We start from the raw sequence: 40,527 nt of genomic DNA on the forward strand, positions 1-40,527 counted from the left end.
ATGAGCGATATCGAGATCCGGCCCGGCCAGTCGCTGGTCGTGGCCACATGTAATCAGAAGGGTGGGGTCGGGAAAACGACCTCCACGATCAACCTGGGGCGCGCGTTGGCCCGCTTGGCGTTGCGCGTGCTCGTGGTCGACCTGGACCCGCAGGGCAACGCCACATCCGCGCTCTCCGCAGATGACCTCGCCGAGGACGCGGCCGGTGTGGCCGATGCGATCGCCCCCGGTTCCGCGGTCGCGTTGACCGAGACGGTTGTGGCGACGATCTGGGACGGGGTGGAGCTGGCGCCGACGCCGAGCACGTCCCGGCTTACGGAAGCGGCGGACTTGATCGATTCGATGCGGTTCGGCCGTGAACGGGTGGTGGCGGACGCGCTCGCGCCGGCCGTTGAGGACTACGACGTGGTGCTGATCGACAACTCGCCGAGCCTGGGATGTTTGCTGGTTGCGGCGCTGACCGCAGCGCACACGGCACTCGTCGTCACCCAGGCTGAAGAGTGGTCAGCGGACGGGCTGGCCGAGTTGCACAACACGATCGACCTGGTGGCCAAACACCACAACTCCGCGCTGACGGTGGCCGGCCCGTTGGTGAACGGCTGGCGCGGCACCGCGCAGAACAAGCGGGTGGCGGCAGACCTCGCGGAGTACTACGGCGAGTCCGGATGGCTGGCCGAAGGTGAGCGTGTGCCGATGTGGGCACCGATCTCGGATCACGTGAACGCCGGCGTGGGCTTGGACGTCGCCCGGGAAGCGCGGCTGCGGAACCTCGCGGAGACCTACGACCGGTTCGCGCGCCGCCTGGTCGGTGAGGGGGTGCGTGGCTGATGGCGTTGGAACCGCGACGGAAATCAAAACTTTCCGGGCGGCATCCGGCCGCGCCGGATGCCGCCGAGTCTGACTCGGACCAGCAGCAGCACGAGCCTGACGCGGCCGTGACCAGAGGTGATGACGGTTCCTCGCGCGGGCGCGCGGGTCCCGCGCGTCCGGACGCGGGTTCCGCGCACCCGGGTGTCGGGCGCGCGGGCTCCGGGACCCGGGAGTCGGATTCCGGGACCCGGCACCCGGCAGGCGACAACCGGGATCCGGCACCCGGCAGGCGGAAGGCGGAAGGCGAAACCCCGGATCCGGGACCCGAGAACCGGGTGCCGGCACCCGACTCCCCGGTCCCGCCTTCCGGTCAGGCGGGCGCCCCGGAGGCGGGTGCCGGCAGGCGCGTGCAATGGACGCAGGACGCGAAAACGGTGCGGGCCGAACTCACCGCGTGGGTCGCCGCGCTACGGAAGGCCGACACCCGGGCGGCGGAAGCGCGGCGACTCATCGGAGACGGCGCCGTGCCCCACGACCAGGCGCGGGTGATCGTCCGACGGGTGGCGGACCAGACCGGGATGCCAGTCGCGGAGGTAGCAGCCGCGGCCGGTGTCGACCCGGCCGACATCGACGACTGAGATCGTTTGTGCCGTTTCGGCCCACCCTCGGGTCCGGCGCGGCGGTGATCGCCGCTGTATGGCGATTCTGGACGGCAAAACGGCCCTTCCCCGATCTCGGGGAGGGGCCGCTGCGTGTTCGGGAGCGGTCAGCGCTTGGACTGCATCGCCTGGGCCTGCATCGCGGTCTGCGCGACAAGCGCCATCGTCTGCGCCGCCTCGTGCCACTCAGGCGATCCCTCCTTGGCCTTGTCCCAGTCCTTGTAGGCCTGGTCATAGATCCGGCCCATGCGGTGTTCCAGCTCGTCCGGGTTCATGCGCCAGGGGGTAGCCATGTGCTGCTCCTTGGTCGAGGGTGCTACTCGATGCCGAGCGCGGTGCACAGCGCCCGGTCCACGGCGGTCATGGTCGCTGGGGTGAGCGCGCCGAGGTACTCGCCCAGCTCACCGCGACTCAGCGTCTCGATGTTGTCGGCATTGATGCGTCCGCCGAGCGGGTCGTCCGCGCCGAGTTCGACCCAGGTGGGCAGCTGCCGCTCGGTGGTGGTCAGCCGCACGGCGAGCACGTCGTGGGTGTGGCGGTTGCGGCCGTTGTTGGACACCACCAGCCAGGGCTTCGGTCCGTGGCCGATGTCGGCGCGGTAGACCTGCCCGCGGACCGGCGGGCCGGTCACGCCTCAGCCTGCCGGCGATCGCGGCGGGCACGGATGGCCTCACGCTCGGCGGCGTCCTCATACGGATAGGCGGGGTTGTCGACCACGGCGGCGGCGTAGGCCGCGTCGAGACGGTCCTCGCGGTGACGACGCCAGGCTTCATGGATGGCGTCGAGCACGGCCGCCGAGCGGGTGGGGTAGTCCTCGGCGAGCTCGGCGAGCTGCCGGTCGGCTTCGTCGTCGAGCCGCACTGTCATCGCTCGTGTCATACGTACAGGGTATCAGATTCCGGTTTCAGTTTCCGGTGCGCCTGTCACGTTGTGTTGACTTCCGGAGGGGTTCCGCGGCGGGTTCCGGAGGGTTCCGACCGGGGTTCCGGACCCCTGCGGAACCCCGGCTCTCGCGCGTGCGCGTCGCGCGTCGCGCCGCGATGGTGCACGGGGGCCGCTTGGACAGCCCATTCGCAGCCGCGTGCGGGTTCCGCGAACACCCGCGCGTGCACGGTGCGCATCCGAGGCAGTTTCAGTCGGCACTGAACACGCAAGCGCGCTCGAGACACCAAAGGCTCCGCCCAAGGGCTTGGGCGGGGCCTTCGATGAGGCACGATTCAGGGCGCTCGCTCAGCCGCACGCTGCACCCTCGTGCTACTTGCTGAGCTCTTCGAACCGCTGGTGCGACAGGTCGGCCACCGTCCGGACGGTCATGTTCGCTTGCCCGTAGCGGTTCTTGGCGATGTCGATGTCGACCATGCCGGTGGGCGCCCGGGTGCCGTCTTCGTCGTCTTCGTAGACGGTGTTGAGTACGAGCGCGCCGGCGGAGTACTTCTCGATAGCGGAGCTGCCATGTGCGTCGAACAGCTCCAGCCGCCGGCCGGAGACCTGGGCGTTGCGGTTAGGTTGGACGAGCACGACCACGGGCACCCGCAGCTCCCGGGACATGCCGGTCAGCGTCTTGATCGTCTCGCCGATGCGTTCGTACTCGGACAGCCGCGGGTTCTCGTGCTCGACCAGCTGGCCGTAGTCCACGATCAGCAGCTCGGCGCCGTGGCGTCGCACCGCCACCCGGGCGCGCGAGCGGATCTCGCTGCCGGTGAGTTCCTGCGTCGAGTCCACGATGATCTTCTCGGCGATCTGGGCGCGGGCCGTGTCGATCTGCGACAGCGAATCGGCGGTCAGGTCCAGCCCGGGCCGCATCGTCTCGGACATGGACACGCCCGCGGAGGTCGACATCTGCCGCCGCGCGAGGTCGGTGCCTTCCATCTCCAGGGAGAACGCGGCCACGGTGCGGCCGTTCTTGGCTGCGCAGTCGGCGATCTGCTGGGCCGCGGCGGTCTTGCCGGTGCCGGTCGCGCCCATGAGGGCATACATCCGTCCGGAGCGCATGCCGCCGGTGAAGTAGTTCGTCACGGTCGGCCAGGGCAGCGGGATCGTGGCCGCGGGATTCTCGGCTTCGGTCAGCGCTTGCTCCCAGAGCGAGCCGAGGGTGCGCCACGAGTCGCGCATGCCCACGTCCGGATCGACGGTGGTCATGATCTCGCGGGCGGTGCTCGAGTGCCCGGAGTTCAGCGCCTGCCAGGCGCGCACCAGCACTTGCCGGGTCTGGCGAGTGGCATGGCCGCGGGTGACTTCCTCGGCCAGGGATTCGTTGGTGGCGGCCACGCCAGCGGCGAAGCCGTAGTTCAGCATGTACTGCTGCGCACGGTCGGCGGCGCCGGGTAGCTCAGGGTGGCGGTCGTGCAGCGTGCGCTGCAGCGTGATCAGGTCACCGTGCTGATCACCGGCGGTGGCGCGTTCCACGGCGAGGCTCCACAGGGCCGCGTGCCCGTCGGAGGAGAAGTGCTCCGGCGGCAGCGACAGCACCGTGTTGGACAGTCCGCCGGGCCGGGCCAGGCCGTAGCCGATGAGGTACTGCTCGGCCTGGGCAGCGTCCGTTTCGACGGCCTGGTCCAGCGGTGGCAGCTCGTCGGCGAGCGTGTCTGCCGGCTCGGGGGTGGTGTCGTTTACGCTGGTCACTGCGGAATTCCTTTCTGCAATCGGCCCGGCCGGGGTTCGTTGGCGTCGGAACCGGCCGGGTCGTTTTCAATGTTGACTGAAATTACGCCGCTGCAGCGGCCGAGCCATCGAGGGGCGTGTTGGGTCGCGGCCACTGCCGCCAGTGCTTCTGTGAAGCCAATAGGCGGCAAAGTGGCCTTCTCTATGCCGCCGAGCGATCAAGCACCGCGGCCAGCTCGGCTCGGCGAGCCTCGATGAACTCCGCCGCCAACCGCGGACGGGTCTGCATGATCCAGGTCTGCGCGGATTCGTTACCGCGGTACTGCTCCGGATCCCAGAACTCGCCGAGCAAGCCGGCAGCTTTCTGCGCACCGGCGTTGCCCTTCGCGATAAGCGCATCGACCTGCGCCTGGGCATCCTTCGGCGCCGCCTGCTGCTTCGGGGCCAGCCCGTCGAGCTTCTGCCGCACGAACCCGATCGGCCGCGTCACCTTCTCCACACCGGTGGTGTCGGTGATCGCGTCGGTGATGCCCTGCTCGGTCCACCCGGAGTCCAGCAGCGCGTCGACGTGCTCGACCAAGTCGCGAATCGCCTTCCTGCTGAACCGGCGGCCCTGGAACGTGAACGCCTGCAGGAACCGGACGCCAGCCGTGTCCGGGAGGGGCGAGGACGGTGTCGACGAGCCTGAGCTGGCCGACCCCGTCGAGGTCTTCTCTGCCCGTTCGGATCCTCCAACCACCCCAGCGGCGCCAGCCGCGCGTCCTGGGTTGGTTGGGGGAGATCCCTGTTGGGTGGAGATAAGGGGTGCAGATCCTGCACCCACGGAGGGTGCAGATCCTGCACCCTCAGGGTGCAGATCCTGCATCCCCGTAGGGTGCAGATCCTGCACCCCCGGATTTCCCGGGTTCTCTTCCTCCTCGGCCTGGGGGATGGAGGGGTACTTGCGGTGTTCCGCGCCCTGCACGCCCCCCGAGATCCACTCGACCCCGGCGGCCCGCAGCTGGTCCGGGTAGCGGGGATAGAGGAAGTTGCCCTTGTAGTCGAGCGTCACCGGATCTCCGAGCAAGTGCGGCGCCTCCGGGTGGTTGATCACCCACAGCGGCGTGGCATCGGTGCCCTTGCTGCGGACACGGTCGATCTGGGTCACGAACCCGTGCTGCACGAGGTAGAGGATCTGGGCATCGAGCGTGCGCTTAGACATCTCGCAGTCCTGCGCCAGCACCGTCTTCGCGTCGTAGACCTCGAAGCGCTGGTTGGCCTTGTCGGCCATCATCATCAGCACGAGCTTTGCGCCGCTGCTTCCGACGCGGTTGTCCTTCGCCCACTTGAAGGCGTCGAACGATCCACCCACAGGGCGGGCTCCTCTCCGTCTCGGAGAGCCCTCGCCCGGCTCGCTGCGCCCTTCGTGTGCGCCGCGTCGCTCCGCGGTTGCGAGGTCCGCAGAGGCATGCGCTACGCTGTGAACGCGTTGAGCCGCCAGGGCTCTGACTTAGCCCCGGCACCGGAACGACCGGCCAAAGTCTTGATCCGGTGTCGGGGCAAATCTCTGTCTGGGGTCGGATCGATGCGCCCCTGCCTGGGGTGCCGCTGACCGGATGACCCGGAAAAGGCCAGACGAGCGCCTCAATCCGTGTGCGCAGCACGTTCAACGAGTGGGCAGCAGGCCACGGCCCACCACGCGTTGAACGCACCACGCACGATGTTGTTCTTGGGGTGCGGCACCGCCGTGGTGTTGGCCGGCGATCCGGCCACGTCCCGCCAGTCGGTCACTCGCACCTCGTAAGTCCTTGATTACATCATGCGGCGTCGACCGCCTCATCCGTCTGGTCGGCTTGCTTGGCGGCAGTGAACTCGCGGATCCGCTTGCGCACGCTGGGCACGCGCAGGATCTCGGCCCACAGGTCCGCGGAGACGAGCACGGCTTCGGTGGGCTGGCCGCGTCGCTTTCCGTTCACGACGTCCGTCGGCTCGCCGGACTTGGCGGCCTCGTGCAGCACGCCACTGATGTTCTGGTTCAGCTCGCTGACGGTGACCCGCATGACGAGCTCCCTTCCTTGCTGGTGGATTGATCATAGCATCGATCTAGCAATATGCAAGTTAGGGAATGGCTTCCTTATTTGCAGCGCAGAGCTTTACTATCCTCTCGCATTACTAAGATGTTTACTGGATCTGAATCCCCGGCGGTGTCGCCGCCGCACGCTACGCTTGGCCGCATGGCCAGCGACCCGCGGGCGATCCGCGATCAGATCGCCGAGATCGACCTCGCGACCGCGGAGCAGTTCGACGGCGACCTCGCCCGCGCTCGCAACTCCGGCAGCGATGACGAACTACAGCGCACGCTCGACCTGTGGCAGCGGGTGGCCGACCGGATGGCCCGTCCGGATATCCCGGCCGGCGGCGCGACCGCCGAGCAGCTGCGCCAGCGCCTCGGCGTGTCCCAGGTCGAGGCCGAGCGCATTCGCGGGCGCGTGGTCGCCACGCTCGCCACCGGCGAGCCGCCGGCTGGCACGGTCACGTGGGAGGAGCTACGGCGTCGGCTCGGGTGGTAAATATGACCAGCGCACAGCTTTATTGGTTGATGAGTTTGCCGTAGCGCTGGCGTGCAGCCTCGCCCGTTGTGCCGATCAGGTTCCCGATCGTGCCCCAGGCGTATCCGGCTTCACGGGCTGCGGCGACGGCGTCGACGAGGGCACTTTCCGCGGTCGCTCGCTGACGCACCGCGTTACGCAGCAGGTCCAGAGGCTGCGGGTCGTTCCAGTCGCTCGGGCGAGGTTCGTACTGTTCGAACGCGTCTGCGATCTCGTCCTGGTGGTCAATGATTTCTTGCAGCGTACGGGGCATGGTTACCTCCGAAGGAACTTACGCCGGGCAGGCATGGCGTGGGCGATCACCGGACCGCGGTCGGACTGGAGCAGTCCCACTTCGAGGAGCCGTCCGGCCTGGTCGGGGCCGATGAGCATGGTCATCTCGTCGGTTTGTTCGATGGCGTCGAGGTAGTTGCGGTAGGCATGCAGCATGTCGTCGTCTGCGACGCCGTGCTTGCGCGCGCTTGGCAGGAGGAGCGGTTCCCGCATTCCAAGTTACCTTGTCATATCGGCTGCGGCCAGAGTGCCGGAACCACGATGATCGCGCTCTGCGCTGCACAAACAGTAACGCCCCGGCCGAATCGGCCGGGGCATTCGCATGGCTCCAGACGGTCAGCCGGAGCGGAGAGAACGCGTGACCAGCTACGCTGATCAGTGATGGATGATTTTTTCTCCGGTCCAGCCTGGTCAGGCCCGCAGCTACATGTCTATGCAGTGCCAGGGGCGCCGGTGCAGAACCACCTCGCGGAGGTGCAGGCGCACATAGGAGACGCCGCCCCTTGGGGAATGGCCTGGTCGCCGCCGCAGTGGGCGCATGCCACCGTCCAACGCCTCAACGCCGTCCCGGAGGAACTCGACTCGGGTGCTCTGCAGGACCTGACAGCCCGCCTGCGGCGTGCGTACGCCACGCTCGCTCCGATGGTGTTGACCATGGGGCTGCCCACGGTGGGGCGTCGCGCCGTTGAATGCTGGTGCACCAGCACCTCGTGGGAGGCGCTGTGCGCTGCAACTCGCGCGGCAATCGCGGACGCCTGCCCGGAGATTTTGCCCCCGCCAGGGCCGGAGCAACACCCGCACGTCACGCTGGCCTACGGAACGGGACCAGAGGAAGCAGACGATGACACGCTGCAACACACCCTCGACACGACAACACCGGCATCAGCGCCTCCAGTTGAGATCTCTGCGCTGGACCTGGTGAGCGTGCACCGCGGCTCTGCGCTGGGGTACTTCTGGTGGGACACCATCGAGCAGATCCCTCTGGGTGACAGCGCGGGCCGAACTGAACACGAAACTGATCTCCGAGCGCACACATGAACGCCCCCAGCCGGAAGTCCAGCCGGGGGCGGTTCTCTTGAGGTTCAACTCCAACAGTTCGCGATCACAGCCGTGGCGTCATCCGTCTTTTTATTCCTGGGCACGGCCTTGCCAAGAGAGTCATCCCGCTCCGCCTCGCGGACTGCATTGATCGTCTGTGCTGGCCCGTGGCGGTGGAGCTGGTCGAGCAGGTCACCCGCGTCGGAGGCGAGTCCGAAATCGAGAGCGCGACCGACTCCGTCGGAGTACACGGCGAAGCTTTGCGCTGCTCTGCGCTGCACAGATCCCGTAAGTGCGTGCTTGGCCGCAGACGGGTCGACGCTGGCGATCCAATAGCCACCCTCAACGTTCCGCGCCGCCAGCTCCTTCGGCTTCATCGCGTGGATCGCGTCCATCTTCCCGTCGGTGCCGAGGAGATGCCGATCGCACTCAGCGCGCTCCTCCTGTGCTGTGTAGCTGACCCGATCATCCGAGGTCACGCAGACGCCATCGTTGATGGTGTCGACGAGCACGGTTACGTCGCCGAGGCTTGCCCAATCGAGTCGATCGCCGGTGTCGCGCACGATGCCGATTGCCGCTGACGGAGTACCTGGATGAGTCAGGTCGCAGGTGTCTGAGTGCTGGTCGACGACGTGCTCGATCGCCTGCTTGATCGCCGCCGGAAGTGGGGTGGCAACGTTCTGCGCTGCAGAAAAAAGCGTGGACCCGAGCTGGCGCACGAACCATGGGAGTCCGTGTACACATCCGGTGTCGGTGCGGATGGTGGCACCGTCGAGCACAACCACGACGGTTTCGCTGGCGACCCACCAGTCCTCGTTCGGCTTATCGTCGTCGCTGGTCAGCGTGTATCCGGTCAGAGTCGTCATGGCAGGGCTCCTGAACGTGCCGGTTGGTGAAGGCGTGCGGGTTAGCGCACGTACATCTCTGTGGCAGCTTCGGTGTTCGTGATGCTGCGGTCTCGGTCACCGTCGTATTCGCAGCGCACGACCATTGAGAATGGTCTAGCGCGTGCCTCGTGGTAGATCTCGGCCAGGTTGTCGACGAGGTGCTTCGCAACGCCGTGTGTTCCAGCGGCGTGGATCCCAGCCAGGTACAAGAAGGTCCCCTGTCCGTCCGGACGAGGAAGGCGACCGAGGTACGCGTAATCGCCCGCCCTCCCGTTGTCCTGCGGAGACCGATACTCCGTTCCAGTGGACTGGTCGAATAGGAACCGGCCGCGCTCGTCTTCGGCGAACCGCACGTGTTGGTCGCTAGCGAGGATCTGCTTAATCATGGGCAGGACCTTCGGCGAACCCATGACCACCAGCGATCCGCGGTTCAGGTCCACCAAGCCAGGAGAGGGCACAACCTCTCGTGCGCAGGACAGACCGAATCCGTCGCACGCAGCTTTGATGATGTCGTACGCCTCCGCCGCGTCCCTGCTGATCATGTCTGACGGCTTGCCACCCACGTCGCTCTCCTTGGAGCCGAGCGAAATGGTGACCTCGCTGCCGTCCGGGGAGAGCACGGCGCGCTCCGGGGCGGGGGAAGACGAGAGGATCCGCCCGATCCGCGAGTGATGTTTTCCCAGCGCACGACCTAGATCAGACTTGGTGTACCCCTCGCTGATCGCTTGCTCCAGCGCCTCGCGCCGGTGACGCGCGACTTCGCTTTGAAACTCGGCTACTTCAGCATGCAGCTGGTCGGCAGCTATGGCCCTGTCGAGAACAGCGCCACTTAGCACGTCCTCAGGGATCTCAAAGCCCATGTCTACACCTCCTGCGCTGCAGAAACATATTTTTCGCTAGCCAGCACTTGACTATTGCGCTAGGTGGCACGCTATGGTCTGTGCCAGCTGACGCACACGAAGTTGTGCTAGCTAGCAACTCTATACGAGACAAACAGCAGCGACGAGGAGATGCGATGTGGACGACCGGCGACCGCCCTGATCCGCGCGACGCGTACGCCCCGTGCGCCACCGAGATCGGCCTCACCCTGGCCCAGGCGTACGAGGCTGGCGAGGCCATCGACACCCCTACCAACACTCTGCGCAGCGTCGATCTCGACCCGTTCATCCTCGCGAGCCTGCGCACCGACGCGGACGAAGCCGCCGCCGAAGCCGCGCTCGAGTCCGTCCTCATCGCTCCCGTCGAACCCGCCGAGGTCGTCGACCTCGCTGCCCGGCGCCGCCGCGCCCCCGCGATCCCTGACGGGGTGCGCGCCGCCTGATCCCGGCACTCCCCGGTGCCGGGGGAGCCCACGGCGTGCCCCTCGACCTCGCCGTGGGTTTCCCAGGCCACCGGGCCTACAGCTGCTTGATGAATCGAATAGTGGGTGGCTTTCCGGACGTGCCGCTCTCCCGAACCTTGCTGCCGCAGGGAGAGCGCCCGCCCCACTCCATCGCCGCTGCGCACACGCGAACGGGCGAGAGGCAAGGGCGGTGCAACGTCCCCGTCGCTCCCCGCCGGACGGCACCGGTGGGGCGTCGCCGACACCGCGCCAGGCCAGCCCCGGGAGGGGCGCGCGCAGCAGACACAGCGACGGACTTAAGCCCGCATCGGATCGCCCCTCGTAGCAGGCCGGGGCGTCGTGGTTCGACTCCACGGGCGGGCACGACATCGCCGCAGCGCACAGCGGCGGAACGACACACACGAAGCCCCGTCGACGGTGCCTCGCCGGCGGGGTTGAGAGATCAGAGACAGGAGGTCTGATCGATGACCACCGTACCCACGGTCCCGGACTGGCGTGACCGCGCCGCATGCCGCCACGTGGCCGAACCCGAGGCGTTCTTCCCGCTCAGCCCCAGTGCACGGAGCTACGCACAAGGGATCTGCAGCACCTGCCCCGTCGCCGCCGAGTGTCTGGCCGAGGCACTCACCAGAGGCGTCGACCACGGCATCTGGGGCGGATACACCCCCCAGCAGCGGCGTTCCCTGCGGCGCACCCAGGAGGTGGCCCAATGAGCACGCCGACAACCGAAACAGCCCGCCCGATTGACCTGCCCGCCCTGGCGCCGAGCTCCTCCTCCACGGAGGACCTGCCCCAGGATGCCGAAACCGCAGCGCAGAACCTCACAAGGGAGTCGGCGGAGGAGCTTGTCGAGGACGAGGACGACGACGTCGTCGACTTTCGCGGCACGGACTTCGACCTCGACCTCGGCAGCTCGCGCGCGCCGGTGGTGCTGTTTGCGGCACTCACCGTCCTGGCCGTGCTGCTCGGCGTGTACGCCACGACCGCGCTGGTTGTGCAGATCGGCGCCGGACTCATCGCCGCCGGCGCCGCCACGCTCGCCATCCGCTCGATACGCCGAACCCGCTGAAACCACTGCGCAGAGCCACGAATCATGCGTTTGGAGTTGATGATGACCGTGCTCGATGACCGGCCCCGCACCGGGGCTACGCTCTCCGTACCGTCCACACGGGACGACTCGCCCCCTCCCGACACCGATCCGCAGCCGGGTAGCGAGGTGCTGTCCACGGAGGCACTACGCAGCCGGCTGGAGGACACCCGCACCCGCATTGCGCTGCACCAGGAACTCGCCGAGGTTGAGGCCGACGGCGCGTTCGCCGCTCCCCGCGACGAGGACGACCAGAAGGCCGCCGACCGCATTCGCAGGAAGCAGCGGAAAGAACGGGAGCGGTCCGCGAAAAGCGCGGTGCGTGCTCAGCGCACTGCCCGTTGGCGGGCGTGGTGGGACGACCGGGCTGAGCGCACCCGGGCCCGGCTGCATGATTCGGCTCGGGCGATCGGCAGTATCCACCGCACGTGGACGGTCTGCGCTGCGCTGATGATCGCGTTGATCGGTGGGGCGCTGGCCTACATGACCCAGACCGTGAAGCTCGGCGTTGTCGGCGCCGAGGGGTCGTGGTTGGGCTACGCGATCGAGCCCATGGCCTCGGCCATGTTGGTGATCAGCTTGGCGGTGCAGACGCTGGCCCGCCGCAACGGCGTGTCCGTCGGCCGCAGCCTCGTAATGATGGACGTGGCGCTGTGCACTGCGTCGATCGTGCTCGTGGTGGTGCCGTGGGGAACGCGGTATGGCTGGGATCTGGCATCGACGCTGGTGCACCTCATCGTCCCGCTGCTGGTGACCGCCGCGGTCGTGCTGTGGCACCTGTGCGCCGGACTGGTCGCCGACATGTTCGCTCGCGCCAAGCACGATCCGGTGCTGGCCGAGCGGCTCCAGTTGCTTCGCACCGCTATCGCCAACGGCGAGCTCGAGCCGAACCCGTCGAAGAACCGCGTCGAGAAGTATCTCCGTGAAGCGCTCGGCGGCATCGGCCGTCCCGAGGCCGACAAGACCGCGCGAGCGTTCCTCGGACGCTGAATTCCCAGCGCAGAGAAGGAGAGAGCGTCATGCAGGAGCGCACGATCCGCCGCGGAGTGCGGCTGGCCGCCAACCTCGCCGCTGCGATCGGCGGGCACGAGTGGGGAGACCAGTACGCCCAAGGCGGGCCCGACGGCAAAGATCCGCTCGAGAAGGGACAGCCCGGCGCCAACGGCCGGCACCGGTGCCTGCGGCACGTCCGCAGCTACACGCTCACCGTCGCCGCAGCGCAGCTGGCCACGAACACCGCGCTCGGGATCCGTACCCGTCCGGTGCCGTTCGTCCTCGGCCACACCGCCACCGGCGTTGCGCACTACGTCATGGACCGCAGCCGGGAATCCGGAGAACTCCCCCGGAAGCTCTCGAAGATTCCCGGCGTGCCGGACAAGACCGAGTACTGGCAACGCGGTGGCCAGCCCGCCTTGGACCAGGCCTGGCACTGGGTGTGCCTCATGGGCTGGGCCGTGGCCGACGCGGCCGCCTCCGAACGCTGAACACGCAGCGCAGAGCTTCGCGAAGCGCCTGCCAATACACCGGCAAGTGACGCGGCAGGCGCCCCGCATTCATCCACCAACCTCGGAAGGCAGGTCTCTCCATGCTCGCAGACATTGCTGAACGTCGGTACGTCGCGCGCGTTGAGCAGCGCCCCGTCCGCGACGAGCACGGCCACCCGACGGGTCGTGTGCAGCACGGCTACCGCCACCACGACGGGTCGTTCGTGCCTTGCCGCACGTGGGAGACGGCGCTGGCCGCCGCGTGGCAGGCGAACCAGGAAGCCGCCTGAATTCCTTCCCTTCTCGGTGTCCAGCACTGGCGCAGCACCCCGCACTGAATGTGCGGGGCGTTGCGCAGGCCGCTGGAACCCGCGGCCGACACCACTGAAACCCCAGCGCAGACAACGACAGAAGGAGGTGAGGTGCGTGGCCGGACGGAACCGCACCGTCGACACCGGACGGACCGACGGCCGCCGGCGGCTGCGGCAGCACCGCCCGGCCGGCGAGGCCGAACCCTACCGCCGCGAGAAGGCGTTGCGCGGTGCCCGCGCGCAGGCCGACCACCGCATCAGCCGTGAACGTGACCCGCTGCGGCAGCTTGATGCCGCTCGGGACTACGTCCGCAGCGCAACCCGGAAATACCAGCCGGGTGGCGACCTCGCCGGCGCGATTGAGGCGCTGCTGACCGCCGGCGATGCGATCTACCGCAACGGCACACCCCGAGACCGACAGAACAGGAGGTGACACCGATGGCCGCCGAAGTTGCCCCCGACACGACCGCCAAGGAGTCCACACCGGACTCCGACGCCACCGCCGCCGAGCCGCGGCACCTCCATCCCGTGCCCAACGACGGGCCGGTGCCGGACGAAACCACAGCGCAGAGCCTCGACGAGGTCGCGTCCGCAGAGCCTGACGCCAGCGCCACCGCCCCGGATGGTGCCGAGGCAGCCCCGTCCCGGTTCCGAGTGGACCTCTCCGCGCTGCTCGCGTGGGGGCGGGTGACGTTCACGCCGCAGTCGGGCATGTGGACCCAGCGCCCACTCGCCCCGGACGAGGTGATGGACCGCGCCCGCCGCGGTTCCCACCTGGCCGATGCCGGACCGCTGCGCACGGCCGCCATCGCCGACAGCTACGCCGCCGCCGGAACGAAAGCCGCGCTGCGCTGCGGCGATTGGCTGTTGGATCACCCGGCCCGCCGGATGGTGGCCGCGGTGCTGCTGACCGCGCTCTTGCTGTACCCGCCCACCCGCACGGCCCTCGGCTGGGCATTGGCCCCGGCCGCCTGGGCCCACGGACTACTCACCTGACCTGGAGGGACCTCATGCAACTGCTCGCTGCCGCCTTGTTCTTCATCTGCCGGTGGTTCTGCAAACGCATCAAACGGCTGAGCGACGGCAAGATGTTCTTTTTGCCGTTCACGTTCTTCGTCCTCGGCGTCTGGTCGCTGCTGTTCTGGCCCATCCCCGGGTGGGGCGGAACCGTGGCCACCGCGGCCGCGGCGCTGTTCAACTGGGTCCTCGGCGGTGTGGCCGCGTTGATCGGCGGCAGCGCCGGCATCGTCGCCAGCATTCTGCTGATCCTGATCATCCTGGGCACGGTCGCGGACCTCTGGGACAAGAAACCCGATCGCTGGGCGAAGTTCAGTGTGTTCCTCATCGCCCCGCTCGCCCTGGTCGCCTCCGCCGAGTTCGCGCCGTGGCTGCTCACGGCTGTGCAGCACGTCGGCGGGATCGGCCCGCAGGTGCTCACCGCCATCGCCTGACGGCGGTGCGCACCCCACCGGGCCGGTTTCGCCAGCCCGCCACCGGTGCCGCCGACACCGTGGTCGGCGGCTGTCGGGTTCGACTCCCGGCGCGGGCACGCCACACGAATCCCCAGCGCAGAAAGGAGGTGGGTGGTGTGGATCCGTTCTCCGCGATCCTGCTGATCGGAATCATGACCGTGGCCACGGTGAAAACCGCCGGCACCGCGGCCACCGACGGCATCGCCCAGGCACGCGGCCAGACCCCGCCCAGTCAGGAACGGTGGCGCGCCAAGGAAGAACGGCGCCGCCAGCGGGGTGAGCAGCCCCGCCAGGATCCGGGTGGGCTGCGACGGATCTGGCAGCAGCACACCGAAGCGGCTGCGGAGAAGGCCGCAGCCAAGCATCGCGGCAAGCTGGAGTACCTGCGTGATCACGGCGACGAGATCGCCGAGGGCAAGAAGAAGCAGCTGGAACGCAGCGCTCGGCGGCGTGAGTACCTCGGCGGCAAGCTCGCCGCCGCGGGCGGCTCCTCGTGGGACGCGCTGAAAACCGCAGCGCAGAAAGCCGCCGACGCGAAACACAAGTACGACGAAGGTAAGGCCGAGAAGCGGGCGTGGCGGGAGAACGAACGCCGCGGCGACGTCGACGTCGCTGACGCCGAGCCCACGGACGCCGGTGGTGAGGATGCGACGGTGCTGTCGTTCTCCCGCCGACGCCGGGACGACGGCTCGACCGAGGTGGAAGTCGACACCGGTGGTACCTCGAACATCACCGGTGATCCGGCCGACCCGCTGACCTGGCAGGGCACCGACTCGCGCGGGCGCGACATCCAAACCGGCCGCGGGCCCAGCCGGATGGAAACTCTGCCGGACGGCAGCGAGGGGGTCGTGCACGACACCGACACCTACAGGCTCCGCACGGACGAAACTCCGGAACGGCGGATCGTCCTCGACGCCCAGCGGCGGCAACGGGATGCCGAGGCCACCGAGTCCGGTGAGGAGGAATCCGCAGCGCAGAAGGACGGTGAGGACGCTCTGTCCGACCAGAAGACCGATCCTGAGAAGGACTACCTGCTCGATCCTGACAGTCCGGCCATGAACCGGATCTCGGTCGCCGAGCTCCACCGGCGTCGGGCGCGAGAAGAGGACGAGCGCCGCCGGGCTGACGAGGAAGCCCAGCGGGCGCACGAGGCCGAGCAGGCTCAGGCCGAGCGGGAGCACCGCGAGCGCCTGGCCCAGATCCAGCAGCCATCCACCAACACCACCGACAACTCCGGAGGTACCGAGATGAGCACGCCGAACAGCAGCTCCGTCGAGATCACCGACCTGGAAACCGCGCAGCTGCGGTCCGACGAGTCCGCGCAGTACGCGGCCACCGTCCAGTCGGTGCTGGATACCCAGATCGCCGGGATTCAGAAGGCCATCGCCGGCATGGAAGCCGAGGCTGCGCAGCAGGAGCAGGGCAGCACCAGCCTGACCGGTGAGGGCTTCGACACGGGCATCACCGGCCGGTTCGACCGTGGTCAAGAGTCCTTCACCAACGCTGTGGCCGCGCTGCGTCAGCTCGATCAGGCGCTGAACACGGCCAAGGACGAAGTGAACCTCGCCCAGAACGAGATGAAGTCCGCTTCGAGCTTCTTCTCGCAGCAGCGGTCGATTTCCGAGTCCCTGTCCGCTGCCGGCCAGGGCGGCGGCATCTCCAGCCGCACCGGCTTCTACACCGGCGCGTGACCCGCACCGACTGGTGAGCCGCACTCGGCACCGCGAACGAGCGTCGCGGTGCCTGTGGGCCGCTCACCGGCGCGAATCATCCGAACATGAGGAGGCGATCCCGTTGAGTACGACCACGCAGGACCCGCCGGCGCCGGCGGAGCAGGAGACCCAGCCCGAGCCGACCTCGCCGCGGAAGCAGAAGAAGCAGCAGAAGGAAGAGCAGCGGCAGCAGCGCATCGACGTGTTGGCACAGACGATGCTGACCACGCTGCGGCAGCAGGAGCGGAAGAAGCCACCGGCCGAGCGTCGCTCGGAGACGCAGCTGTGGCAGGACGTCCGCGCCCAGGCCGCCAAGGACGAGCGCTCACAGCGGTACCGCCAGCAGGCCAAGGACACGGCGCGGCAGGCTGCGCGCACCACCAAGGCCGAGGCGAAGTCGGTGCTGTACCGCAACCGGAAACAACTGGCTCCGTGGTGCTTCGCGGCGCCGTATGCCGCGCTCGGTGCCGGCGCGTGGGCGGCGGCCGAGTTCGGCTCGGGACACCCGGTCGCCCTGTCCGCACTGTTCGCCGCCACGGCGGTGGGCGCGTCGATGCTCGCCTGGCGCAAATGGCTTGCCGAGCGCGCGCCGAAGAAGTTCGCCGAGCGGATCACGGCCACGATGGCGCTGCTGTCGGTGTGGACGATGCTCATGCCGTTGATCCCCACCGGCGGGCAGGGCGGCATGTGGCTCTCGTTGATCGTGGCCACGGCCTACATGGCCCTGCCGTGGTGGCGCGAGTACGAGCACCCGCTGCCCCTGCCGGAGGTGCCTGAGCCGGCGGCCGCGGTCACTGACGAGGGCAGCTCCCCGGCCGAGTCGCTCACCGAGGAGCAACAGTTCGTGCAGCGCATTGTGGCCGACTACCGCAGCTATGTGGCTACGCGGGATCTGCTGCCTGGCTCGACCGTTGCCGAGCGGGCCGAGCGCACCGCGCACGGGTTTCGGTTTCAGCTGCAGCTCAACCGCGGCAAGCAAACCATCAAGACCGTGCGCAACTGCGCCGAGGAGATCGGCTACGCGCTCGACGTCGACCCCTCGTCGATCCAGTTCGACAAGGATCAGCGGCCGGGTGCGCTGCAGACCACGGTGCTGATGACGATCATCACCGACCCGGTCTCCAACGACTTCGACGGGCCGACCATCGTCTACGACGGCGGCGATGTCTTCATCGAGCTCGGCCCGCACTCGGATGGCATGGGCTACGAGTACTTCCACGTGCTCTCCGATCAGCTCACTGCCGAGGAGCTGGTCGCCGGGCAGGTGCCGCGCGGCTCGATGCACGACGGGTTCGTGCTCGGCACCCGCGGCTCGGGTAAGTCGCGGTTCCTCGAGCTGGTGGCCGCCGGGTTGCGCAAGCTCGGCATCGAGATCTGGTATCTCGACCCGCAGGAAGGCAAGTCCAGCCCCGCGTTGATCAACGAGGCGGACTGGCCCATGCGCGGCGTGCACGGCACCGAGGGCGCCTACTCCAACGTGGTCGAGCTGTGGCAGGCCATGTGGGCCGCCTGCGAGGTGCGCGAAGCCGAAGGTGCTGCCGCCGGTGAGCTGGGCTTTCAACACACCGCGGAACGCCCGGCGATCATGGTGATCATCGACGAGTGCCACCAGGTCTTCAGCGCCGAGAACCCGAAAACCGGCAACACCTTCGGTGACGACCTCGCCGAAGTCGACCGGCGGATGCGTAAGAACGGGATGGGCCTGCTCGGCGGCAGCCAGTCCATCACGATGAACACCTTCGGCAAGACCAACCTGGCCACGGTGTTGCGCGACGGCATGTGCGGCACGAACGCGTACATCCTGCGCTACGGCGAAGGCAACGCGTCGATCGTGTCCGGCTACGAGGGCCAGCCCTCCGGGTCGCTGCCCGGCAAAGGGTTCGGCTACGCGCTGCAGGGCAGCCGGCCGCACATCCGGTTCCAAGCCCGCTGCCCGGCGGATGCGGACTTCCAGCCGTATCTGGCGGCCTACCCGAAGGCCACGCTGGACCAGCGGGTGCAGAAACGCATCGGCAAGGCCTACATCGACCGGTTCGCCAAGGCCGAGTCGAAGGTCGAGGCCAACCAGTCGTTCCTGGACCAGTTGGACGCGTCCGACGACGGCTCCACGGTGCCGTCGGTGGCCTCCAACCCCACGGCCTCGACCGGCAACACGGGAGCGAAACCGAGCACGAGCGCCGCGCGGTCTGCACCGTCGTCGGCGGGCAGCCAGCCCGCCAGCGTCGAGGAAGCCTCGTTGGACGATCCTCTGCTCTCGCCCGCGCAACGTCGGGCCATGCCGGGGCAACAGCCCGCGGCTGTGGCGACCTCACCGGGCGAGGACACAGCCCCGGCCGTCACCGGTGCTGCCGCCGAGCCGACCGCGGCCGAGCAGCGGGTGCTCGACCTGCTGGCCGAGGAACCGCAGCACACCCCCGCCACCGCGGGGCGCGCACTGGACCTGTCCGACCGGTCCGCGCGCAAGCACCTGGCCGCTCTCGCAAGCAAGGGCTGGGCCCGTCGGGACGCTGACGGTGCCTATTCGGCCGTCGCGGTCGCCACGCCCTGAACCCGGGTGTCCTCGCAGCGCACCGCTCTATCCGTGCGGTGCGCTGTGGGAGCCACCCGGCTCACCCCTCGCTTCACCCCTTGAGGAGGCTCCTGTGACCACGAGCATCGCCACCTCCCCGACACTGCTGCCGATCGGCACCACCACCAGCGGCGAGCCCGCGCAACTGCACCTCGGTGACCGTCCCGGCTCGGCCCGCCACGGACTCATCGTCGGCGGGCCGGCCTCCGGCAAAACCGTGCTGCTGCGGCATCTCGCCCGCCACGCCGAGACGAGGATGCCCCTCGTGCACGCCCACGAGCTCGTTCCGCACCCGCTGGACGCGCTGGCGACCCCCACGAATGGGCTGGTGCTGCTGGACAACCCGGCCGCGGTCGACGACGAGAACGCGCTGCATGGGCTGCTCGACCGGGCCGACGCCGCCGGTGCCGCCGTCCTCGCCACCACCATGTCGACCTACCGCGCTTACCTGCCCGAGTCGGTGCAGCAGCGCCTGTCCACCGGCGGGTGCATCTGGCTGCATCACCGCCAGACGCAGCATGCGATGGGCGCGCCGGTGGATGTGGCCACCCTGGCCCGGCACGGGCACGGCTACCTCGCCACCGGCGGCGAGCTGGTCGAGTTCCGCTTCGGGCTGCACAGCGCGGAGATCTCGGCATGAGTGCGACGTGTCGGTGCCGCGGCGAATGCGGCTCCGGCCGCTGCCTCGGCACCCTCACCGGCGGTCGCCCCTGCGGCGCTCGGAGCGGCACGTTCCACCTCGTCGACGGCAGCCGCGTTCGCATCTACCAGGGCCGGTGCTACTACTGCCACGCCGCGCTCGGCCGCACCCGACACCGCCGCCAACTCCGTGAAGACCGCATCACCACCGGTGACGGGCAGACCAACTCCATGTTCGCCCTGCTCGCCCAGGGCGGGTTCTCGTAGCCCCGTCCCCCAACCTGACCGGAAACCCCTCCGTGCCCCGCCACCTGCCCGTGTGGCGGGGCACTGTCGTTCCGAGAGGAGCATTCATGCTCGCCAAGTTCGTCGAAGCCGTCCGGGTCCGTACTGACGCTGCCGTCGACGGCATGCGGCAGCAGCGCTGTCCGGAGTGCGTGCCTACCACCCCGCGGACTACCACGCAGCGCTGGTGCCCGATCTGCGACGAGCCGTGGCGCGACCTGCTCCCGGAGGAGCAGGAGGCCGCGGCATGACCGCACTGTTCGTCGTCGCCGGCGTGCTCGGCCTGCTCATGGCCACCGCGGGCGCGCTCGCCCTCGGGCTGGTCGTGCGTACGGCCCGTGCCGACAAGGCCGGCAGCGAACGTTCCGGACTCGCCGGCGCACCCGAGCGTATGCGGCAGCGAGATCTGCCCGAGCTGCACACCCAGCGATCACCACGAGGTCGTAACGCCTGACCAGCATCGACGCAGGCCCCGCCACCGCGCTGGTGGCGGGGCCTTTCAGGTCCACAGAGGGGAGAGCACGTGCCCGAGTTACTGCTGCTGACTGCCGCGATGACCGGGATCTACCTCGTCTCGTGCGTGGTGTGGCCGTATCGCGCCTGCGACCGGTGCACCGGCGGCAAACACGCCCGCTCCGATGGGCAGGTGTGGCGCAAGTGCTGGCGCTGCGGCGGCACCGGCCGTCGACGCCGGGCCGGCGCCTGGGTGCTGAACCGCGGAGACGGCTGAACTCCCGCGACACCGCAGAAGCACCTCGCGGTGTCGCGGACGTGTCGATCTACGCTGTCCCTTTCGTCCCAGCCCCGCCACCCGTCGTGGTGGCGGGGCCTTTTACGGATCAAGGAGATCAACTATGCGTCTGCGCACCACCGCTGTGGCCACGGCGCTGGCCGCCGTCCCGGTGCTGGCCGGGTGTTCGCTGCCGGAGGCCAGCCAGCTCCTCGACCGCGACACCGAGCCCGCCGCCCCGTCGGGGGATGTGTCCGCCGCCCGGGCGGCGCTGGACGAGCTTCCGGTTCGCCCCGAAGGATCCCTGTCCGGCTATGAGCGCGACGAGTTCGACGTGTGGGCCAGCCAGGGAGACGGGTGCGATACCCGCGCCGAGCTGCTGAAACACACCAGCAGCACCCCGGCGGAGACCAACGAGCACTGCACCGTGCAGTCCGGCACCTGGCGCGGCGCCTACACCGGGCAGACGATCACCGACGCCTCCGAGGTGGACGTGGACCACCTGGTGCCGCTGGCCGAGGCGTGGCGCTCCGGCGCGAACTCCTGGCCTGAGCGCCTGCGGGAGCAGTTCGGCAACGACCTCGCCCACGGCAACCTCGTGGTCGCCGAGTCCTCCACGAACTCCGAGAAGTCCGACCAGGACCCGGCGAAGTGGATGCCGCCGCAGGAGCGGTGCGGCTACGCCGCCGACTACGTGCTGGTCACCGCCCACTGGAACGAGCAGGCCCAGCAAGCCGGCGGCGAGCTGAGCCTCGACCAGGCCGAGCACGACGCGCTGCAGCGCCAGCTCGAGCAGTGCGCCGGAGGTGGTGGGCAGTGAACAAGAATGGCCACCTCGCCTGCTCGAGCGCTGCTGGCGCCCTGGTCGGCGTGCTCGCGGGCGCGCCTCCGCTCGTTGTGCTGGCCTGCGCCGGTGTCGGCGGGGCCGCCGGCTGGGCGCCCGACATCGACGCACACAACTCCACCGCCACCACCGCGCTGGGCATCGTCGGAAAACCGGTGCACAAAGCCGTGGCGGGAACGTCGAACGCCGTCTACACCGCGACCAAGACGCGCGAGGACACCGCCGCGGCCGGCGGCAAGCACCGCGGGCTCACGCACACGCTGGTGTGCGCACTCGCCGCTGGTGCCGCCGTGCTCGCCGTGCTGCTGCACGTCGGTCTCGTACGCGAGACCGCGCTGGCCGTGGCGGCAGCAGTGAGTGGTGGCTGGGGGATGCACCTCGGCTGCGACGCGCTCACCAAGAACGGGGTGCCGGCGTTCTGGCCGCTCTCCATCGCCGGGGAGCGGTGGTACGGCGTGAGCGTGCCGTCGCTGCTGGCCATCAAGGGTGGCGGTCCCGCTGAGAAGGTTCTGTCGCTGGTGGCCTGGCTGGCCACCGCAACGTTGCTCGTGCTCTCCACCGCCGACTGGGCCGGCCTGGTCGATCTGCCCGAAGTCGCCCCCGAACTGCCCGTGTGAACGGCATGATCATCTCCGACCCCTATCCCCGAGAGGAAGGACGGCATGGCCGAGGAGCTGGCCCACCGGATCAGCGCCACCGCGCCCGCCGCCCCGTGGTGGCTCGTCGTGCTCACCGGCCTGCTGGGGCTGGCCATCGCCACCGCGCCGGCAGTTGCCATTTCCCCAGTAGCGCGGCTGAATTCGACGCTGTATCACGCCAATGCGGTTGGCACGCTCGTGCACGAGATGGGACATGCAACGCTGGCGTTGCTGACCAGCGGGAAAGTGCACCGGTTGGAGATTTCCGCACCGGATGGGGGTGAGACGAAGTCCACTACCTTCGTGGGCGTCCGCAGCGTGCTCACCACCCTCGCCGGCTATCCGGCAGAAGCTCTGGTCGGCCTTGCCGCGGCGCACTTGCTGCGGCAGGGGCAGGCGGCCGCCGTGGTCACCGTGCTCGGCGTAGTGGCCGCAGCGGCAGCACCGTTCGCCCGCGGACTGCTCACCTGGATCACCGTGCTCGGCACGCTCGCCGGCGTGGCGCTGCTGCTGTGGGTCGACGTGCCCCTGGCCTACGTGCTGGTCGCGCACGTGATCACGTGGCTGCTGCTGTGCTCCGGAGTGACCAGCGTGGTCACGCTGGTGAGCAACTGGTGGCGCGGCACGACGGACGTGGGCGATGCCTCCACGATGCAACGCAAAACCGGCATCCCCTGGCCGGTCTGGGTGCTCGGCTGGCTGGCCCTGACCGGCTGGTGCCTCTACCTCGGCGGCGGCTGGCTACTGCTGTGAACCGCCTGCTTTCGGCGCTTTCGAATCCCGCACCCTCACCCTGAAAGGACAGTCTTGTTCGGAGAAGCAGAACACCGCGTCAACCTGGCCCGACTCGTCGAGCTCGCCGGCATGGTCGTGTACAGCAGCGCCCGCGACAACGAATGCGGACCGCGCGAGCCCGCCCCGGACGAGCCCGATATCCCCGAGAACACGCGCCAGCGGCTGTTCCAGCTGGCGCAGCACATCGAAGGGGCAGGACGGTGGGCGGCCGGCGAGACGACGGAGAGTCCCGCTCGGATCGACGCGATGGACTTCCCCGCGATCGCGTTCCACGTGGCCGCCGGGGCGGATGAGCAGGACCGGAGCACCATCGGACGGATCATCATGGGCCGCCCGAGCCGGCTTCGTACGTGGTTGGGCGGAGCCGTCGCCGGATACGACACCTCTCCCGAGGAGGTGTTCGCCTCGTGGGCTTGCGAGGTGCGTTCGTTAGCGATCCGACTGCTCGCCGCAGAACCGCTGGACGTGACAGCACCGCAGCGGCGCCCGTGGGAGCCCGCCTGAACCGTGCTCGCCCCGACAGGGAGGTCCTCCCTGTCGGGGCGTTTTCATGTCGACTTCCGGTTGATCTCCGAGGACGGTGCGGGGTCGATGACCGTCTCCGCCGGTGGGCGGTGCTCCAGCCGCTCCTGCCGGGCCTGTCCCGCGCGGTGGCCGGACATCGCCCGGCGCACGTCGTCGCGGACCCGGTCGAACATCGGCGGGCGCTCGCGCTTGCTGCTCATCCCATCATGATCGCGCGCGCAGCGGTCGGCGGCGCAACGTCGTGGTCCCTCCGATCACCTGCGCCTCGTGCTGCTCTGTCCAGGGGTTTTTTGGCCTCGCGATCTCCCCGCGGGGACGGTGGTGTGGTCATACTGCCGGTCATGGCCGAGATCGACCGTCATCACGATCCGACCAGTCTGATGCTGCGGGCGTTGTCCGAGCGGGAGTGCGCCCGGTTCAAGCACCGCAATCTGCAACAGCCCGGCCGGGGCCGGGCTGTGCACGCCGTGGAGTTCCGCGCGTGGATCGCAGGACTGCACCTGCCGGCGCCGGCCTGTCATCAGCCTACGGCCACGCTGGCGTTGACCGGGGAGGCCCAGGCGGTGCGTGCGAAGGTGACCTGCACGCGCTGCCAGAACCTCGATCCCGGAGCTGCCGACACGCTCGTGCCGCTCGACGGCGGCCTGCCGCTGCAATTCTGAGTCCCCGCGCCTTCTCAGCGGCCGCTCGGGAGGCCACGTCGCCCCACGAAACCAGCGCTGTGCGCTGGTCGTTCGCGTCTCAGGGGGAATCAGGCGGAAGTGTGGCGGTTTTCGGTTCACGGCCGGATCGGTCGCGGACGATCACACCAGGCGCGCACAGCCAATCTCAGCGGCCCGGTGTTGAGGCGTCGCCGGCGCGTTTGTGTGCCGCGCTCGGTGAGGGTCAGGTGTCGGGCTGGGGCATGCTCGTGGGCAAGGTGATGCCGGCCTCGGCGATGGCCTCGGCGACGGTGTGTCCCTCGGGGGCGGTGCCGCCGAGCTGCCAGGCCAGCGTCACCGTGAAGAACTCGGACAACGGGGCGAGGTCGTCGAGGATCGCGCGGATCAGCTCGGCCAGGTCTTCGTCGTGGTCCTCGCTGCTGCTGGTCGAACCGTGCAATGACCACCGTGCTGCCCACCCGGTGACCTCCGGGTCGTCGGGATCGTGGAGCCGAAGGAGATCAACGTCGACGACCTGAGTCGGCCGCGGGGCGAACTGCAGGATGGTCGCCTGCTGGGTGCTGTCGCCGTCTCGGCGGTGCCGGGATCGAGGTCCGATCATGCTGATCAGCATGCAGCGCCGAGGCCGCCAGCGGGAGTATCTGCGCTGGTGATCCACCTACTCGCGTGACGCCACGCCTCCGCGGTGCGTGGCTCCTGCCGGGCGCGTGAACGGCGCCCGCATTCCCAAGAGTCCTGTCAGGCGAGTCCTGCGCGGTAGCCGTGGGTCAGCTGCCGGGCCCGAGCACGCAGGTCCTCGACGTGCACCACCGGTCCGGTGCTCGCCTGCGTCAACGCGAGATACCACGGATGCGCTTCCAGTACGTGCTGCAGCGTCGAGAGCTGGCTGCGTTGCTGCTGCGGCGACCAGCCCAGCAGGTGCGCCACCTGCTGCAGCGGCACCCACCCGGTGCCGAGGTCGGCCTGCCGGTCCACGAGCTGGGCTAACGCCTCAAAACGCATCTCCACCCCCAAGTTCGCACCGCCGCGTGATCGTACCCACCGAGCCCGCTCAGCACGGGCAGGCGGTCACGTCGTGTCGCTGTCGGGAGTGGGCAGACGCAGGAGGAGCTCCAGGGCGTCCTCGGCGGTGCCAACACGGTCGACCAGCGTTGTGAGGGGTCGGCAGCTTCCTGAAAGCCCAACTCGACGACGGTGATCCCCTACCCGCATGAGGTCTCGTCGCCGGACGCGTCGGCGGGCAGGTCCTGGTACGCGGCCAGCACGCCCGCGGTCGAGCCGTAGCCCTCGGAGAGCTTGGCCAGCCGCGTGGCCGGAGCGTGCACGTAGGTGCTCTGCCCGGTGCGCGACCACGCTGTGGCCAGCGCGGGCAGAGTCGCGCCCTGTTCGCGGGACAACAGCAGCAGAACGTCGGCGAGCCACCCGGCGTCGCGGCCGAGGCGCCGCAGCTGGCCCAGCACGTCGACGAGCTCGGCGGTGTCGACCTGCTCCTGCTCGACAGCTTCGACCAGCTCGCTGATCCAGCGTTGTAGCTGGTCCCGGCTCGGCAGTGGATCCTCGGAGGACGGTGTCGCCATAGCCGCAGTTTGTCACAGTGACAAACGTGGGCAGGGGACGCCTGGCCCCGAACGACCGTCTGGTTCAGTGCCGCAAGTAGCGGTCACCGCCGGTGGCGCGAGCGTATGGTGCTATGCCCCGACAGGGGAACGAACCAGTACGCACCCGAGCTCACGAGGTCGTCGCAGCGCTGAAGCAGAGACGTCAGTTCAGGCGCCGCAGGCGGCGAGGGGGGTGGGTCTCGAGCACCCAGGCGCGCCAGGAGGGCGGGAGGAATCGGGCCAGGCTGGCTAGCCAGACGGGCCAACCGTTCTCGGCGGCCAGCCGGCGCCAGCTGGCGGTGATCTCGGCGCGGGCGTCGGCCTCGACAGGCCGCTCCGGGCCGTATTCGGTCTCGGGTAGGTACTGGCCCTGGATGGGGCAGCGGGTCACGCCGGCGAAGCGCAGGGCACAGAGCCGGTGCTGCCCGTTGCCCAGCGCATCGCTGCCGTCGTCCCAGCTGATCGGGTCATAGACGAGGGAGTCGAGCCATTTCTGCTCGCTGGGCGAGAGGTGCTCGAACTCGCGATGGGTCTTCACCCGCCTCCGCAAGGACTCGCCGGTGTTCTCCGCCAGGGACTCTTCCAGCATGCGCACCAGGCGAGGCCAGTCGGCCTGGTGATACGCACACGTCGTGCGGATCTGCTGGCCTTGCCGGGACAGGCACGCGGTGGCATGCGCGCCGTGCACATCGGGTACGCGATCCTGGTACTGCTCGGCGAGGTCTTCGAGGGGGCAGTCGGACTGGCCGTGCGGCCAGGGCAGCGCTGCCAGCGGTACGGAGCGGAACCCCTCGACCGATTCCAGCGCCATGCGCCGGGTGAACGCATCGGGGAACCGGCTGGGATACAGCTCGGTCTCGTCGACGTCGGGGCGGCGGGCGGCATCGACCTGCTCGGCACTGCGCAGATCCTCCTCGGTGGGTTCGTGGCTGCCGCGCACCTGAAGCAGCGGTACGGGCGCCGCAAGCTCGCGGCGTTCCCACGCGGCCCGTTCCGGGTTGACGAACGCAAGCACGGCCACCTCCTCGCTCTCGCGGAGCAGTAACACGCCGCTGATCCCTGACACGCTGACCACGACGATGTCGGTGTGCCAGCTCGCCTCGGCGAAAACCGCGGCGGCCTGCTCGGCAGGCAGCAGACGCAGATGTTCGATCCGGGAAAACCCCTCGTCGACGTCGCGGTCGGTCTCGGGCCACCGGTGCGGGTGCACGCCGAGGTAGTCGCCGACGAGCAGGGCAGAGGCCGGTTTGGGAAAGCTCGTGGGCCGTCGGTCCACCCGGTCCCGCGTTGACGGCTCGGGCCAGGTGAACGCGTCGGCGGTGCGGTTGTGCTCGCGACGGAACACGCCCGGGGTGTCCCCGGCCGGACGAGCTCCCCGCAGCAAGGGGGTCTCGCCCGCGGGCGGCCACCAGGGGTGGTGCGTGTCGTGCGCGACGCGGCGGGGACTGACGACATCGAGGACCTGCACGTCCCCACCGCGCAGGACCACCGGACCGGGTAACCCGTGGCACCACACGATCGGAGCCGGCGCCTTGAGCGGGAGATGGCGGTCAAGCACCGTATCGACCTGCTCTTCGGGAAGATGCTCGATGTGCTCGATGCGCGCGAAGCCCGCATCGGCGCCGTGCCCGGACACCGCCGAACGTGGCGCGCTCACTTGCAGATAGTCCCCGCAGAGCAGAGTCGACGACAACTGCGGTCCGGACGGATCCCCCATGTGCCTGTCCGTTCCTCCGTGTCGCCCGGCACCTGACGGGCAGGTCACCGGGGACATCTCGTCACAATATCGGCATAGTGCCACGCCCCGGCGACTGCGCGGACCCTTACGACCCCGGTATCAGGGGGTTGTAGCGGCGGTACAGGATCCTCCGCCGAACGGCGGTGGCGTGGCCCGCTTCTCACAGCCCGCTGCTGGTGTCCCACGAGTCGAGCGTCTTCTCGATCCCTCGCAGACGGTCGGAAAGTTCAACCTGAGCAGCGAGCATGCCGATCTGGATACGCTGATCAACGGTCAGCTCGCTGTCGTCCACCTTCTTCAGCGCATTGAGGTGCTGCTGGGCAATCACGCTCGCCGAACTCTGCATCGCCATGGAGCCGATCATGCCAGCTGGCCCTCTACCGCCGAAGCAAAGTCGTGGAGTTTGCACCGGTGCGTGATCAACGGATCCTGAGGTTCCGGTAGCACGCGCCGAAAAACCAACGGTGAGCTACCGAGGGGAGGTCGCGGCGAAGAACGCGTCGATGTCGTGCTGCGAGCGTAACCGCCCTGCCCGACGGTCCACTGCTGTCCCAACGGCTGGCGTTGCTACGCACCGCCTGGCGACTCCTGGCCGCAGACCTGTACCGATAGCCTCAGCTGGCCGCGCGGGTGCGGCGGTGCGCGCGGACTCGGCAGGCGGGTGAGCAGTAGGTCCGCCGCCGCCCGGTCGTGGGCTGGACCATGACCTTCCCGCAGTCCGCCGCCGCACACCGAGTTTCGTTACACACGGCCGGATTCGCGGGGTCGGTGTTACGAAACTCCGAGACGGTGAACAGGTCGTCGGCCGCCTCGGTGGCGGGGGTTTTCAGCGGGCGGTTGGACCACAGGACCTCGGTGCGTTCTCCCCAGGTGCCGCCCTGGCTGGTCGCGGCCGGGAGTTCGTGGCGGTACCAGTCGGCGAAGAGCTCGCGGTCGTAGAGTTCGGAGGCATAGCCGGAGACCACGACGGTGGCCATGCACTCGTGCAGTGCGGTGGCCAGCTCGCGGTGCTCGGCGTCGTCGCGCATCTCGTGGCGGTAGTTCCGCTCCCGGACCGAACCGAGGTAGGGCGGATCGACGTAGAGCAACGTCCGGCGCTTGCGCCCGTAGGCGGCGATGACCTCCAGTGCGGGGCGGCATTCCAGGCTGACCGCCGAGATCCGCTCGGCGACGGCCTCCATCCGCGCGACGTAGCCCGACAACCGGCCCGGCATGGATGTCGAGACGTGGTCGGCGGAGTCGAACCGCCAGCCGGTGTTGCGCAGCGTTCCGGTGCGCCCCTGGGTCAGGCACACCCACACCCGCCGGGCGCGCTCCAGCTCGTCCAGCCCGTCCGGGCGCTGCCGGGCGAGGTCACGTTCGGTGCGCGAGTGCGGCGTCAACGTGCACACCCGCGCCAGCTCCCCGGGGCGGTCGCGCAGCACCCGCCAGAACAGCATCAGGTCGCCGTCGAGGTCGTTCACGGTCTCCAGCCGGGTCGGGGACTTGGCCAGCAGCACCGCCAGCGATCCGGAGAACGGCTCGACATAGTGCGTGTGCTCCGGCAACAACGCCGCGATCGTGCCGGCCAACGTCTGCTTGCCGCCGAAGTACATGAACGGCGGACGCAACACCCCCGACTCGACTCCGCTGCCGGACATGAATCCTCCCTGATAATGGTGGCTATCCACCGTTCAGTTTACAGGTGGATAGCCACCATGAGAAGGTGTTTTCATGCCGAGCAAGCACCGGAATCCGGCGGTCATCTACCGGCCAGACCCCGACCTCCACAACCGCGCGAAGGCGGCCGTCACCGAAGTCGGCTCCGACATGAACGCCCACGTGCTCGGCTTCCTGCGCTGGCTCGTCGGCGACACCGACCAGCTGCCACCACGACCCGATCAGCCTTCGCGCGACGACTGATCACCCGCGCGGGCTGGCACCAACCTCACGAGACAGCACAGCTAGGGTGCGAGCCGTGACGGGTGGCGAGCAGACGCGGTTGATCGTGCTGCGCGGAAACTCAGCTTCAGGGAAGTCGAGCACAGCCTGGGTACTGCGGGAGCGGTTGGGCCGCCGGCTGGCGGTGGTCGAACAGGACTACCTGCGCCGCAAGGTTTTGAAAGCCCGTGACACCGCCGACGGGCCGCAGTACGGACTCATCGAGCAGACCGTGACCTACTGCCTCGACCGCGGTTACGACGTCGTGCTCGAGGGCATCCTGCACCGGCAGCGCTACGCGCCGATGCTCGAGCGTCTCGCCGCAGCACACCGCGGGGTCACCGCGGCGTTCTACGTCGACGTGTCATGGGAGGAGACGCTGCGCCGGCACGCCGCGCGGCCGCAGGCGGCCGAGTTCGGCGCCGAGGACATGGCCGGCTGGTACTGCCCGCGGGACCTGCTCGGCTGGCCCGAGGAACGCCTCATCCCCGAAACCACGAGCCCGCAGGGGACCGTCGGGTGCATCCTCGCCGACCTCTACCCGGAGATGCCGCTGCTCGAGGAGTGACACCCGTCCGTTCCTGGTCAGGTCTGTTCGACGCGTGGCGCGGGCTTGGGCAAGCAGCTCCCCGCGCGCGACGAGCGCGTCGACCTCGCCCCAGTCCGGGGCAGGCGGTCACTGCTTCTCCCTCGTGCCGCCCGTTGTCAGGTGGTTGTAGACGGTGGTGCGCGGCACGCCGTACAGGTCGGCGATTTGCTGCACGGTCCACGCGCGCGAGTCGTACTTCTCCTGCGCGTCGGTGACCTGCGCAGCGCTGAGTTTGGGCTTGCGCCCGCCCGTACGGCCGCGAGCGCGTGCGGCGGCCAACCCTTCGCGGGTGTTGGCGACGGTCAGGTCGCGCTGGAACTCGGCGACGGCGGCGAGCATCCGGTAGACCATGCGGCCTTCGGCGGTGGTGGTGTCGATGCCTTGCTCGAGGAATCGGAAGTTCACCCCGCGCTGGCCAAACTCATCAAGCAGGGACACCAGATGCGCCGTGGAGCGACCGACGCGATCGAGCCGGGTGCACACCAGCGTGTCGCCTTCACGCAGCACCTGGCAGACCAGGTCCCACTGCGGGCGCGAGGACTTCGCTCCCGAGGTGTGGTCGACGTAGAGGTGCTCGTCGGCCACGCCGGCGCGCATGAGCGCGTCGAGTTGCGCCTGCGGGTTTTGCTCATCGGTGGAGACGCGGGCGTAGCCGATCAACATGCGTCGAAAACTACCACACCGATGGTTTTCCAGTCATTGATTTTCGACACGGATTTTCGACGCATATGTTCCGGGGTTCACCGACGTCATCACCGGGTGTCTGCAATTGATCGTTTCCAGACGCCCGGTCCCTTGCTGCTGTCAAGGTTTCCTGACACGCTGCGTGTCAGGAAACCTTGACAGAGGAGGAACGCCATGGGGTGGACCCCGGTCACCGGCTACGCGCCAGCCACCGCGCACGAGGGTGTGGCGCACACCGTGCTCGCCGACGGCACGCTGACCGCCACCTACACCGCCCCCGACCACCGGGCCTACCGCGGCTGGCGCGCCGGTTGTTCCTGCGGCTGGACCGGCTCGGACTACCCGCGCGAGCAGTGGGGCGAGGGCAGGATCATGCCACCGGACCGCGTCGAGACCGCCGCGCAGGACGAGTGGCAGCAGCACCTGCACGCCGCGGTGCCCGAACTGGCCGTGCACAATCTCGCGGAACGACTCGCCGACACCCGCGTCGAGCTCGACGCGGCCGTGGCGGCCGCCCGGGCGGCCGGCGCCTCCTGGACCGCCATCGGCGCCGCCGCCGGCCTGAGCCGCCAGGCCGCACACGAACGCTGGGGAACGTGACCCCGCAAGGGCAGGGACTGTGCATGACCCCTGTGTCAGCCGGTCGAGCGGGACTGCTGACCGGGGATGTTCTTTCGACGGGCGTTGTCACGGAACCACCGGCGGGCCCAGTCGAGCCGGCTCGCGGCGACGCACACCTCCACGTCCTCGCGGGCGTATTCCACGATGGCCGCATCGGTGCGGTCCCAGACCACCAGCAACGCCCCGCTGCCGCGGTGCTCATGCGTGGCCAGCCAGTGCCGCACGTCGGTGACGGGTTCGGCGAACCGACCCTGCTCCTCAGCCAGTGCCCGGGCCACGAGTCGGATCTCGGCGGAGTGGTCGCTGCGGTCGGTCGTGCGAGCAGACATGCGATCACCTCGCCGACCAGCACACCGCGCCGGCGCACCAGTCCGGTACCGATGATCGAGTGCGCCCGGCCCACCAGCCGAGTGTGATCTGCCTCCGCGCGGCGTGCCGCGTCCCACCGGGTCGCCAGCTCGCACAGGTATCAAACTAGTGTTCTAATCGGGGTATGATGGGAGTGCGTGCTATCGAGGTCAGCGGCCCGCCGGTGGTACCCGCCGGCTTCCCCTCCCCGGCTGAGGATCATCAGGGCAGTCTGGATCTCAATGCCCAGCTCATGCCGCGTCCCGCCTCGACGTTCGTCCTGCGCGTGTCGGGCTGGTCGATGCACGAGGCCGGCATCGCTGACGGGGATGAGGTGCTCGTGGACCGCTCGCTGCGCGCCGGTGACGGCAGCATCGTCGTCGCGGTCGTCGAGGGGGAGTTCACGCTCAAACGCTTGAGGGTCGATCCGCCGATGCTGCAGGCAGATGCGGCAGATCACCCGGATATCGCCGTTGGCGAGGACGGCGTCCGCATCTGGGGCGTGGTCACCACCGTGATCCACCACGTGCGCTGAGGACGATCGGTCATGTCTCGAGGTCAGGTGTATGCCCTGGTGGATGTCGACGCGATGTACGCCTCGTGCGAGCAGGTGCTGCAACCCTGGCTCAGGGGCCGACCGGTGGTGGTGTTGTCCAACAACGACGGCTGCGTCATCGCGCGCAGCCGCGAGGCCAAAGCACTGGGCATCGCCATGGGCCAGCCGTGGTTTCAGGTGGCCCGCGATCCGTGGATGCGCGAGGTGGTGGCACGCTCGGCCAACTTCGAGCTCTACGGCGACCTGTCGAGTCGCTTGCTCGCCATCGTAGAGCGCTACACCCCCTGGATCCAGCCCTACTCCATCGACGAGTGCTACCTCGCCCTACCGCGTGACCGCGCCGCCGCGCTGGCCCGACAACTACGCGACCAGGTCGACCGGTGGCTGGATCTGCCCGTCTCCATCGGGATCGCACCGACCCGCACCCTGGCGCATGTGGCCACCGAGCAGGCCAAACGCAATTCCGATCTCGGCGGTGTGTGCGAGTGGGACGAACCCGAGCAGTGGCAGGACCTACTGGAGGCCATCCCGGTGACCGAGGTGTGGGGCATCGCCGAACGCATGGCCCAGCGGCTGGCCCCGTGCGGCATCCACACAGCCGCCGAGCTCGCCCGCACCGACCCCGGCTGGGCCCGCCGGCGGTGGTCGGTAGAGGTCGAGCGCACGATCCGCGAACTGCGCGGCACTGCCTGCATTCCGCTGGAGCACGATCCGCCGCCGCGGCAGCAGATCGTGCATTCGCGCCACCTCGGCCAGGCCGTGACCAGCCGCGCCGAGGTCGCTGAGGTCGCCGCCGTCTTCGCCGAGCGGGTAGCGCGGCGCCTGCGCCGGCACGACCGCGTCACCCCGGTCCTGACGGTGCAGCTGGCCACCGGCGCCTTCGCCCCCGGACCCCGGACCTCCGTGCAAGCGACGCAGACGCTGCCGGCACCGACCGCGGCCACCCGCCCGCTGGCTGCAACCGCGGCCAAGCTGGCCCGGCAAGCGTGGCGACCGAGGTATCACTACCGGCGGGTGACCGTGCTCGCCGCCGACCTCACCACCCCCGAAGACGCGACCCGCCCACTGGACGGTCTGACCTCCTCCGTGGAGGTCGACGACCGCTTGTCAGCAGCGCTGGATACGCTCACCACCCGCTACAGCGGCACCAGCGTCACCATCGGGTTTGGCCGCGCGGGACTACGTCGCCCACCGGCGTGGGCCCAGCGCCAGCACCGCCTCTGGCCCGTCTCGACCACCCGCTGGGATCGCCTGCCCGTGGTGCACTGCTAAGGCGGCAACTCACTCACGGCAGGCCACATCTCACCGTCCGCGCTGTGGCCCTGTTCGGGCCCGCCCCGGCGTCGCCGGGTGCGCGCCACGGTGGGCGGGGCCGTGCCGTCGCTGGCGGTGCCTGCTGCAGCCACTGCCCACCCGGCCCCGCCGGGCTCGGCGCCGACTGCGGGCCCACCGGTCGGACCGGCGCCGCGGGCACGGGGTGCTCGGCGCGGCCGGTGCCGGCTCTGCCGCAACGCTGGCCGTGCCCGACGAGGAAGCCTGCGCCCAGACGTCCGTGCGCCCGCAACCGACTCGGCGGCCCCGCGGGCGCGGAGAGGGCCCCGCCAACTGTTCACCCTCCCTCGCCCGCACGGGCGCGCTACTTGCGCGAGGCTGTGGCGGCTGTGGGCTCGCCGCTCATCGTGCTGTGGCGTTTCCAGGCGTCTCGTGATCATCTTCTGTCCGGACTGGCAAACTTGATCACGTTTGCCGTTCCACGTTGAGAATGCCGGGGCTGCCGTTGGCAGCTATACGGCTATTCCTGGGGGAAGAGATCGACATGGAGGGTGAGAACCCGACCGCCGAGCGGATTGCCCACGCGGTCACTGCCGTGGCCCCGCAACCGGGCTGGTGGGTCATCGTCGGCACAGCGGTGCTCGCAGCGTTCCTCACGCTCGCGCGAGGCTGGAACATCATCAGCACCATCGTTCACGAATCCGGGCATGCAGCGGCCAATCTGGTCACTGGCGGCGGGGTGCACTGCATCGAGATCACCTCGCACGAGGCCGGAACCACGTTCGGATGGAAGCCGACACGGTTCTCTGCGATCACGAGCGCTCTCGCTGGGTATATCGCCCCCTCCTTAGCCGGCCTCGGGATCGCGAAGTTGCTGACCGGGGGTTTCGCGACAGCGGTGCTGGCCTGCGGTGTCGCCGTCACGGTGCTCGTGCTGATGGTGACCCGCGATGTGCTCACCTTCTCCGTGGTCACCGGAGTCGGCGCCATCTGCGCGGCCCTGGTGTGGTGGGGACCGCTGTGGCTGCACACCTGGAGCGCCTACACCCTCATGTGGCTGCTCCTACTCGGCGAACTTCCCGGCGTCACGGTGTTGGGGCGGGCACGGTGGCACGGCCTGCCCATCAGCGAGACCGAGGATGCCGGGCAGCTGCATGAGTTCACCGGCCTGCCCGGCTCGATCTGGATCGCCGGGTGGTACGCCGGGATCGCCTGGTGTATCTGGACCGCCTCCGGTTGGGTCTGGCCCTGGTAACCGCCACGGCGCACGCAGTCAGGCGCCCCCTCGGCAGCGTGCGCTCGGGTGGCTATGCGCGTGGAGCTTCAGAAGGGAGGTTCATCGCTGAATTCCCTAGGGGGCTCCGAGGGGGAGTTGGCTTCGACGAACGCTGCGTCCCAGACAGGGTGAAGTACCTGCAGACACGTCGGCCCCAAGGGATCGCGCGGATTATTCGGGTCGTTGAGCGACTGCCCGTTGCGCCGGCAGAGTTCCTCGAGGACTGCCTTGACAGTGGGCCAGCGGGGCACAGTCAGTCCTTTGAGGATGCGACGGATCGTCTCCTCACTGGCCGTGCCCTCGTGATCGTGATCCGCGCGGATCGCGGCGGCGAGCTCACGAAGGGTGGGACGCCCGGCAACGCTGTACCAGCGATGCATCAGCTTCACGAACTCGCGTCGATCTCCCGGTGGGAGGTCACGGGTGGGGGGCATGGTGATCGCCAGAGGCATAGTTCGCCGCTTTCGTGCTTTTGGGACTACAGCATGATCAGGTTACAGGTTGCCCCGTCCTGACCCATGATCCCTCAACCTGCCACTAGTGACCGCAGGTTTCCCCTTTTTGCCGCAGACTGACTCACCGAGTCCAGGTTCCCCCTCGGGTCCCGTGTATGGCCGAGCTATGCAAAATCTATGCACGTTTGAGCTGATTTGCTCAACTACTCCTCAGGCGGTCGCAGACTCGAATCCGAGGCCCTGCAGGGCCCAGTGACCAGTGGATTCGAGAAGGGAGACCGTGTGCCCGAGCAGCCTGACGAGGTCGGGGCAGGCACGACGAGCCGTGGCACCAGTGGAGCGCCCATGTGGGCAGTAAGCATGGGGGGAGGGACCACCTTGGTGTACCTCAGCACTGCGTTCGACCGGGCGACGGTGATCGTCTGCGCCGTGCTGGCAGCGGTGGTGTGGTTGGCGGCGACAGCGATCCCCCAGCGCTCCGAGGACCGGCTGCACCTGTGGCTGGGACTGGCCGCCAAACCCGTCCCGAGAGGCGACGCGAAGAGCGCCCAGGACGCCCCCCAGCCCCTCGAGGTCGAGGCAGGGCGACGCGAATGAGGAACATACCGGCCCCGCCGTACTCAGCGGGCGCACGCCAGGGCCCAGCTCTCGTCGTAGGTCCCGGCCCGGGCCGACGCGCGCTCGACCCCGCGCACGCGGGATGGGTCCCCGCACCGGCAAGTCCACCGGCATTGCTCGTTGTCTCAGCGTCCGCGTTGTGGCCCTTGTTCTGGTCCCAGCCAATGTCGCGGCGGCCGGACCGGCCCGGACCCGCCGGATGTGCGCCGAGGTGGGCGCGGGCGTGCCGCGGTGGGCTGCTGGAGCCACTGCCCACCCGGTCCCGCCGGGCTCGGCGCCGACTGCGGGCCCATCGGCCGTGCCGGCGCCGCGGGCACGGGGGTGCTCGGCGCGGCCGGTGCCGGTTCCGCCGCAGGCTGCGAGACCTGCCGGGAGACCAGTTGAGCAGCCTGTCGCGCCGGCCGGGCTTGATGCGCTCGCCCCGCCTGCTGCTGCACCGCGGCGATCTGCAGTCCCAGCGCGGTCAACGCCGCGGCCAACTCGACCAGCGCGGCCGGCGTGCTGCCCCCAGCGGCGCTGAGTCCGCGGGCCAGAGACCGCAGCTCGCCTGCCGCACGAGCCGCCGGCGGCACCGCCGCCTGCGGGGTGCGGGCCGCCCGGTCCCACCGCGCCCCGGCCCCGCCGAGGAGCATGCCCTGGCGCTGATCCAACGCGGCCAGCACCTCCCCGGCCGCGTGCGCCATCCCCGGTGCCTGCGCAGGGTCGTGAGCCAAGTCCTGCCGAGCCCGCAACACCGCCTGAGTGGTCTGCCGCAGCCACGCCTCACTGCCACGCGGCACCGCCGCCAGATCCGACCGTGCTCCCACCCGGGCCTGGGCCCAGCGCTGCTCGAGTTTCGGCAGCGACAGGTCCGCGGCCAGCGAGCGGCCGGCGTAGCGCACCGGCGCACCGTCGGCGGTGACGTCGCCGGGCCGGGCGAGGGTGTAGCCGGCCCGATCGCCACTGGGCAGCAGCCGCTCGGCCACCAGATAGCCCTGTCCTTCCAGGACGGTGCGGAACTCGGCGAAGGTCGTGCTCGTGGCGGCGGCTTGCCGGGCGGCGGCCCGCAGCTGCACCCGCGCCGGATGCGCACCACGCCGAGCGGCCTTCTCCCGTTCGGACCGGCCCGTGCCCGGCGCGGCCGTGCGATCCGCCGGCGCGGTCGAGGTCAGCCCGTACCGCTGCTCCATCTGCTCACACGCCGCGCGCAGCCGTGCGAAATCCCCCCGGGGCGGGTGCACCCGCCGACCCGTGTCCTGCCGCACCAGCGTGGCCTGGATGTGAATACCCGTCTCGTCGTGGCGCACCGCCACCCACCGCGGACCACCCGGATCATCACGACGGGCGATACCCGCCCGGTGCATCACCTCCGTGGCAATGTGGCCCCACTCCGCATCACTGAGCACGCGATCGGCATCGTCGTTGCGCAGGGTCACGTGGTAGACGTAGCCAGCCCGCAGCGAGCTCGCCCCGGTGGTCGGATCGGTGCGGAAGTAGCGCCGGTGCGCCGGCTCGTCCGCCCGCGGCGTCGACAACGGCAACCCCGCCGCCACCGCCGGCGCCTGCAACACGCGCGCCAGCGGTTCCAAGTCGAACTCGAACTCGCCCTCGCCGGTGCGGACCGGTTGCCACTGCTGCGGCTGCCCGTCCCAGCTGGCCACCAGCCGCGGCTGGTGATGTTCGTTGTACTTGCCTTCGCTGAACAGATACTGCACCAGCCCGCGCGGATCCCAGCCGCGATACACCCGATCAATCACGTGCGGCTCGCCTTCTGCCGCGCCACCGCCTGCGACTCCTGCGCGTCCACCTGCTCGGACAACGTCTCCACCAGCCGCCGCACCACCGCCAACTGCTCACCCGCATCCGCCGGCAACTCGCCCTGCGCGTTCGCGTGCTTCGCGATCTGGTTCAGCAGCGTGCCCACACGGGTGAGATACGGCCGCTGCGCCATCACCTCCGCCACCACCGCACGCATGTCCGCCGGCGGCGGATCCAACACGCCACGGGCGTAGCGCACCGCAAGCTCGCCGATCAGCGCCCCCGGCCGCATCCCCATCCGCTCCGCGGCCGCGAGCACATCAGCATGCTCCGCCTCGCTGAAATACACCCCCACCCGCCGCGTACGCGGACCCGCATCATCCCAGCCACGCGTCCGCGACCGACGAGCCCGCGACCCCGCGGCCGAGGCAGCATCCTGCTCCGACGACGCACGCGACACTGCCCCCTCGCCCGCACCGGCACCGCCCTCGCGCTGACCCACGCAGACCTCCCTGCACAACCCCCAGCCGCCCCAGCGGCCGCGCCCTCGCGGCCGCTGATCCTCGCACGCCCACCGGCAGCGAGGCCAGCAAAAACCACACGGTTTTTGCCTATCTTGCTTCCGGCTGGCGGCGCGACCTCTCCGCGCACAAGGAGAGGCAGGAAACCCCGCCAAACCATCCCGCACAGGTCGCCACGAACCTCAGCGAGGCCAAGGTGCGCGCGACCGTGAACCCTGTCAGCAGCGAGGATGATCCGCGTAGCATTGCGCGTGCTCCCTTTCCATTGAGGAGTAGGCCCGAGACGGGACCGGCGAGTCGCATTGCAGCCCCGTCTCGGGCCGCCCACCGACCGTTCCGGTGGGCACCGCCCCGCGCAGCGCGGAACCTGCGCGGGACCGACCCCATCGGATGTCCTGCTCTCGGCGGGGGTCAGGCTGCGTCGCGGACGCGGACGATCGGACTGCCGACAGGCACCGGATTGCCATCGAGGTAGCTGTACGACAGCCACGGCACGCGGTGGACGTTCTTCGCGCGATACATCGCGAGGTCCGCCTGGTGCATCAGCGCAGACCGGGTGGACTCGGCGGTGGTGCTGCGGGCATGCCGGTGTGCGATGCCCATGGAGAACGCCGCGCCGGACCGGCGTTCCAGCTCCGTGCTCCAGTCCTCGAATTCCTCGGCGCGTGCGACCGCGTCGGAGGGAACTCCGCCGGCGACGGCGACGACGAACTCGTCGCCGCCGAGCCGGCCGACCGGGCTGTGCGGGAACACCCGGCGCAGCGTGGTGCCCATCGCGCGGATGAGCGCATCGCCGGAGGCGTGCCCGCGGGTGTCGTTGGTGGCCTTGAGCCCGTCGAGGTCGACGAGCACGATCGCGGCACGGCGGCCGTGCCGCCGCAGGACGGTGTCCGCGCGGCGTTCCCACGCGTCGCGGCGCAGACATCCGGTGAGCGGGTCGCGTTGGGCGTCGGCGACGACGCCGTGCAAGTGGACGGCGTGGGCGGCCCAGCCGAGCAGGGCGGCGCCGGCGAGGGCGGTGCTGGCCACGGTCGTGGCGCGGGAGGTACTGAGTTGAGACACTGGTTTCGCTCCTTTGCGGAGTGGCCCCGGGCCGCGCCAGTAGGCGACCAACCGGCGGCGCGGCCGGGGTTCTTTTGTGTTTCAGCGTTCGCGGGTCGTATCGCAGTCGACGTGCATACGTCGTTCGATGACGGCGCGGGCCACGTCGCGGCGGGAGCACCCGCCGGGTAGTCGGCCGGTGGACGAAAGTTGGCGATACCACCGGTCGACCAAATCGACGAACGCCTCGCGGGGCTGCCACACCTCGGTCGGGCGGATCATGGCCGAAGAGGCCCACCCGTCGCGGCGGAGTACGTCCTCGATCTCGGCGACGTGCTCGTCGGCCAGCAGCCGGCGGATGACCTCGAATTCGTGTTCTTCCTGGGTCACGGCGGTTCCCCTTTCTGCTGTGCCCGTGCTGGGCAGGAGGGCGTGCGGCGCGGAGTCCGCACACCCGGCCAACCCGCACAGGTCAGCGCTACTGATCGCTGAAGGGGTCCGCTTGGGGAGACCCGGCGAGTTCGGCGCAGATCCGCTGCGCATCCGGGTAGGCCACCGGGTCCTCGGGCTTGTAATCGAGCACCGTCGTGCCGTCGCAGACGGCGGTGACCCGGCCAGGGGCTGGCTCCGGGGCGACGCCGGGGGTGTCGGGCACGATCGGCACCACCGGGGACTCCCCCTCGGCGGGAGCAGGGGACGGTACGTCGACCTCGGGCACCTCGAACTGGGGTGCACTGAACTGGGGTGCACTACCGGGCGGGGGCTGTTCGCAGCCGACGAGCACCAGCGCGGCGAGTCCGGCGGCAGCTGTGGTGAGGAGAGCGCGGCGCACGGTGGATTCCCTTCGACTCGGCCCGCAGAGGGGCATCAGAGGTTGGCGGCGCGGGAGGCGAGGTAGCCGGCCGGCGATTCGGCGCGTTCGGCGATGAAGTCCAGCTCCGGATCGCTCAGGGCGAGGGCGAGCTTCTGGAACTGCTCGGTGACCTGCTCGCGGGTGCCGTCGGTGGTGGCGTTGTGCAGGTTGTGGGCCAACGCGGCGAAGGGGTCGTCGTGGTCATTGAGCAGTGCCTGGGCGACGTCGTCGCTGTCGGGCTGCCCGGCATAGGTGCCGTGAATGAGGTCGGCGACGTGCTCAAGGAGTGCGGAGCGGCGCATGGCTGTCCTCCTGGTCGATCTCGGCATGTTCGAGTACCTACAGTAGGGGTATACCCTAACGTTGGTCAAACCCCATATGTAGATAATTTTCCTACCCTAGGGTTCATGTACACTGCAGGGCATGACCGACCGCGATCCCCACACGCTCGGATGGGCCGCCTACGGCATGGCGCGGTGGCTCGACGACCGCGACCAAAACCATCCGCTCCGCCGCGAAGAGCTGTTCACCACGCACGAGAAGACCGAAGCCGTGCGCAAACTGGTGCAGCGACTTACCGACGCCGGCGTGCTGACCGTCGAGCGCGGTCAGAGCGCGTTCGGGGAAGGCAGCCCGCGGCTGTACCGCACGCACTGAGCCCGTCGCGCGCAACGAAGAGCGCCCCGGCCGGAACGAGATCCGGCCGGGGCGCTTCATGTTCGACGCTACGACCGGGCAGGATCACGACC

The 40,527-nt window shown here is 69.3% G+C and carries 60 protein-coding genes; 33 read left to right on the forward strand and 27 right to left on the reverse strand.

Translation table 11 applies throughout. The annotated features are described in order from the left end of the window. Entirely contained in the window at positions 1-828 is an 828-nt protein-coding gene (locus ACVGV0_RS23095; protein ID WP_459160163.1) for a ParA family protein, read from the forward strand. Between the two features lie 389 nt (positions 829-1,217). Beyond that, positions 1,218-1,448, forward strand: coding sequence for a hypothetical protein (locus tag ACVGV0_RS23100; protein ID WP_459160164.1), 231 nt, complete (start codon positions 1,218-1,220; stop codon positions 1,446-1,448). Positions 1,449-1,576: 128 nt separating this feature from the next. Here the strand turns inward: ACVGV0_RS23100 and ACVGV0_RS23105 are convergent, their stop codons facing one another. From ACVGV0_RS23105 to ACVGV0_RS23135, 7 genes are all read right to left on the reverse strand, one after another. Continuing rightward, positions 1,577-1,762, reverse strand: a complete 186-nt coding sequence (locus tag ACVGV0_RS23105) for a hypothetical protein (protein ID WP_459160165.1) — start codon at positions 1,760-1,762, stop codon at positions 1,577-1,579. Positions 1,763-1,785: 23 nt separating this feature from the next. Then, complete coding sequence (locus ACVGV0_RS23110; RefSeq protein WP_459160166.1) at positions 1,786-2,100, reverse strand: type II toxin-antitoxin system PemK/MazF family toxin; 315 nt, start codon at positions 2,098-2,100, stop codon at positions 1,786-1,788. Next, positions 2,097-2,348, reverse strand: coding sequence for an antitoxin (locus tag ACVGV0_RS23115; protein ID WP_459160167.1), 252 nt, complete (start codon positions 2,346-2,348; stop codon positions 2,097-2,099). The genes ACVGV0_RS23110 and ACVGV0_RS23115 overlap by 4 nt, the downstream gene beginning before the upstream one ends. 375 nt (positions 2,349-2,723) lie before the next feature. Beyond that, the gene (locus ACVGV0_RS23120) at positions 2,724-4,091 is read right to left on the reverse strand and encodes a DnaB-like helicase C-terminal domain-containing protein (RefSeq protein WP_459160168.1); all 1,368 of its coding nucleotides are present in this window, start codon (positions 4,089-4,091) and stop codon (positions 2,724-2,726) included. Between the two features lie 181 nt (positions 4,092-4,272). Further along, positions 4,273-5,421 (reverse strand): hypothetical protein, encoded by a 1,149-nt coding sequence (locus tag ACVGV0_RS23125; protein ID WP_459160169.1) that lies wholly within the window; start codon positions 5,419-5,421, stop codon positions 4,273-4,275. A gap of 272 nt (positions 5,422-5,693) precedes the next feature. Further along, positions 5,694-5,840, reverse strand: coding sequence for a hypothetical protein (locus ACVGV0_RS23130; RefSeq protein ID WP_459160170.1), 147 nt, complete (start codon positions 5,838-5,840; stop codon positions 5,694-5,696). Positions 5,841-5,866: 26 nt separating this feature from the next. Then, entirely contained in the window at positions 5,867-6,109 is a 243-nt protein-coding gene (locus ACVGV0_RS23135) for a hypothetical protein (RefSeq protein ID WP_459160171.1), read from the reverse strand. A 174-nt stretch (positions 6,110-6,283) separates the two neighbouring features. On the opposite strand from ACVGV0_RS23135, the gene ACVGV0_RS23140 reads away from it, so the two are divergent. After that, complete coding sequence (locus ACVGV0_RS23140; protein WP_459160172.1) at positions 6,284-6,619, forward strand: DUF6247 family protein; 336 nt, start codon at positions 6,284-6,286, stop codon at positions 6,617-6,619. Positions 6,620-6,638: 19 nt separating this feature from the next. Here ACVGV0_RS23140 and ACVGV0_RS23145 read toward each other — a convergent pair whose 3' ends face one another. Beyond that, positions 6,639-6,911 carry a hypothetical protein gene (locus tag ACVGV0_RS23145; protein ID WP_459160173.1) on the reverse strand — a complete coding sequence of 91 codons (273 nt, stop codon included), beginning with the start codon at positions 6,909-6,911 and terminating at the stop codon, positions 6,639-6,641. Between the two features lie 2 nt (positions 6,912-6,913). Next, complete coding sequence (locus ACVGV0_RS23150) at positions 6,914-7,144, reverse strand: hypothetical protein (protein ID WP_459160174.1); 231 nt, start codon at positions 7,142-7,144, stop codon at positions 6,914-6,916. Between the two features lie 168 nt (positions 7,145-7,312). Between ACVGV0_RS23150 and ACVGV0_RS23155 the strand changes: the two genes are divergently transcribed. Further along, positions 7,313-7,969, forward strand: a complete 657-nt coding sequence (locus ACVGV0_RS23155; protein WP_459160175.1) for a 2'-5' RNA ligase family protein — start codon at positions 7,313-7,315, stop codon at positions 7,967-7,969. Between the two features lie 44 nt (positions 7,970-8,013). On the opposite strand, the gene ACVGV0_RS23160 is transcribed toward ACVGV0_RS23155, so the two are convergent. Together ACVGV0_RS23160 and ACVGV0_RS23165 are read right to left on the reverse strand one after the other, a co-directional pair. Further along, positions 8,014-8,835, reverse strand: coding sequence for a hypothetical protein (locus ACVGV0_RS23160; RefSeq protein WP_459160176.1), 822 nt, complete (start codon positions 8,833-8,835; stop codon positions 8,014-8,016). 41 nt (positions 8,836-8,876) lie between these two features. Beyond that, positions 8,877-9,716: a sigma-70 family RNA polymerase sigma factor gene (locus ACVGV0_RS23165; RefSeq protein ID WP_459160177.1), complete on the reverse strand. Its 840-nt coding sequence runs from the start codon at positions 9,714-9,716 to the stop codon at positions 8,877-8,879. A gap of 155 nt (positions 9,717-9,871) precedes the next feature. Here ACVGV0_RS23165 and ACVGV0_RS23170 point away from each other — a divergent pair, with 155 nt between their 5' ends. The 20 genes from ACVGV0_RS23170 to ACVGV0_RS23265 all read left to right on the forward strand — a co-directional run bounded on the left by ACVGV0_RS23170 (position 9,872) and on the right by ACVGV0_RS23265 (position 23,268). Further along, positions 9,872-10,177, forward strand: a complete 306-nt coding sequence (locus tag ACVGV0_RS23170; protein ID WP_459160178.1) for a hypothetical protein — start codon at positions 9,872-9,874, stop codon at positions 10,175-10,177. A 485-nt stretch (positions 10,178-10,662) separates the two neighbouring features. Continuing rightward, positions 10,663-10,911: a WhiB family transcriptional regulator gene (locus ACVGV0_RS23175; RefSeq protein WP_459160179.1), complete on the forward strand. Its 249-nt coding sequence runs from the start codon at positions 10,663-10,665 to the stop codon at positions 10,909-10,911. Next, positions 10,908-11,267 carry a hypothetical protein gene (locus ACVGV0_RS23180; RefSeq protein WP_459160180.1) on the forward strand — a complete coding sequence of 120 codons (360 nt, stop codon included), beginning with the start codon at positions 10,908-10,910 and terminating at the stop codon, positions 11,265-11,267. Before ACVGV0_RS23175 ends, ACVGV0_RS23180 begins: the two co-directional genes overlap by 4 nt. Positions 11,268-11,306: 39 nt before the next feature. Beyond that, positions 11,307-12,275, forward strand: a complete 969-nt coding sequence (locus tag ACVGV0_RS23185) for a hypothetical protein (RefSeq protein WP_459160181.1) — start codon at positions 11,307-11,309, stop codon at positions 12,273-12,275. A gap of 29 nt (positions 12,276-12,304) precedes the next feature. Beyond that, the gene (locus ACVGV0_RS23190; RefSeq protein WP_459160182.1) at positions 12,305-12,769 is read left to right on the forward strand and encodes a hypothetical protein; all 465 of its coding nucleotides are present in this window, start codon (positions 12,305-12,307) and stop codon (positions 12,767-12,769) included. Positions 12,770-12,870: 101 nt separating this feature from the next. Then, positions 12,871-13,059: a hypothetical protein gene (locus ACVGV0_RS23195; RefSeq protein ID WP_459160183.1), complete on the forward strand. Its 189-nt coding sequence runs from the start codon at positions 12,871-12,873 to the stop codon at positions 13,057-13,059. A gap of 136 nt (positions 13,060-13,195) precedes the next feature. Beyond that, the gene (locus ACVGV0_RS23200) at positions 13,196-13,513 is read left to right on the forward strand and encodes a hypothetical protein (protein ID WP_459160184.1); all 318 of its coding nucleotides are present in this window, start codon (positions 13,196-13,198) and stop codon (positions 13,511-13,513) included. Positions 13,514-13,518: 5 nt separating this feature from the next. Continuing rightward, positions 13,519-14,076 carry a hypothetical protein gene (locus tag ACVGV0_RS23205; protein WP_459160185.1) on the forward strand — a complete coding sequence of 186 codons (558 nt, stop codon included), beginning with the start codon at positions 13,519-13,521 and terminating at the stop codon, positions 14,074-14,076. A 14-nt stretch (positions 14,077-14,090) separates the two neighbouring features. Continuing rightward, complete coding sequence (locus tag ACVGV0_RS23210; protein WP_459160186.1) at positions 14,091-14,531, forward strand: hypothetical protein; 441 nt, start codon at positions 14,091-14,093, stop codon at positions 14,529-14,531. Between the two features lie 137 nt (positions 14,532-14,668). Next, a complete protein-coding gene (locus ACVGV0_RS23215) occupies positions 14,669-16,243 on the forward strand; it encodes a hypothetical protein (protein ID WP_459160187.1) in 1,575 nt (524 codons plus the stop codon). A 103-nt stretch (positions 16,244-16,346) separates the two neighbouring features. Then, positions 16,347-18,812 carry a hypothetical protein gene (locus ACVGV0_RS23220; RefSeq protein WP_459160188.1) on the forward strand — a complete coding sequence of 822 codons (2,466 nt, stop codon included), beginning with the start codon at positions 16,347-16,349 and terminating at the stop codon, positions 18,810-18,812. 94 nt (positions 18,813-18,906) lie between these two features. Continuing rightward, the gene (locus ACVGV0_RS23225) at positions 18,907-19,473 is read left to right on the forward strand and encodes a P-loop NTPase family protein (protein ID WP_459160189.1); all 567 of its coding nucleotides are present in this window, start codon (positions 18,907-18,909) and stop codon (positions 19,471-19,473) included. Further along, positions 19,470-19,739, forward strand: coding sequence for a hypothetical protein (locus tag ACVGV0_RS23230; protein WP_459160190.1), 270 nt, complete (start codon positions 19,470-19,472; stop codon positions 19,737-19,739). Before ACVGV0_RS23225 ends, ACVGV0_RS23230 begins: the two co-directional genes overlap by 4 nt. Positions 19,740-19,825: 86 nt before the next feature. After that, positions 19,826-20,008, forward strand: coding sequence for a hypothetical protein (locus ACVGV0_RS23235; RefSeq protein WP_459160191.1), 183 nt, complete (start codon positions 19,826-19,828; stop codon positions 20,006-20,008). Then, complete coding sequence (locus tag ACVGV0_RS23240; RefSeq protein WP_459160192.1) at positions 20,005-20,211, forward strand: hypothetical protein; 207 nt, start codon at positions 20,005-20,007, stop codon at positions 20,209-20,211. The genes ACVGV0_RS23235 and ACVGV0_RS23240 overlap by 4 nt, the downstream gene beginning before the upstream one ends. Positions 20,212-20,280: 69 nt before the next feature. After that, the gene (locus ACVGV0_RS23245; RefSeq protein ID WP_459160133.1) at positions 20,281-20,487 is read left to right on the forward strand and encodes a hypothetical protein; all 207 of its coding nucleotides are present in this window, start codon (positions 20,281-20,283) and stop codon (positions 20,485-20,487) included. Between the two features lie 124 nt (positions 20,488-20,611). Then, positions 20,612-21,307 carry an HNH endonuclease family protein gene (locus ACVGV0_RS23250; protein WP_459160134.1) on the forward strand — a complete coding sequence of 232 codons (696 nt, stop codon included), beginning with the start codon at positions 20,612-20,614 and terminating at the stop codon, positions 21,305-21,307. After that, a complete protein-coding gene (locus ACVGV0_RS23255) occupies positions 21,304-21,948 on the forward strand; it encodes a metal-dependent hydrolase (RefSeq protein ID WP_459160135.1) in 645 nt (214 codons plus the stop codon). Before ACVGV0_RS23250 ends, ACVGV0_RS23255 begins: the two co-directional genes overlap by 4 nt. Positions 21,949-21,993: 45 nt before the next feature. Beyond that, positions 21,994-22,722, forward strand: coding sequence for a M50 family metallopeptidase (locus ACVGV0_RS23260; protein ID WP_459160136.1), 729 nt, complete (start codon positions 21,994-21,996; stop codon positions 22,720-22,722). Positions 22,723-22,776: 54 nt separating this feature from the next. Further along, positions 22,777-23,268 (forward strand): hypothetical protein, encoded by a 492-nt coding sequence (locus ACVGV0_RS23265; RefSeq protein ID WP_459160137.1) that lies wholly within the window; start codon positions 22,777-22,779, stop codon positions 23,266-23,268. A 44-nt stretch (positions 23,269-23,312) separates the two neighbouring features. On the opposite strand, the gene ACVGV0_RS23270 is transcribed toward ACVGV0_RS23265, so the two are convergent. Continuing rightward, the gene (locus ACVGV0_RS23270; RefSeq protein WP_459160138.1) at positions 23,313-23,489 is read right to left on the reverse strand and encodes a hypothetical protein; all 177 of its coding nucleotides are present in this window, start codon (positions 23,487-23,489) and stop codon (positions 23,313-23,315) included. A 141-nt stretch (positions 23,490-23,630) separates the two neighbouring features. On the opposite strand from ACVGV0_RS23270, the gene ACVGV0_RS23275 reads away from it, so the two are divergent. Further along, positions 23,631-23,951, forward strand: coding sequence for a hypothetical protein (locus ACVGV0_RS23275; RefSeq protein WP_459160139.1), 321 nt, complete (start codon positions 23,631-23,633; stop codon positions 23,949-23,951). Positions 23,952-24,174: 223 nt separating this feature from the next. Here the strand turns inward: ACVGV0_RS23275 and ACVGV0_RS23280 are convergent, their stop codons facing one another. From ACVGV0_RS23280 to ACVGV0_RS23305, 6 genes are all read right to left on the reverse strand, one after another. Next, positions 24,175-24,552, reverse strand: coding sequence for a hypothetical protein (locus ACVGV0_RS23280; protein WP_459160140.1), 378 nt, complete (start codon positions 24,550-24,552; stop codon positions 24,175-24,177). 137 nt (positions 24,553-24,689) lie between these two features. Continuing rightward, positions 24,690-24,953 (reverse strand): hypothetical protein, encoded by a 264-nt coding sequence (locus tag ACVGV0_RS23285; RefSeq protein WP_459160141.1) that lies wholly within the window; start codon positions 24,951-24,953, stop codon positions 24,690-24,692. Between the two features lie 200 nt (positions 24,954-25,153). After that, positions 25,154-25,528: a hypothetical protein gene (locus ACVGV0_RS23290; RefSeq protein WP_459160142.1), complete on the reverse strand. Its 375-nt coding sequence runs from the start codon at positions 25,526-25,528 to the stop codon at positions 25,154-25,156. A gap of 184 nt (positions 25,529-25,712) precedes the next feature. Further along, complete coding sequence (locus ACVGV0_RS23295; RefSeq protein WP_459160143.1) at positions 25,713-27,266, reverse strand: hypothetical protein; 1,554 nt, start codon at positions 27,264-27,266, stop codon at positions 25,713-25,715. A 181-nt stretch (positions 27,267-27,447) separates the two neighbouring features. Then, on the reverse strand, positions 27,448-27,639 hold the full coding sequence (locus ACVGV0_RS23300; RefSeq protein WP_459160144.1) for a hypothetical protein: 192 nt from the start codon (positions 27,637-27,639) through the stop codon (positions 27,448-27,450). A 262-nt stretch (positions 27,640-27,901) separates the two neighbouring features. Continuing rightward, the gene (locus ACVGV0_RS23305; RefSeq protein ID WP_459160145.1) at positions 27,902-28,927 is read right to left on the reverse strand and encodes a DNA adenine methylase; all 1,026 of its coding nucleotides are present in this window, start codon (positions 28,925-28,927) and stop codon (positions 27,902-27,904) included. Positions 28,928-29,000: 73 nt separating this feature from the next. Between ACVGV0_RS23305 and ACVGV0_RS23310 the strand changes: the two genes are divergently transcribed. Both ACVGV0_RS23310 and ACVGV0_RS23315 read left to right on the forward strand, forming a co-directional pair. Further along, positions 29,001-29,189 carry a hypothetical protein gene (locus tag ACVGV0_RS23310; RefSeq protein WP_459160146.1) on the forward strand — a complete coding sequence of 63 codons (189 nt, stop codon included), beginning with the start codon at positions 29,001-29,003 and terminating at the stop codon, positions 29,187-29,189. A 55-nt stretch (positions 29,190-29,244) separates the two neighbouring features. Next, positions 29,245-29,775 (forward strand): AAA family ATPase, encoded by a 531-nt coding sequence (locus ACVGV0_RS23315; protein WP_459160147.1) that lies wholly within the window; start codon positions 29,245-29,247, stop codon positions 29,773-29,775. Between the two features lie 108 nt (positions 29,776-29,883). On the opposite strand, the gene ACVGV0_RS23320 is transcribed toward ACVGV0_RS23315, so the two are convergent. Beyond that, the gene (locus ACVGV0_RS23320; protein WP_459160148.1) at positions 29,884-30,459 is read right to left on the reverse strand and encodes a recombinase family protein; all 576 of its coding nucleotides are present in this window, start codon (positions 30,457-30,459) and stop codon (positions 29,884-29,886) included. 195 nt (positions 30,460-30,654) lie between these two features. On the opposite strand from ACVGV0_RS23320, the gene ACVGV0_RS23325 reads away from it, so the two are divergent. Further along, positions 30,655-31,080, forward strand: coding sequence for a hypothetical protein (locus tag ACVGV0_RS23325; protein WP_459160149.1), 426 nt, complete (start codon positions 30,655-30,657; stop codon positions 31,078-31,080). Positions 31,081-31,115: 35 nt separating this feature from the next. Here ACVGV0_RS23325 and ACVGV0_RS23330 read toward each other — a convergent pair whose 3' ends face one another. Next, complete coding sequence (locus ACVGV0_RS23330; protein WP_459160150.1) at positions 31,116-31,430, reverse strand: hypothetical protein; 315 nt, start codon at positions 31,428-31,430, stop codon at positions 31,116-31,118. A gap of 164 nt (positions 31,431-31,594) precedes the next feature. Between ACVGV0_RS23330 and ACVGV0_RS23335 the strand changes: the two genes are divergently transcribed. From ACVGV0_RS23335 to ACVGV0_RS23345, 3 genes are all read left to right on the forward strand, one after another. Continuing rightward, positions 31,595-31,984, forward strand: coding sequence for a LexA family protein (locus tag ACVGV0_RS23335; protein ID WP_459160151.1), 390 nt, complete (start codon positions 31,595-31,597; stop codon positions 31,982-31,984). Between the two features lie 27 nt (positions 31,985-32,011). After that, the gene (locus ACVGV0_RS23340) at positions 32,012-33,277 is read left to right on the forward strand and encodes a Y-family DNA polymerase (RefSeq protein ID WP_459160152.1); all 1,266 of its coding nucleotides are present in this window, start codon (positions 32,012-32,014) and stop codon (positions 33,275-33,277) included. Between the two features lie 544 nt (positions 33,278-33,821). Beyond that, a complete protein-coding gene (locus ACVGV0_RS23345; protein WP_459160153.1) occupies positions 33,822-34,532 on the forward strand; it encodes a M50 family metallopeptidase in 711 nt (236 codons plus the stop codon). A 68-nt stretch (positions 34,533-34,600) separates the two neighbouring features. Here ACVGV0_RS23345 and ACVGV0_RS23350 read toward each other — a convergent pair whose 3' ends face one another. Then, on the reverse strand, positions 34,601-34,942 hold the full coding sequence (locus tag ACVGV0_RS23350) for a hypothetical protein (protein WP_459160154.1): 342 nt from the start codon (positions 34,940-34,942) through the stop codon (positions 34,601-34,603). 447 nt (positions 34,943-35,389) lie between these two features. Here ACVGV0_RS23350 and ACVGV0_RS23355 point away from each other — a divergent pair, with 447 nt between their 5' ends. Next, positions 35,390-35,605 carry a hypothetical protein gene (locus ACVGV0_RS23355; protein WP_459160155.1) on the forward strand — a complete coding sequence of 72 codons (216 nt, stop codon included), beginning with the start codon at positions 35,390-35,392 and terminating at the stop codon, positions 35,603-35,605. A 146-nt stretch (positions 35,606-35,751) separates the two neighbouring features. Here the strand turns inward: ACVGV0_RS23355 and ACVGV0_RS23360 are convergent, their stop codons facing one another. The 6 genes from ACVGV0_RS23360 to ACVGV0_RS23385 all read right to left on the reverse strand — a co-directional run bounded on the left by ACVGV0_RS23360 (position 35,752) and on the right by ACVGV0_RS23385 (position 40,080). After that, positions 35,752-37,350, reverse strand: a complete 1,599-nt coding sequence (locus ACVGV0_RS23360) for a relaxase/mobilization nuclease domain-containing protein (protein ID WP_459160156.1) — start codon at positions 37,348-37,350, stop codon at positions 35,752-35,754. A gap of 8 nt (positions 37,351-37,358) precedes the next feature. After that, entirely contained in the window at positions 37,359-37,712 is a 354-nt protein-coding gene (locus tag ACVGV0_RS23365) for a MobC domain-containing protein (RefSeq protein WP_459160157.1), read from the reverse strand. 583 nt (positions 37,713-38,295) lie between these two features. Continuing rightward, positions 38,296-38,946 (reverse strand): GGDEF domain-containing protein, encoded by a 651-nt coding sequence (locus ACVGV0_RS23370; RefSeq protein WP_459160158.1) that lies wholly within the window; start codon positions 38,944-38,946, stop codon positions 38,296-38,298. 81 nt (positions 38,947-39,027) lie between these two features. Further along, on the reverse strand, positions 39,028-39,315 hold the full coding sequence (locus tag ACVGV0_RS23375; RefSeq protein ID WP_459160159.1) for a hypothetical protein: 288 nt from the start codon (positions 39,313-39,315) through the stop codon (positions 39,028-39,030). An 88-nt stretch (positions 39,316-39,403) separates the two neighbouring features. After that, the gene (locus ACVGV0_RS23380) at positions 39,404-39,757 is read right to left on the reverse strand and encodes a hypothetical protein (RefSeq protein ID WP_459160160.1); all 354 of its coding nucleotides are present in this window, start codon (positions 39,755-39,757) and stop codon (positions 39,404-39,406) included. Between the two features lie 35 nt (positions 39,758-39,792). Beyond that, a complete protein-coding gene (locus ACVGV0_RS23385) occupies positions 39,793-40,080 on the reverse strand; it encodes a hypothetical protein (RefSeq protein ID WP_459160161.1) in 288 nt (95 codons plus the stop codon). Between the two features lie 121 nt (positions 40,081-40,201). Between ACVGV0_RS23385 and ACVGV0_RS23390 the strand changes: the two genes are divergently transcribed. Then, positions 40,202-40,435, forward strand: a complete 234-nt coding sequence (locus ACVGV0_RS23390) for a hypothetical protein (RefSeq protein WP_459160162.1) — start codon at positions 40,202-40,204, stop codon at positions 40,433-40,435. Positions 40,436-40,527 lie beyond the last annotated feature (92 nt).

The sequence above is a fragment of the Salinifilum ghardaiensis genome, from assembly GCF_054491345.1.

Coding starts and splice junctions, on each gene's coding strand:
- ACVGV0_RS23320 (WP_459160148.1), bottom strand. CDS start 30,459: ATGTTGATCGGCTACGCCCGCGTCTCCACCGATGAGCAAAACCCGCAG.
- ACVGV0_RS23115 (WP_459160167.1), bottom strand. CDS start 2,348: ATGACACGAGCGATGACAGTGCGGCTCGACGACGAAGCCGACCGGCAG.
- ACVGV0_RS23260 (WP_459160136.1), top strand. CDS start 21,994: ATGGCCGAGGAGCTGGCCCACCGGATCAGCGCCACCGCGCCCGCCGCC.
- ACVGV0_RS23250 (WP_459160134.1), top strand. CDS start 20,612: ATGCGTCTGCGCACCACCGCTGTGGCCACGGCGCTGGCCGCCGTCCCG.
- ACVGV0_RS23305 (WP_459160145.1), bottom strand. CDS start 28,927: ATGTCCGGCAGCGGAGTCGAGTCGGGGGTGTTGCGTCCGCCGTTCATG.
- ACVGV0_RS23105 (WP_459160165.1), bottom strand. CDS start 1,762: ATGGCTACCCCCTGGCGCATGAACCCGGACGAGCTGGAACACCGCATG.
- ACVGV0_RS23270 (WP_459160138.1), bottom strand. CDS start 23,489: ATGAGCAGCAAGCGCGAGCGCCCGCCGATGTTCGACCGGGTCCGCGAC.
- ACVGV0_RS23325 (WP_459160149.1), top strand. CDS start 30,655: ATGGGGTGGACCCCGGTCACCGGCTACGCGCCAGCCACCGCGCACGAG.
- ACVGV0_RS23300 (WP_459160144.1), bottom strand. CDS start 27,639: ATGGCGATGCAGAGTTCGGCGAGCGTGATTGCCCAGCAGCACCTCAAT.
- ACVGV0_RS23170 (WP_459160178.1), top strand. CDS start 9,872: ATGTGGACGACCGGCGACCGCCCTGATCCGCGCGACGCGTACGCCCCG.
- ACVGV0_RS23145 (WP_459160173.1), bottom strand. CDS start 6,911: ATGCCCCGTACGCTGCAAGAAATCATTGACCACCAGGACGAGATCGCA.
- ACVGV0_RS23275 (WP_459160139.1), top strand. CDS start 23,631: ATGGCCGAGATCGACCGTCATCACGATCCGACCAGTCTGATGCTGCGG.
- ACVGV0_RS23205 (WP_459160185.1), top strand. CDS start 13,519: ATGGCCGCCGAAGTTGCCCCCGACACGACCGCCAAGGAGTCCACACCG.
- ACVGV0_RS23160 (WP_459160176.1), bottom strand. CDS start 8,835: ATGACGACTCTGACCGGATACACGCTGACCAGCGACGACGATAAGCCG.
- ACVGV0_RS23185 (WP_459160181.1), top strand. CDS start 11,307: ATGATGACCGTGCTCGATGACCGGCCCCGCACCGGGGCTACGCTCTCC.
- ACVGV0_RS23175 (WP_459160179.1), top strand. CDS start 10,663: ATGACCACCGTACCCACGGTCCCGGACTGGCGTGACCGCGCCGCATGC.
- ACVGV0_RS23210 (WP_459160186.1), top strand. CDS start 14,091: ATGCAACTGCTCGCTGCCGCCTTGTTCTTCATCTGCCGGTGGTTCTGC.
- ACVGV0_RS23135 (WP_459160171.1), bottom strand. CDS start 6,109: ATGCGGGTCACCGTCAGCGAGCTGAACCAGAACATCAGTGGCGTGCTG.
- ACVGV0_RS23335 (WP_459160151.1), top strand. CDS start 31,595: ATGATGGGAGTGCGTGCTATCGAGGTCAGCGGCCCGCCGGTGGTACCC.
- ACVGV0_RS23385 (WP_459160161.1), bottom strand. CDS start 40,080: ATGCGCCGCTCCGCACTCCTTGAGCACGTCGCCGACCTCATTCACGGC.
- ACVGV0_RS23240 (WP_459160192.1), top strand. CDS start 20,005: ATGACCGCACTGTTCGTCGTCGCCGGCGTGCTCGGCCTGCTCATGGCC.
- ACVGV0_RS23330 (WP_459160150.1), bottom strand. CDS start 31,430: ATGTCTGCTCGCACGACCGACCGCAGCGACCACTCCGCCGAGATCCGA.
- ACVGV0_RS23345 (WP_459160153.1), top strand. CDS start 33,822: ATGGAGGGTGAGAACCCGACCGCCGAGCGGATTGCCCACGCGGTCACT.
- ACVGV0_RS23150 (WP_459160174.1), bottom strand. CDS start 7,144: ATGCGGGAACCGCTCCTCCTGCCAAGCGCGCGCAAGCACGGCGTCGCA.
- ACVGV0_RS23295 (WP_459160143.1), bottom strand. CDS start 27,266: ATGGGGGATCCGTCCGGACCGCAGTTGTCGTCGACTCTGCTCTGCGGG.
- ACVGV0_RS23190 (WP_459160182.1), top strand. CDS start 12,305: ATGCAGGAGCGCACGATCCGCCGCGGAGTGCGGCTGGCCGCCAACCTC.
- ACVGV0_RS23230 (WP_459160190.1), top strand. CDS start 19,470: ATGAGTGCGACGTGTCGGTGCCGCGGCGAATGCGGCTCCGGCCGCTGC.
- ACVGV0_RS23390 (WP_459160162.1), top strand. CDS start 40,202: ATGACCGACCGCGATCCCCACACGCTCGGATGGGCCGCCTACGGCATG.
- ACVGV0_RS23285 (WP_459160141.1), bottom strand. CDS start 24,953: ATGCGTTTTGAGGCGTTAGCCCAGCTCGTGGACCGGCAGGCCGACCTC.
- ACVGV0_RS23140 (WP_459160172.1), top strand. CDS start 6,284: ATGGCCAGCGACCCGCGGGCGATCCGCGATCAGATCGCCGAGATCGAC.
- ACVGV0_RS23095 (WP_459160163.1), top strand. CDS start 1: ATGAGCGATATCGAGATCCGGCCCGGCCAGTCGCTGGTCGTGGCCACA.
- ACVGV0_RS23155 (WP_459160175.1), top strand. CDS start 7,313: ATGGATGATTTTTTCTCCGGTCCAGCCTGGTCAGGCCCGCAGCTACAT.
- ACVGV0_RS23280 (WP_459160140.1), bottom strand. CDS start 24,552: ATGATCGGACCTCGATCCCGGCACCGCCGAGACGGCGACAGCACCCAG.
- ACVGV0_RS23310 (WP_459160146.1), top strand. CDS start 29,001: ATGCCGAGCAAGCACCGGAATCCGGCGGTCATCTACCGGCCAGACCCC.
- ACVGV0_RS23290 (WP_459160142.1), bottom strand. CDS start 25,528: ATGGCGACACCGTCCTCCGAGGATCCACTGCCGAGCCGGGACCAGCTA.
- ACVGV0_RS23165 (WP_459160177.1), bottom strand. CDS start 9,716: ATGGGCTTTGAGATCCCTGAGGACGTGCTAAGTGGCGCTGTTCTCGAC.
- ACVGV0_RS23180 (WP_459160180.1), top strand. CDS start 10,908: ATGAGCACGCCGACAACCGAAACAGCCCGCCCGATTGACCTGCCCGCC.
- ACVGV0_RS23235 (WP_459160191.1), top strand. CDS start 19,826: ATGCTCGCCAAGTTCGTCGAAGCCGTCCGGGTCCGTACTGACGCTGCC.
- ACVGV0_RS23195 (WP_459160183.1), top strand. CDS start 12,871: ATGCTCGCAGACATTGCTGAACGTCGGTACGTCGCGCGCGTTGAGCAG.